This window comes from Burkholderia sp. 3C, assembly GCF_054589155.1.
Genome location: NZ_BAAILN010000010.1, coordinates 1 through 57,671, shown reverse-complemented (window position 1 = coordinate 57,671; position 57,671 = coordinate 1). Strand labels below are relative to the sequence as shown.

The following is a 57,671-nucleotide window of genomic DNA, read 5'->3' as shown; positions in this document are numbered from 1 at the left end:
GAACGAATGCGCGACCTGCAGCGACACGCGCCGCGCTCCGCCGCGATGCGGCGAGCGCGCGTTCAGTTCGGCCTCGAAATGCGCGTGGCTGCCGGCGGTGGGCGTGTAGATCACCTGATCGGCCGCGAAGAACTGCTCGGCCGACAGCGTGTCGCCGATCGTGGGGTGGCCTTTGCGCACCAGCACCACGTAGGTTTCGTGGAACAGCCGCTGCTGATGAAAATCGGCGTGCAGCCCGGCGAACATGCCGAGCGCGAGATCGATCTGGCCGAGCTTCATCATCTGCTGCGCCGCGTCGAGCGGCGGATCGATCGTGACGATGCGGATGCCCGGCGCCACCCGGCGCAAGTGCGCAACGAGCGGCGGGATGAAGATGGCCTGCCCGAGATCGCTGACGTACAGGTGGAACGTGCGCGTTTCCGAAGCCGGATCGAACGGGCGCCCTGCCTGCAGCGCGAGCCGCAGCGAGGCGAGGCCGCCGTCGACCAGCGCCGCGATGTCGTCGGCGCGGGGCGTGGGCTGCATGCCGTCGGGCGTCTTCACGAACAGCACGTCGTCGAACAGCGTGCGCAGCCGCTTGAGCGCATTGCTGACCGAGGGCTGCGTCAGATGCAGCGCCTGCGCCGCGCGCGTGGTGCTGCGCGTGCGATACAGCACGTCGAACACCAGCAGCAGGTTGAGGTCGATGTTGCGCAGCAACGTGTCGGGAGTGGTGGGCATGCGAGCGGGGAGCTAGGGTAATCCTGGGGCATTCATGCGCTGAATACCGGCATTCAGTCGATCAATTTAACAGAGGTCCGGGCCGTCCCTATGCTGGGGTTCGACGCAGCCGCAACGATGCGATGCGGTTGCCTTCGCTAACCCAACAACATTCGGGACACCTCAATGGACAACAAGATTGCACTCGAGGAACACTTTGCCTCGCCGGATACGATCGGCGATTCCGAACGCTTCTTCACCCACGACCTGTGGCAGGTGCGCCGCCGGCAGTTGCTCGACATCCAGGACGAGCGGATCGAGCGGATGGATGCCTGCGGGATCGGCTACGCGATTCTCTCGCTGAACGCGCCGGCCGTGCAGGCGATCACCGACCGGCAGCGCGCGATCGACGTCGCGCGTCGCGCCAACGACCTGCTGGCCGAGCACGTCGCGCGTCGCCCGGACCGCTTCGGTGCGTTCGCGGCGCTGCCGCTGCAGGACCCGGAGGCGGCGGCGCGCGAACTCGAACGCTGCGTGAAGGAGTTCGGTTTCAAGGGCGCGCTCGTGAACGGCTTCTCGCAGATCGGCAGCGAGGACGATTCGACCTACTACGATCTGCCGCAATACTGGCCGTTCTGGGCCGAGGTCGCCAAGCTCGACGTGCCGTTCTACCTGCATCCGCGCAACCCGTTGCCGAGCCAGCAGCGCTCGATCGAGGGGCACCCCTGGCTGATGGGGCCGGCCTGGGCGTTTTCGCCCGAAACCGGCGTGCATGCGCTGCGCCTGATCGGCAGCGGCCTGTTCGATGCCTATCCGAGCCTGCAGATCGTGCTCGGCCATCTCGGCGAACTCGTGCAGAACAACATCTGGCGCACCTCGCACTGGGCCTCGGCCGATGGCAAGAACCCGCTCGGCGTCAAGGCGAAGCGGCCGTTCATCGATTACTTCCGCGAGAACTTCCACGTCACGACCAGCGGCAACTTCCGCACCATCGCGATGCGCAACGCGATGGAGGAAATCGGCAGCGACCGCGTGCTGTTCTCGGCGGACTACCCGTTCGAGGCGATGGAGGAGGCCGGCACCTGGTTCGACCGCGCCGAGATCGGCGAGAACGACCGGATCAAGATCGGCCGCGACAACGCGCGACGCCTGTTCCGGCTCGACTGAGCGGCCCGCCGTGACCGCCGCCCGCGCGTCGCCCGACAGAGGCGGCCCGGGCGGCGTCGGCCGCTTTCCACGAATAAAAACCGATAACGGAGACACCTCTTGCAACCCGCTCACGCATTCGACGTGCCGCGCTGGATCGACGCGCAGCCGTTTTCCCGCTTCCAGTTCTCGATTGCCGCGCTCTGCTTCGCGGTGGTCGCGCTCGACGGTCTCGACACCGCGCTGATCGGCTTCGTCGTGCCCGCGCTGCGCGCCGATTGGCATCCCGGCACCACCGCCGTCACGCTGCTGGTGGCGTCCGGCCTCGCCGGCCTCGCGCTCGGCGCGTTTTTCGCCGGGCCGCTTGGCGACCGGATCGGGCGCCGCCGCCTGCTGCTGGCCTCGGTGTTCGGCTTCGGCCTGTTCAGCTTGCTCAGTGCGCTCGCGCCCGACATCCGCGTGCTGACGCTGTGCCGTCTGCTGACCGGCGTCGGCCTCGGCGCGGCGATGCCGAACGCGATCACCATGACGTCCGAGTACAGCCCGCGAACGCGCCGCGCGCTGATCGTCACGACCATGTTCTGCGGCTTCACGTTCGGCTCGGCGGCGGCCGGCTTCGTGGCCGCGAAGGTGATCCCGCTGTACGGCTGGCACGCGATGTTCGTGATCGGCGGCCTGCTGCCGCTCGCGCTCGGCGCGTTGATGCTGGCGGCGCTGCCGGAGTCGATCCGCTTCCTGATCCATCGCGGTGCGCCGGCCGACACGATCGCGGCGCTGCTCGCGCGGATTTCGCCCGGCGCGCCCGGTGCCGATCATCGCTTCGTGGTGGACGAGCCGGCCGTGGAAGCGGCGCGCTCGCCCGTGGCGCAACTGTTCGCGCCGACGCTGCGGTTCGGCACCGTCGCGCTCTGGTGCGTGAGCTGGATGAACCTGCTGGTCGTGTATCTGGTCACCAACTGGATGCCGAGCCTGTTTCGCGAGGCCGGTTTCGATCTGTCGCAGGCGGCGGTGGTCACGGCGATGTTCCAGGTCGGCGGCACGGTCGGCTCGATCCTGATCGGGCGGGCGATGGACCGCCGCAACGCCTATGTGGTGCTCGCGCTCGCCTACTGCGCCGGCATGTTGTGCGTGCTGCTGGTGGCCTGGCGCTACGACGATCTGCTGCTGCTGTGCGCCGGCATCTTCGGCATCGGCTTTGCCGTCGCCGGTTCGCAGACGGGCGCGAATGCGCTGTCGGCCGGCTTCTATCCCACCGCGAGCCGCGTGACGGGGGTGAGCTGGTCGCTCGGCGTCGGCCGGCTCGGCGCGATCTCGGGCTCGTTCGTCGGGGCGCTGCTGCTGGGCAGCGCGGTGGGGCTGTCCGGCGTGTTCCTGCTGCTGCTCGTGCCGGTCGCCTGCGCGTGCCTCGCGATCGGCGCGATGGGCCTGCACTATTCGCGCGGCCACCGCGTCGCACCGGCTGTCGAATCCGTCGAATGACGGCGCGCGGCGGCCCGATCCGCCGCGCTTTCCCGCCGCGCTTTTCCGCTTCGTATCACCCCATAACAAATTTCAGGAGATCTTCCGATGCCTTCGTCCATCGGCCGCCGCGGCGCGGCCTCATCATTCGCATTACTGAGCATTCTGACGGCCCAAGGCGCGGCTGCGCAAAGCAGCGTCACGCTGTACGGCAGCGTGGATGCCGGCGTCGCCTACGTCAACAATCGGGCGGGCAGCCCGCAGGTGGCGATGCTGCAAGGCGTGGCGCAGCCCGACCGTTTCGGGCTGCTCGGCACGGAGGCGCTGGGCGGCGGCTGGCAATCGGTATTCCGGCTCGAAAGCGGGTTCGCGACCAACACCGGTGCGCTGTCGCGCGCGAACACGCTGTTCGGCCGGCAGGCGTATGTCGGGCTGTCGTCGGCGCGTTTCGGCACGCTCACGCTCGGCGAGCAAAGTTCGTTTAACTACGATTGGGTCGCGCCGCTCGGCAACAACTTCCAGGGCGGCAATCTGCTGTCCGCGCACCCCGGCAATCTCGACGGCCTGGTCGAAACCAGCGCGGCGCAGGAGGCGAACGTGATCAAGTACCGCTCGCCGGTGCTGAACGGCTTCGCGTTCGGCATGTTGCTGGGGCTGGGTGGCGTGGCCGGCAATTTCTCGGCGGGACGGATCGCCGGCGCGGGGCTCAGTTATACGCACGGGCCGCTGGCGCTGACGGCGGCCTACGAGAACGAACACAATCGCGCGATCGGCGCGCAGCTCGGCGACACCACGGCCGGGCTCGGCTTGACGACGTTCCAGGGGCAGCCGGCGCTGGCCTATGTGGCCGACAAGGTGGAGAACGCCGCGTTCGGCGCGCGCTACGATATCGGCCCGGTGCGGCTGCATGCCGTATATACGTATGTGAAGCTGGCGGCGGGCGGCCAGTCCAATTCGTATCGCACGGTGGAAACGGGCTTGAACTGGCTGACCACGCCGGCCAATTCGATCGGCGCCGGCATCGCGTCGACGAGCTTCATCGGCCGGCGTTATCTGACGGCCACGCTCGGCGACGTGTATTCGCTATCGAAAGCCACCCAGCTTTATCTGCACGTGATCGCGCAGCAGGCCACCGGCACCGGCGATGCGCGCGCGGCGATCTTCTCGGTGGGGGCGTCGGGCACGAATCGGCAGATGGCGGTGGTCACCGGCATCCATCATTTGTTTTGAGGCCGGCGGCGCGCTCGCTCACAACCGGCGGCGAGACAGCACGAACTTCTCGAGTTCCGCGCAGGCGTGATCGATGTGCTTCTTCAGCAGCGCCGCCGCGCCGCGCACGTCACCGATCTTGCAGAGGCGCACGAGTTCGCCGTGCTCCTCTTCGGCGCGGCGGCAGCTTTCGGCACTCAGCGACAGTTGCAGCCGCGTATAGCGGTCGGTTTGCTGCAGCAGGCTGGTGACGATCGCCAGCGTGCGCGGCTGCTCGGCGCGCGACATCAGCACGTCGTGCAGCTTGCTGTTCAGTTCTCCCCAGCGATTCGAATGCTGGGCGTCGAGTTCGTGCTTGTATTCGGCGAGGATCGCGTCGAGTTCGAGAAAATCGGCAGGCGTGAGCCGGGGCGCGGATTTCTTCAGCAGCAGCGGTTCGAGCAGCCCGCGCAGCATGAACAGTTCGCTGATCTCGTCGATCGACAGTTCGGATACCACAGCGCCCTTGTGCGGCACGATCCGCACCAGCCCTTCGCCTTCGAGCTGCACCAGCGCCTCGCGCACGGGGATGCGGCTGATGCCCAGCTCGGCCGCGAGCGCATCCTGCCGAAGCTGGAAGCCCTCGGGCAACTCGCCCGACATGATCTTGCGGCGAAGCTCGTCGGCCGCCCGTTCCGCGACGGTGGTGGCCGAAAACCGGGAGGCGGTAGCTGTGGAATTCATTGCGGAAGATCGTCCGTATCGTAGGGCCGGGGCAGGCGTGCGCCAAAGGCGCCGCCATGCGAAGCGCATATTGTATAAAAACGCCGCCGCCGCCCGCGAGCGGCCCGGGCGGCAAAGCAAAACGGCCAGCTTGCGCTGGCCGTCGGGAAGGGCACGAGGCGGTGCGGCGGCCTCGATCCTTATGCGCTGACTTCCTTCGACCAGCCCGCGTACCACGTGCGGAACAGCGTGTACTGCGTTTCGGCGTAGCGGCGCTGGGCTTCGCTCAGCACGTCCGTTTCGTTGAAGTGCAGCGTGTATTCCGTGTCGCCGTTCAGGACCATCAGGTACTTGTAATAGAGGACCAGGTCGGTGCCTTCGTCGAACGAGGACAGCACGGCCAGCGCGGCTTCCAGCTCGCGCGCCTGGCGGCGAGCGACCACGTCGCCCTTGGCGGCCTTGCCGCACAGGTCCACCAGTTGCAGCACTTCGCGCGGCAGCGCGTTGCCGATGCCGGTGATCGCGCCGGTGGCGCCGCAATTGACGAAACCATGGAACACCTGGGTGTCGACGCCGGCCATCAGCGTGACGCTGTCGTCCTGGCTCGTGATGTGCTCGGCCGCGTAGCGCATGTCGGCCGCGCCGCCGAATTCCTTGAAGCCGATCAGGTTCGGGTATTTCGCGCGCAGTTCGAAGAACAGGTCGGCGCGCGTGGCGAAGCCGTAGTACGGGCTGTTGTAGATCACGGCCGGCAGGGCCGGCGCGGCTTCGAGGATCGCCGAGAAGTGCGCCTTCTGCGCCGTGGCCGACGAGCCGCGCGACAGCACGCGCGGGATCACCATCAGGCCGCCCGCGCCGACCTTGGCGGCGTGCGCGGCGTGCGAGACGGCTTCCTTCGAGTTGACCGCGCCGGTGCCGACGATCGTCGGGATGCCGGCGCCCACCAGGCGCGCGACGCCTTCCTGGCGCTGCGCTTCGCTCAACAGCGGCCAGTCGCCCATCGAACCGCAATAGACCACGGCGCTCATGCCGGCGTCGATCAGCTTGCGGCCCGTCGCGACCAGCGCGTCGTAGTCGGGCTGGCGATCGGCGGTGCAGGGCGTCATGAGGGCGGGAATGGTGCCCTTGAAGATGTTGTCGCTCATGGTGTTTCCTTCGGCATTCGTTAGAGGATTCGGCTGCTGCGGCAAGAGGCAATCGGTCTGCCCCGGTTGGCTCGGTGGGGCATGCGTTGCACGTCGTGATCCCACGCCGGGATAGTAGCGTACGTGGATATTTTATACAAAATATTTGTGATGGCTGGATTGCATGGTGACGTGAATCCTTTTCATGTTGTTGATTATTATGGATTTATTGTGCTTGCTCGGTGATCGTCGCCGGCGAGCTTCGAAGCATATTTTATGCAATGCGCTGCGACGAGCCATTCGGATCGCAGGCAATCCGGGTTTGCCGGTATGATCCGCGGCCGGCCACGTTCACGGCTGCCGGCATGCCTTCCCCCTCACATTCAACGCACCCCGATGGTTCGATGACGGATAGCTTTGCCAAACGAAAGCGCGCGATCGCGCTGCTGATTCTGCTGCTGTTGGTGTTGGCCGCCACGACGGCCTACCTGCTGCGCCCGCGCTACACCCCGGCCGAGCGCGATCACTACACCGCACTGTTCTGTCATGTCGTGACGACCGGCGGCAGCCACGATGCGGACAAGACCATGCGGGCCATCGTCGAAAACGGCAACGCCGATTACGCCTTGAGCAAGATCGAATACAACGCGGCGGCGGCACAGGATGCGATCTCGCGTTTCGCGAAGCTCGATGCCGGGCAACAACACCAGGCGCAGCAAAACAGCGCCGATTGCGAGCGTCTGCTGGGCTTGGCGGCTCGTTGAAACGGGCGGCATCGAAACCTGCGCGAAAGCCTCGTTTATGCTCGATGAGGAATTAATAGCATCCTCTCGTTCAGCATTGCCAATCGTTGGTTTTGAGCTGATCAATCGGCTTCGCGCGATCGCGCAGGTTCCCCTCAAGTCCTCCCTTTCCGCGCCGTTATGCGTGAGGTGCGGTGGTGCTCTGTCGATGCATCGGCCGCGAACGACGCGCTGCCTTCGGCATTCGACATGCCACGGCCACCGCGTCCCGCTCCACTTTTGACGACCCGACATGCGTTGCAGATCCACGGCCTGGCCGCTCGCTTCGGCGGCTTTCGCCGCCCTTGCCATTCACACTCCGGCGGCTCTTGCCGACGAGCCCGACTTCCTGACGCCACGGCTGACTTCCGGCAAGCTGCTGCTGACCGGCGGCGTGTCGCAGATCGAGGGCTCGGCGGGCGGCGGCCTGGCGCCGTGGGCGGTGATCGGCGGCTACGGCACCGCTTCGCAGGTCGGCGCCAACGTGTATGCCACCTATGTGCGCACCCAGGATTTCGCGCTGACGACGTACGGCGCGATGGTCGGCATCGGCAATCGCGTCGAGCTGTCGGTGGCGCGCCAGGAGTTCAACACGCGGCAGGCCGGCGCGCAGCTCGGGATCGGCTCGGGGTTCAAGTTCAGGATGGACACCATCGGCGTGAAGGTGCGCCTGTTCGGCGAGGCGATTCTCGATCAGGACACCTGGGTGCCGCAGGTCTCGGTGGGCGTGCAGTTCAAGCACAACGAACAGGGCAACCTGGTGAAGGCCTTGGGCGCGACCAGCGATTCCGGTACGGATTTCTACTTGTCGGCCACCAAGCTGCTGCTCGCGCAGAGCCTGCTGCTGAACGGCACGCTGCGCTTCACGAAGGCCAATCAGTTCGGCCTGCTCGGCTTCGGCGGCGACAAGTCGAACAACTATCACCCCGAATTCGAAGCATCGGCCGCGTACCTGTTCTCGCGCTACTTCGCGCTCGGCGCCGAATACCGCACCAAGCCGAACAACCTCGGCTTCGCGCGCGAGCAGAACGCCTACGATGCGTTCATCGCCTGGGCGCCGAACAAGCTGGTTTCGCTCACGCTGGCTTACGTCATGCTCGGCGATATCGCGACGTTCCAGAGCCAGCGCGGCCCGTATGCCTCGGTGCAGTTGGGGTTCTGATCATGACGCTGACGACACTGAACCGTTTCGCCGCCTGCGCCTCGATCGCGCTGGGCCTGATGTTTTCGCCCGCGGTACACGCCGACGACGCGCTGTACCAGCAGTTCGGCGGCCAGCCGGGCCTCGTGAAGATCATCGACGATTTCTACGACCTGCTGTTGGTCGATCCGCGTACCAAGGCCTACTTCGACGGCGCGCCGATCAAGCGCATCAAGCAAAAGCTCGCCGAGCAGTTCTGCGTGCTGCTGGGCGGCCCTTGCGTCTACACGGGCCGCACCATGAAGCGCTCGCATGAAGGCCAGAACATCGACCGCGCCGCGTTCGATGCGCTGGTGGAGGATCTGCAGACGTCGATGGACAAGCACGGCGTGCCGTTCCGCGCGCAGAACAAGCTGCTGGCGAAGCTCGCGCCGATGTATCGCGATATACAGGATCGCGAATGAACGCTCCGACGCGCGCATGCCGGCCGTTGCCTGCACAACCTATTTCGTTTTTCACCGGCACCATGGCAAAGCATTCTGACAATCGGCGGTTCTTCGGGCGCGGCGCGATCGGCGCGGCGGCCTGCTGGCTCGCGCTGCACGCGGCGGCGGCCAGCGCCGCGAGCATCGAGGTGAGCGTGGTCGATCAAAGCGGCGCGCCACTGGCCGATGCGATCGTCTATGCCACGCCGTCGAGCGGCAAGCTGCCGCCGCCCAAGCCGGCCAACGCCGTGATCGACCAGTACAAGCGGCAGTTCGTGCCGCTGGTGTCGGTGGTGCAATCGGGCACGTCGGTCAAGTTTCCGAACAAGGACAACTTCGAGCACGACGTGTATTCGTTCTCGCCGGCCAAGAAGTTCGAACTGCACCTGTATCACAGCACGCCGTCCAGCCCCGTGGTGTTCGACAAGCCGGGCCTGGTCGTGATGGGCTGCAACATTCACGATTCGATGGTGGGCTACCTGATGGTGGTCGACACGCCGTGGTTCGCCAAGACCGATGCCGCTGGCCACGCCACCATCGACAAGCTGCCGGCCGACGACTACACGGTCACGGCCTGGCACTATCGCCTCGCCGATACCAAGACGCTGCCCGTGCAGAAGCTGCCGGCCGGCGCCACCACGGCGTCGTTCAAGCTGAACCTGTCGGCCCAATAGGCGCTTCATGCAATTTCAAAGCCTGCGCGCTCAGATCGCAATCGTTGTCGTGGTGCTGATGCTGGTGGCCCAGCTCGCGGCATTCGGCGTGATCAGCACGGTCATTCGCGAGAATGCGCGCAGCAACGTGAATCAGCAGTTGGTGCTGGCGGAACGGGTGTTCCATCAGGTGCTGCGCTCGAACGGCGAAAAGCTGACGCAGGCCGCCAGCGTGGTGGCCGCCGATTTCGGCTTCCGCGAGGCGGTGGCCACGCACGACGAGAACACCGTGGTGTCGGCCTTGTACAACCACGGCGCGCGGATCGATGCCGACGTCGTCATGCTGGCCGATCTCGACGGCAAGCTGATCGCCGACAGCCGCGGCGACACGCAGGCGAGCGTGCGGTTTCCGCTGAGCAGCCTGATCCAGGCGGCGCGTGCGCAACACGATGCCTCGTCGATCGTCGCGGTGGACGGCAAGCTGTATCAGGTGGTGGCCGTGCCGGTCAAGGCGCCGATCACCATCGCCTGGGTGGCGATGGGCTTCGTGATCGACGATGCGGTCGCGAAGGAAACGGCCACGCTCACGTCGCTCGACGTGTCGTTCCTCGATCGCCGCCCCGATGGCCTCTGGAACCTGCTGGCCACCTCGCTGCACGACAAGGAGCACGTTCACGCCGGCATTGCCAATACGGGCGACCGCGATTACGCCACGCGGCTCGTGATGCTGCAGTCGAGCGGCGAACCGGTGGCGGTAATGCTGCAGCGCTCGCTGCACGACGTGATGGCGCCGTATCTGCGTTTGCAGACGGCGCTGCTGGTGATCACCGCGCTGGGCGTGATCGTGTCGGTGGTCGGCAGCATGCTGACCGCGCGCAGCGTGACGCGCCCGCTGACGATGCTGGCGCACCTGGCGAGCCGGGTCGGACAAGGCGAGTACAACGAACCGATCGAGGTGAAGCGCCACGACGAGGTCGGCAAGCTGGCGACCGCCTTCAATCGCATGCAGGCCGCGATTTCCGAGCGCGAGCGGCATATCGTCGAGCTGGCCTATACGGATCAACTGACCGGGCTGGCGAATCGCGCGCGGTTCAACGATCGCCTGCAGGAAGCCATCGACCTGACGGACCAGGGCCGCGAGGCGTCCGAACACGTGTTCAGCGTGATGATGATGGACCTCGACCGCTTCAAGCTGGTCAACGACACGCTCGGCCATCCGATCGGCGATCGTCTGCTGTGCGAAGTGGCGGTGCGCTTGCGGGCCGCGCTGCGCAGGATCGATCTGGTCGCGCGCTTCGGCGGCGACGAGTTCGCCGTGCTGCTGCCCGGTTATTCGAGCGCCGACGCGGAGCGCGTGGCCACCGGCTTGCTGAAGACGCTCGAACAGCCGATCACGATCGAGGGGCAACTGGTGGACGTGGGGGCGAGCATCGGCATCGTTGCCTACCCGCAGCACGGCACCGACATGAACGCGCTGATGAGTCGCGCGGACATCGCGATGTATGTCGCGAAGCGCGCCAACACCGGCTACGCGTTGTACGACAAGAAGCACGATCAGAACAATGCGGAACGGCTGTCGCTGATGAGCGAGCTGCGCCAGGCCGTCGAACACGATCAACTGACGCTGTTCTATCAGCCGAAGCTCGACCTCGCCACCGGCACGGTGAAGTACGTCGAGGCGCTGGTGCGCTGGGAGCACCCGACGCGCGGCTTCATCGCGCCGGACCAGTTCATTCCGTTTGCCGAACAAACCGGCTACATCAAGGTGATTTCGCAATGGGTGGCCGACAAGGCGATCGGCCAGATCGCCGCGTGGCAGGCGGCGGGCATGCCGCTGGCCGTGTCGGTCAACGTGTCGGCGCGCGAACTGATTCTGTCCACGCTGCCCGACACCTTCTCCGCGCTGCTGAAAAAGCATTCGGTTTCGCCGGACATGCTGTGGATCGAGATCACCGAAAGCGCGATCATGGACGATCCGAATCACGCGATCGAAACGCTCGACCGCCTGCACGCGCTCGGCATTCATCTGGCGGTGGACGATTTCGGCACCGGGTATTCGTCGTTGTCCTATCTGAAGCGCATGCCGATCGACGAACTGAAGATCGACAAATCGTTCGTGATCGGCATGGCGGACCATAAGGATGACGAAACCATCGTGCGTTCCACCATCGACCTTGCGCACAACATGGGGCTGAAGGTGGTGGCCGAAGGCGTGGAGAGCGAGGCGGTGCTGACGCGCCTGCGCGAATTGCGCTGCGACCTGGTGCAGGGGTATTACCTGACGCGCCCGCTGCCGCCGGCGAAGCTCGAGGCCTGGCTCGAGGATTGGGCGATTGCTTGACGCCCGGCGCGTGGCGATCAAAGGCTTCGACAAGCCTTTGATCGGCTTGCGATTGAGTTCGAATTCTGGTGATTGTTAATCTGTTGGAAAGACAATCGCTTTCATCTGTAGGAAACCTCAACGATTTAGCAACATCCCTCAAACAACGCTTCTTTTTACAAAAAGATACGTTATATCATTTCGCGCCATTACCCGATCATTATCCGATCCGGCGCGTGTGATCTGTCCTGCATGCCGCCGAGGTCGCTGCCGAACCTACCGTTACCGCGCGCCTTCGACCATGAAAACACCTGCTCCCAACCCTCGCGCCATCCTGCTGGCCGTGGCGGCCCTCGTTTCGCAGTACGCTCACGCGGCCTCGCCGGCCGCGGCATTGGGCGGCGTCGTCGTGGATACGGCCGGTGCGCCGGTCGATGCGGCCAACGTCGTGCTGAAGGATGCCGGCGGCCACGACATCGCGCATCTGGCCACCGATGCGTCGGGCCGGTTTTCGCTGGCGGCCGTGCCGCCGGGCACGTACACGCTGGAGGTATCGTCGTCGGGCTACGACTCGGTCAAGCGCACGGTCAGCCCGTCGGATGCGCACCCGGCCGATATTTCGGTCACCTTGCCGTTCGATGCCGCGCTGGTCGACATGAAGGCGGTGCAGGTCACGGCGAAGCGGCTCGACGCCGCGCGCAACGGCCTGCTGCCCGAAACGGGCAGCAGCATCTACCGCATTTCGAGCGACGACATCGACGCGATGCCGCAAGGCGCCGATACCCCGCTGAACCGCGTGCTGCTGCAGGCGCCGGGCGTGGCCAACGATTCCTACGGACAACTGCACGTTCGCGGCGATCACGCCGATCTGCAATACCGGATCAACGGCATCCTGATTCCCGAGCCGATCAGCGGCTTCGGCCAATCGCTCGACACGCGCATCATCGATCACGTCAACCTGCTGACGGGCGCGCTGCCGGCCGAATACGGCTACCGCACGGCGGGCATCGTCGACATCCACACCAAGTCGGGCGAGGAACTGGGCGATGGCGGCTCGGTCGACGTGTTCGGCGGCAGCCACCAGACGCTGAAGACCAGCGCCGACGTGTACGGCAACCAGGGCAAGCTCAGCTATTACTTCTCCGGCTCGCTCGGCGTCAACAACCTCGGCATCGAGGCGCCCACCTCGTCGCCGAGCCCGCTGCACGATCACACGCGCCAGGGCGACGCGTTCGGCTACCTGTCTTACGTGCTGAACCCGCAGACGCGCGTGAGCTTCATGTTCGGCACCACCTCGAATCAGTTCGAGATCCCGAATACGCCGGGCCTCACGCCGAACTTCTCGCTGGCCGGCACGCCGAGCTTCGATTCGGCCAACCTGAACGAAACGCAGTCCGAACTGAACAACTTCGCGGTGGTGGCGCTGCAAGGCACCAACGGCGCGGCGCTCGATTACCAGGTGGCGTTCTTCACGCGCTACACGCGCACCCAGTTCAACCCCGATCCGGTCGGCGACCTGATCTACAACGGCGTGGCCTCGCAGGATTTCCACAGCGACACCGCGAACGGCATCCAGGCCGATACGACCTACCGCCTGAACGAGCATCACACGCTGCGCGCCGGCTTGTTCCTGCAACAGGAGCACGCCGAGTTTCGCGACAACGTGTCGGTGTTCCCGACCGACGCGGACGGCAACCAGAGTTCCGACGTGCCGTTCTCGATCCCCAGCGCGGACAGCAAGACGGGCTACCTGTACAGCGCCTATCTGCAGGACGAGTGGAAGATCAATTCGCGGCTGACGATCAACTACGGCGTGCGCTACGACGGCATGGACCAGTACGTGACGGCGAACCAGTTGAGCCCGCGCATCGGGCTGGTGTTCAAGGCGGCCGAAGGCACGACGCTGCACGCCGGCTATTCGCGCTACTTCACGCCGCCGTCGTTCGAGCTGGTGTCGAGTTCGACGATCGGGCGCTATGCGGGCACCACCAACGCCAGCGCGATCACGCAGAACGATGCGGTGCAGCCCGAGCGTGATGACTACTTCGATATCGGCGTGATCCAGCAAGTGGGTTCGGACCTGACGCTCGGCATCGACGGCTATTACAAGAAGGCGCACAACCTGCTCGATCTCGGCCAGTTCGGCAGCGCGCTGATCTACACGCCGTTCAATTACCAGTACGGCAAGGTGGCCGGCCTCGAACTGACGGCGAACTACAAGCACCGCAACCTGTCGGCCTATCTGAACGTGGCGTTCAGCCATGCGATGGGCAAGAACGTCGATTCGGCGCAGTTCAATTTCGATCCCGACGAGCTGGCCTATATCTCGAACCACTGGGTCAACCTCGATCACGATCAGCGTGTGACGATTTCGTTCGGTGGCGCCTACACGTATCGCCAGACGACGTTCTCGTTCGACGGCATCGTCGGCAGCGGGCTGCGCGAGGGCTTCGCGAACACGGGCAAGCTGCCGTGGTACGAGCAGGTGGATGTGTCGGTGGTGCAGCGTCTCGACCTGCCGTGGATCGGCAAGGTGGACGGCCGGGTGGTGCTTGTCAACGCGTTCGGCGATTCGTACGCGCTGCGCGACGGTTCGGGCATCGGCGTGTTCGCGCCGCAATACGGCCCGTATCGCGCGGTGTATGCGGGCATAACGAAGTACTTCTAAGCATCGTGGCTTGCGGCGCGACGGCATGTAGCCGCGCCGCGTGCGCTTTCAGGCCGTCGTGGAGCCTGGCGAGCAAGGTGTCGAGCCGGACGATAGGCGGCGTCGGCATCATCGTCGTGCGCTGTGGTTCGTGCCATCACGGTGCCGTGGAGGGACGTGTGAACGACGACGGCCGGCCCGACATGGCGTCGGGCCGGCCGGTGTGGCTGGAGCTGTGGCCGGTCAGTGCTTCGGCGGGCGGCCCGTCTTCACCGTATCGACGGCGCCGATGGCGGCCACCAGCGCTTCGGTCGATGCGGCTTCGAGCAGCAACAGGCCGGCGCGCAGCAGTTCGCTCTTCGATACCGACACACCCGCTTCGAGCGACTTGCTCTTGAGCACGTCGATCTTTGCGTAGTCGGACTTCGGCATCGTGAAGCTGTCGCGGATCACCTTCTCGCGCTTCGCGGGCTTGGTCGGGGCTTCCACCGGCGCCTTCTTGTCGGTTTTCGCGCCGGCCTTGGCTTTTGCCTCGGCCTTCGCGTTGGCCTTCGCCGCGGCCTTGTCGTCGGGCTTGGTTTCCGCCTTGGCTTCGGGCTTCACGTCGGCTTTTTCTTCGACCTTCGCGACGGCCTTTTCTGCCGCCTTCGCCTTCTCGTTGCTCTTCACGTCGACCTTCGCTGCGGCCTTGCCGGCCTTCTTCGCGGGTTTCTGCGCAACCGGTGCTGCCGGTGCGGCGGCTGCCTTGCTGCTCTTCTTGGTGGTTTTCTTCGCGGACTTGTCCACCTTGGCGGTGGCTTTCTTCGGCGCGGCGGCGACGGTGTCGGCTTGCGCGGCGTCGGTTTGCGGGGTGGCGGCGTCGGGCGTGGTCGGCGTGTTCATGGAGGTTCCAGTCGGATTAACAATATAAACAGTATATATCGTTTATATTGTTGCGCCGCCCTAAGTGCGGACCCTTGGGTCGTCGACTGCGTTGCTTTGCAGGGCGCCCCTTCCATGCAAGCCACGCTCATCCCGCGCACGCCGATGCGCGAAGGCCGGCCAACCTTGGATGAACGGCGATCGGCCCGGATGCGTGCCCGAACATCGAACCTAGGCGGAATCGGGTTGACTCACTCGGTGCCGACGATGTCAGCGCGCAAAACGGCGCGAGCCTTGCTTCCACACAGGCTCATCCTCGCTCGGGGGGGACGCTGAAAACTCGTCCACCCAGGCTCTTCGTGATACACAACGCCAATTCGGAATCGTTTGATTGCGATTCGACTCCCGAGTCAGTTAGATTCCGGCGGGGTATCGCGCCACGGCCTGGCAGGGAGGAATCGTGTGGCATCGAAACCAGCCGTTTTTAATTCGTCCGCACATGCGGGCGCGAATATTCATCAGTTCTACCGCCTGGATATACCGCAAGCCGCGAAGCGCGGCGCTCGCGGATATTTATGCGTTCGAAGGCTCACGCGGCATGGGCGAGCCGGACGAAATACACGATTCGGTTCACCCATCTGCTGCCCGATCTGTCGTGCGCCGAATATCGACCTCTCCCTAATCAACGCCTGCTCCGGAAATCACATCAATTTGCTCATCACTCAACACACAGATATTGGATTTGATTGAATATCATCCTTTAGTTAATTTTTCTTAATATGGTAGCGGTGATGCACCCAAATGCCGCGGCCAACATGAAAAAAATAATACCGACTTTGTTTTTTCGAATCGACTCCCCCGATGAGACAATATTCAACCTGGTCAGGACTGCGACAAAAATCGCAGCGCCAACCCCCAAAAAAATGAGAAAAGCAATTAATCGCTCGTTCATAATGGTTGCTTCGTTTGAGGATGAAACCTAATCACATGAGTCGCTCAATTGCCATCCTGACTCACCACTTTTTATTTTTCGCGCGAAATTGGCTAAAGCACGAATTTAGATATTCCGATCCGCTCACCCTGCGCAATGATTTGCCAATTTTAATTGGCCCACGATCTTCCCTCGTTCACGAATAGATGCTTCGAAGTCAATCAATGTCGATTTGAGAAAATTTTTTATTGAACGAGAGCAATGAAAGTTTTGACAATAATGGTCTTTCCCTTGGTGGGCAAGCTGTAATCTATTACAGGTTTGCGCGCGATGTTCATCTCAGATGACCATCCATCTCAACCGACCGTTATCCAATGATGCCAAACTTGAGGCCGATGCGCCGACCTGCTAGGATCGGCCTTCTATGCGCATCGTCGCTTTTTCTCGTGTAGGTACTTCAAGAAAATTAATAACTTCCAATTGACTTTCCCATTAAATTGCACGACTTTCTTTGTCGATTTCAATTAAATAAACGTGATTGGAAGTACACAACAATGACTCGCACTTCCCTTTATCGGCTGATGACGCAGCTTGTCTTGTCGATTCTTTCGGCGTCAAGTCTGACTGTACATGCCGCCGAATACCGTGCCAATTCGACCGTCCTGTCCCACGACATCATCTACGACGTACACGCCGACGGCAGCTATACCAAGGACGTCATCGAACTCGACCGCATCGACACCGAGCAGGGCGTGCGCGAGGGCGGCGAATCCTCGCTGGGCTACAGCACCTCGCTGCAGGCTCTCGAGATTGTCGAGGCTTATACGCTGACCAAGGATGGCCGTCGCATCGACATAACCCCAGATCAGATCCGCGAGCAGCAGAGCCCGGCCAGCGCACGCGCGCCGATGTTCGTCGACCAGCGCCTCAAGGTGGTGGTGTTCCCGGCGGTGGAGGTCGGCGCGAAACTGATGCTGCATTACCGCCTCACGCAGAAGACGCCGCTGTTCCCGGGGCAGTTCTCGGCGCTTGAGCAATTCAGCGACAATGTGCCGCGCGAATCGATGCATCTGACGGTGCGCGCGCCAATGGCGATGCCACTGCAGGCCGACGCGGTCGATCTCCCGGGCGGCCGCCAACCTGGTGGCGAGGCCGACACTCAGGTTTGGCGCTGGTCGCTGTCGAAGCAGCCGGCGCGCACGCCAGAACTGTATTCCACTGCCAGCCTCGACCGCAGCCCGCGCGTGGCGATCACCAGCTTCGCCGACTATGCCGCGATCGGCGCAGCATACCAACAGCGCGCGATGCCGAAGGCGGCCGTCACGCCGAACGTGCAGGCCCTGGCCGATTCGCTGACGGCAGGCGTGAGCAACCGGCGTCATCAGGCCGAGATTATCTACAACTGGGTCAGCACACATATCCGCTATGTGGCGCTTTATCTCGGCCTGGGTGGGGTGGTGCCGCGCGACGCCGATGCGGTCGTGGCTACTGCCTACGGCGATTGCAAGGATCACGTGAGCCTGCTCGAGGCCCTGCTGGCCGCCAAGGGAATCGCCAGCCAGCCAGTGCTAGTCAACAGCGACAACATCTACTGGGTGCCAAAGGTCGCGCTGCCGCTTGGCGTATTCAATCACGCGATCACCTATATCCCCGAGTTCGACTTGTATGTCGATTCGACCGCCATGCTGGCGCGCTTCGGCGTGCTACCGTCGTCCGAACTCGGCAAGCGTGGCCTGGTGGCCGGCGCCGACAAGCGGGCGGGCGGTCTGCGCACGCTGCCGCTCGGCGATCCGGCCCGCGACATGGTGCGCGTGACCCGGCGTATCGGCATGGAGGCTGACGGCACGCTACAGGGCAGTAGCCAGATCGACAGCGAAGGCGTGTTCGACCTCAATGCGCGCAGTGTATTCGCCTCGCTGCCGCCGGGCATGGAGACCCAGGTTGCGGAGCGCATACTCGCCCTGACAGGGCAGGACGGCACCGGCACTTATCATTACACCGACGTGCGAGATCTCACCAAGCCCTTCGTCTATAGCTCGGAGTTCCGCCTGCCCGAGTACGCGCTGTTACCGGGGCCGGGCGCGATCCCGGTTCCTGCAGGTCTTGGCAGCTTCAATGACATCTCTGCGACGTTTGAATCCGCCGGCCCGGAGTCACGGCAGTTCCCGATCGCGGTGCCGGCAAGACACGTGATCGAGACCACCGTCCTCACCTTGCCGGCCGGTGTACGGGTTCCGCGCCTACCGACGGCGGTCTCTCTGAACTCGCCGCTGGGGAGTTACAAGGCCAGCTATCGTGCCGACCGCGATGTCGTGACCGTCACGCGCGAACTGCTGTTGCAGCCTTCGGGCCCACTGATCGAGCCTGTCGATTACCCGGCGTTCCGCAAGTTCGCGCTGCTGGTCAAGCGCGACTTGCGAACGCAAATCGTCTATTGAAAATAGGCGGTTACAGTGAGTTCCCGTTTTGCACGGCCCCCTTTCATGATGACAATTGAATCTTTTTTGTTGACAAGAAATATTCAACACATCGTCCAACATGGCGCATTGACTTAATCATCGGCAAGCGCCGGAAACCTTTGCCGCAAGGCGCTCAGTCGCACGCACTTGGTCTTTAGTCAGGGCTCTCGTAGGTGCGCCATAACGCTGCCGTTGAGGGCGAGGTCGCCATGCGCATACACGTTAAATCGATCGGACTAGGCCACCACCGTGACGCTATTTCGCGAAGAAGCCCGGAAAACGCAGCAGGCTCCAATGATCGGCAAGATCGTATTGATCCGGCCCATGTCATTCGGTGTACTGACCACTTTTTCCATGTGCTCGGCAATCGCTCTTGTCGCATTCTTTACATGGGGAAGCTACACGCGTCGTACAACGGTTGACGGTGTAGTCACCCCGAGCACCGGGTTGGTTAAGGTATGGATGCGCAACATGCTGGAAGATGAGTTCTACCGTCAGTTACAACGTTCAAAAACAAGCCTATGAGCGGGTGCGGTGCGATTGTGCATCATGCCGGCCGCATCGCTCTCCTCAGAACCGCGTACGCAGCCCGACAGTCGCCACCACCTGCGTGGCCGAACCCGATGCGCCACCCGCCGTGTCGATCAACGCCACGTAGTGCTGCCCGCTCACACGCTGATAAATCCCTTCGAGATACACGTCGGTGCGCCGTGACAACGAATAGACGAGCTGCGTATCGATCTGCTGCCATTTCGGCGAACTGCCGTAGGACGCCGAGCGCGTCACGTGCCCGGCCGTGAACACATAGGCCAGCCCCAGATCGAGATGGTGCGCGAGCCGGTAGCGGCCGTTCAACTCGTAGTTGTCGAAACTGACCTGGCCGTTCGAGGAACCGAACGCCTGGCTGCCTTCGAACTGGCTGTGCGAATAGACGAACGCAACGGAACCGGCGCCGGCCTGATAGCGCGCCGCGCCCGCCACCACGCGCTGCACGCGCGCGGCGAGCTGGAAGCCGGCCACGCCGTTCGCGCTCGATTCGGCGGTGTCCAACGCGCCTGCCGTGTTCGTGCTGTTGGTGCCGTCCACCTGCAAATAGCCGGCCGCCAGCGAGAGCGGCCCGTTCGCATAGCGCGCGCCCGCGCTCCACGCGCGGTTCGCGCTGAAGCCGGTGCTGTTCGAAAACGCATAGAGGCCGCCGAACTGCAGCCCCGAGAAATTCGGGCTGGCGTATTTGACGGCGTTGCTGAAGCGCAGCAGGTCGGCCATGTTGTCGTTGTCGTACGGGTGCGCGAAGCTCGATTTGCCGAACGAGCCCGATTCGGCCGACAGCGGCGCCACGTAATCCACCACCGAATCGTATTGACGGCCAAGCGCGGCGAAGCCGGCGTTCGGCGTGCGAATGCCGACATAGGCTTCGCGGCCGAACAGGCGATTGTCCTGGCCGAGCTTGCCGTTCTGGAGGTTGAAGCCGTTCTCCAGCACGAACACGGCGCGGTAGCCGTTGCCGAGATCCTCGCTGCCGCGCACGCCGAAGCGGCTGCCGTTGATGTTGCCGCTGGTGGCTTGCAGCAGCGCGCCGTGTTGCCCGTTCTTGGCAACGTTGTTGGTGTACATGAGGCCCGCATCGATCAGGCCGTAGAGCGTGACCGAGCTTTGTGCATGCGCGAACGGCGAGACGAAGCCCGCGAGGAGCACCCCGGTCTGAATGATTTTTTTGAACATCTGGATGAATTGTCGCTTTAGCGTGTGAGGTGAAAACGGATGCTAAAGACGTGAAATTCGATTCCCAACGTCAGGCTTCGGGAGTCCAAATGAATGAAGTTCGGGTATGGGTTGCAGGATGGAATGGATAAGGATATGCGCTCGCGCGATATGGAAATCAGGTGCGAGAGGTTCTGAAAATATCCTTGTCATTCAAATGGATCTGCGAGTTTCAAGCTGTGAATTGCAGGCCGGCGAGACGCGATCGCTTTTAAAGCGTGCTACGTCATTCAGCTAATTGCAATTCTCAATTCCAGATGGCGTGTGGCTGAAAGTCGTCACGTTAATGCCATTCAGGCGATACCCAGCGCCTGCAATATCGGCACATGCATGTCGGCGAAGCGTTGCGCTTTCTCTCGCAGTGCCTGACTGCTCTTCTGCCCATCGAGCGCCGCTTCGGCAAACGCGGCCCATTGCGCCGGTTCGCTGAAACCGCGCTGCCGCGCCAGCAGGAACAATTGCGCCACGCGCGGCACCCGCACGCCCGACCCGGACACCGGGCTGACCAGGAACTGCACGTCGCCGCGTTGCGGCGCCTGCTCGCAGATGGCGGCGTTCAGTTGGGCCGATGTGCTCCGCGCGGCGGCGATTCGTGCGTCATCCTGAACGTTCAGCAACACGCCGCTGCCCACCAGCAACGTGACGGCCTTGACCACACCATCGAACGTCAGCCCGTGCGCGTGCCGTTCGATCTCGGCGAGGCTCGTGGGGCGATGGCCGGCCAACGCATCGAGGATCGGCCCGTAAGTGGCTACTGGCAATGCAGCCTCGCCGAGCGCGCCGCGCACCTTCAACTGCACGGCTTCGCGCGACAGTGCCAGCATCACGCGCTGCGCGCGCAGCGCGGCCTGGCGTGCTTCCGCGCCGAGCGCCGGCGCGCCCTTGATCCAGTAATCGCGACGCATCGAGCGCAGCGTGCAGAAATCGCGCGTCGTCTCGCGCACGACGGGGTCGTCGATTTCCGTCAGCAACGCGCGTTGCGCGGGCGTCAGGTTGATCTCGTCGACGTGATCGCGATAATCGGCCGAGCCCGCATAACGCAGGCCGCACGCACCGAACGTGGCGGCCACTTGCGAGAACGTCAGCGGCTGCCAGTCGCGATTGAAATACTCGTGGGCAAGGTAGTGCGCATCGTCGTCGGACAGCGCATCGATGCGCGCGGCCAGTTGCGGGTTCGCTTGCGCATAGCCGGGTTGCGCGGCCATCACGCGCTGGAGGAACGCCACCGATTGGGCGACCTGCGACAAGGCGCGTGCTTCGTCGGACGCCTCGCCGGGCGATGCATGTTGCGCTCCGGCGTGAAAATGGCTGCGCAGCAATTCGCGCACCGGTAGCATCGCGGCCCAGCCCGGCTCGGTGTTGTAGCTGACGTACACCACGCCACCGTGGTTGAGCTTGCGTTCGATGAACTCGGCGAGGCAGGCGCGATGCTCGTCGGCCACCCAGCTCCAGATGCCGTGCAGGCCGATGAAGTCGAAGTTCGGCAGATCGTCGCGCGCGCAGAACGCCGCGAAGCTGTCGGCGCACAACGTGGCCTGCGAGCCGGCCTGCTGCGCGAGTTGCTGCGCGAAGCGCGCGTGCGCGGCGTTGAAATCGGTGCCGAACCAGCGGCTGTCGGAGCCGGCCGCGTGCAGGTTGACGCTGACGCCGTGGCCATAGCCCAGTTCGCAGGCGGCGCGCACCGTGGGCGGCGCGAAGCCCGATTGCAACAACGGCAGGGGCAGGCGCAGCGGATTCAGTTCATCGCAATAGCCGTAGGTGTAGGCAATCCCGTCGATGTTGCCGGCTGTCCAATCGCTCACGATCCGTTCCGCTTCCCTGAAGGCGCACCCGGCGCCAGGGCCGGGCCGGCGTGAGCCGAAGCCTCTCACGGCGCGGGGCGGCTTGTCCATCGGCGTTGCGAGGGTGTGGATTTCCGCGCGAAGCCGCGCCATGGCGGCGGCCCTTCGGCTTGTCATAAGGCGGGCGCGCCTATACACGCAATTCACGCCGAACGAGCGGCGTTTCTTCGAGCAGATCCTGCGGCCGCAGGTGGCGGCGGGGCGGATGGTGTCGGCGGAGCGCGTCGCTTATCTGACGGCCGTGAAGCCGGACGGCTGAGGCGGCTGGCTGAGGTGGCTAGCCGAGGCGTGCGCCGCGTTCAACGCAGCGCGATCTGCGCCGCGTCCGCGGCGAGCGCCGCCTCGAACAGCGGCTTGCCCGGCCCGGCCAGCCACGCGTCGAAGTCGAGCAGCGGGCCGAACTCCTGTTCGAGCGCCTGGATATCGGCGCGCCCGGCCAGCCGCCCGTCGTCGAACAATTCGGCGAGGCGGCTCAGGAACGGGTTCTGGGCGAGCAGGCTGTCGGGAAAGCGCGCGTAGCGGATCGGCCGCCCGGCGGCGCGGCTCAGGCTCGCCTGCAGGCTTTCGGCCGTCAGCTGGTCGCCTGCGATTTCGAGCGTGCGGCCCGCGAAGCGCGCCGGCGCGGCGAAGATCTTCGCGACGATCCGGCCGATGTCCTGCGCGGCGATCGTCTGACCGGCCTGACCCGGCCGCAGGAAAAACGTGTAGGCATCCTGATCGAGACCCATGCCGGGCAGCATCAGCAGTTCCATGAAACCGGCCGGGCGCACGATCGTGCTGGTCAGCGCGAGGCCGCGAATGTGCGCCTCGATGGCCGACTTGCTGTCGAAGTGCCCCATGCCGGTTTTCTCGGGGCCGGCCGCATTGACCGAGGTGTAGACGAGGTGCTGCACGCCCGCTTCCACGGCGAGATCGGCGATGGTCGTGCCGTAGCGCACTTCCTGCTCGTCGCTCACGTTATAGGCCGCGCCTTGCCCCGAACTCGGCTGCACGCTGAACACGCCATACGCGCCCTGCATGGCAGTCCTGATCGAATCCGGATCGGCGAAATCGCCGCGCACCAGCTCGATGCCGCGCGCAGCCAGCGCCCGCGCCTTGTCCGCCTGCGGATCGCGCACGAACGCGCGCACCGCCCAACCCTGTTCCTTCAGCGCGGCGGCCACCGCGCCGCCTTGCTGCCCCGTCGCGCCGAATACCAGCACGACGCCGTGCGTGCGTTCCCGATCGATTGCCATCTTCGTATTCCTCAGTGTCAGAGGTCGTTGATGGTATACATTTGATACCTGAACGCAATTACGCACCTGAAGGCTACCTGGTAGCCCGGAGTATCCCGCCCATGGCCTCGCTGTCCCCGGAAGACCTCGAACTGAACCGCCTCGTGCTGGAGGAGATCACCAGCAAATGGACGCTGCTGGTGCTCGGCTGCCTGTGCGCCGGGCCGATGCGTTTCAACGCGCTGCGCCGCGCCAACGAGGGCATCACGCAGAAGGCGCTGACGCAGTGCCTGCGCCGTTTGGAAGCGAACGGCTTCATCACGCGCACGGTGGTCAGCACGGCGCCTGTTGCGGTGTCCTATGCAATCTCGCCGCTCGGGCGCTCGCTGGAGCCGCATCTGCAGGCGATCCTCGGCTGGACGGTGGCGCACCGCGAGGCGGTGATGGCGGCGCGGCAGGCGTTCGCCGCGCAAGGGGGCGGGTAGGCGGCCGGGCGCCCGGTTGCGGGCGTATGATCCCCGGGGCCGTCATGGCGCCTTCAACATCCGAACGATCGAGTGCGATGGTCCGGATCTCGCGAGCACGATCTCCGTCATGGATTTGTCCGTTTCCTCCCGCGATGCCACGCCCGCCGTCGAGGCCGGCCCGCGCGTCGGCAAGTGTCGGTTTGCCTTCGTTCTGCTGAACGATTTCACGCTCGTCGCGTTCGCGGCGTTCGTCGACGTGCTGCGCCTCGTCAGCGATTCGGGCGACCGCAGCGGCCGGGTGCGCTGCGACTGGACCTTGCTGACCGAACAGGCCGTCCCGGTGCGCGCCAGTTGCGGTGCGCAGATCGTGCCCGACGGCGGGTTCGGCGAGCAACCCGATTACGACTACGTGGTGGTGGTGGGCGGCCTGCTCGGCGGGCGCAATCGCGCCTCGCGCGCCACGCTGGCGTTTCTCGCGCGCTGCGCCGAGCGCGGCGCGACCGTGGTGGGGCTGTGCACCGGCAGTTTCGCGATGCTCGAAGCCGGGCTGCTCGATGGGCGCAAGATCTGCGTGAGCTGGTTTCATGCGCAGGACCTGCTCGAGGCGTTTCCATCGCTCGATCCGCAGCAGATCGTGTCGGACCGCCTGTTCGTGGCGGACGGCAATCGCATCACCTGCGCGGGCGGGCGCGCGTCGGCCGACGTGGCCGCGACGATCCTGCGCCGGCATGTGGACGCGTTCGTGGTGGACAAGGCGCTGCGCATCCTGCAGATCGCGCATCCCGACGACGCCAACGCGCCGCAGGCGCCCGGCGGCCGCTTGCCGGAGCGTTGCCATCCGAAGGTCCGGCGCGCCGCGCTGATCATCGAGCAGCACATCGCCACCGGCATTTCGCCGGCGCAACTGGCCGAGCGGCTCGACCTGTCGGTGCGCCATCTCGAACGGTTGTTCAAGGAATCCACCGGCATGGGGCCGCGCGCCTACTGCAAGCAGATGCGTTTGCAGTTCGCCGCGTGGCTGCTGGCGCGGACCGACAAGCCGGTCGCCGACATCGCGGTGCGTTGCGGCTTCCCGAGCGGCTCGCACCTGAGCCGCGAATTCCGCGCGCATTTCGGGCTGCCGCCGGTGCGCTACCGTGCGCAGGGCACGCAACGGGCGCGGGACGCCGGCGGCGCCCCGGCCGCGCATGACTGGCGCGACGTCTATCCGGACCGGATCGAATTCTATTGAGCGCGGCGCGGCGCTGGACCCGGCGACGCCCACGGACACATCGCCTGCCGAAATCGCATGGCACGCGCCCCCGCTTGCTTCTATCGCGACGGCGCGGACCACGCCACCGCGTCGTGCGGATGCAGGCTTTCCAGATGTCGGACCTGCACGCGCGCATCGTCCTGGTCGTGCAACGCGGCCTGGATGCGGCGCGCGGCATCTTCCACGAACATCAGGTTGCCGCCGTTGAGCGCCGCGAAGGCCTGCTCGTCGGCGCGCTTCACGGCCGTCTGCACCGGCGTGCCGACGGCCGCCTCGATGCGGTCGATCAGCGCGAGCAGGCCGAGCGTGGGCGCATCGCGGTCGGTGCCGACCGAGACGCAGGCCTCGCTGCGCTGGCTGTGCGGCGTGGCGAGCGTCGCGTGGCGGCGCAGCCAGGCGCTCACGGCGGCGGGGTCGACCATCGCCTGCCCTTCGAACGCCTGCTGGAAGCCCTGTTCGATCAGTTGCCGCGACAGCGCGGCCGAGCACGGGCAGGTCGACGAATAGCCCACCGTCACTTCGCTTCGCAATGCGAAGCGTCCGCCGGCCAATTCGGCATCGATGCGCACCGGATACGATTTCCAGCCCGACAGCCCTTCGGTGACGAGCGCCGGGCGGCGCGTCAGCAATTCGGCATGCAGGCGCAGCCGCGCGTTGCGTGTTTCGCAGTCCCGATGGCTGTCGATCATCGCCTCGAGCAGCCGCCGCAGGCCGGCCGGCGAGAGCGGGCCGGCCTCGGCGTGTTCGTCGAGCAGCCGGTACAGGCGCGACATGTGGATGCCCTTCACGTGCGGGGCGGGCAGATCGACCTGCAGATCGGCGCGCGCATGCAGCGTGCGCCGGTAACCGGGTTCGTCGAGCGTGACGGGCACATCGATGCCGCGCATGCCCACCCATTCGAGCGGGCCGAGGTTGGGGGCGAGGTCGGTCAGGGAGACGTCGGGAAGCGCTTCGTTCATACGGAGAACCAAAGGGTGGGGCGGCCCCACCGGCTCACGGCATGGGGCGCGCGTTCAAGTCAGGACCAATCGGAAAACGGGCTGGGCCAGGCGGCCCAGGCTTGCGGGCCTTGCGCCATTTCCGCGTCGGTCAGCAGGCAGGCGTCGAAGCGGGCGCGCAGCGCGGCCTCGTCCATCTCCATGCCGATCAGCACGATTTCCTGGCGCGCGTCGCCCACGCGGTCGTCCCATTTCGCGCGGATCAGCGCGACGGCTTCGGGGTCGTCCGGCCAGCGTTCGTCGGGCACGGCGGCCCACCAGTAGCCGGCCGGGCCATGACGCGCCACCGCGCCGGCCTGCGACCAGTTGCCGGCCAGCGTCGGATGGCTGGCCAGCCAGAAGAAGCCCTTCGAGCGCACCACGCCGGGCCATTCGCTTTCCACCAGCGCGTGGAAGCGTTGCGGATGGAACGGGCGGCGCGCGCGGTAGACGAAGCTGCCGATGCCGTATTCGTCGGTTTCGGGGCGGTGCATGCCGCGCATTTCCTGCAGCCAGCCCGGCGCCTTCGACGCCTCGTCGAAATCGAACAGCCCGGTGCCGAGCACGCGGTCGAGCGGCACCTTGCCGAACTCGGCCGCCTCGATGCGCGCGCGCGGGTTGAGGCCGCGCAGGATCGCCGTCAGCCGTTCGCGGTCGTCGCCTTCGAGCAGGTCGATCTTGTTCAGCACGATCACGTCGCAGAACTCGATCTGCTCGATCAGCAGGTCGACCACCGTGCGGCGGTCTTCCTCGCCGAGCGATTCGCCGCGCGACTGCAGGCTGTCGCGCGAGCTGTAGTCGCGCAGGAAGTTGTAGCCGTCCACCACCGTCACCATCGTGTCGAGCTGGGCGCTTTCGTTGAGACAGCGGCCGTCCTCGCCCTCGAACGTGAACGTTTCGGCCACCGGCAGCGGCTCGGAGATGCCCGTCGATTCGATCACGATCTGGTCGAAGCGGCCTTCCTGCGCGAGGCGGTCCACCTCTTGCAGCAAATCCTCGCGCAGCGTGCAGCAGATGCAGCCGTTGCTCATCTCGACCAGCTTCTCGTCGGTGCGCGACAGCTCGGCGCCGCCTTCACGCACCAGCGCCGCGTCGATGTTGACCTCCGACATGTCGTTGACGATCACCGCGACGCGCCGGCCTTCGCGGTTGTTGAGGATGTGGTTCAGCAGCGTGGTCTTGCCCGCGCCCAGAAAGCCGGACAGGACCGTGACCGGCAGCCGGGCGGGCGGGGAGGACGTGAGGGTGTCTTGACTCATCGTGGTATCTCGGGGAAAGGCGCGATGCGGCGGGCCGGGTTGCCGGTCACGGGACGATCCGGCGCCGGGTGATCGAAATGATACGTTATATCATCTCGATGCGTGCGCGGAGTTTCGACGAGGGGGAATGGCGGGGGGAAGGGGAAAGTCGGGGGCGGGTGGCGGCGGGAGCCGGGCGGGCAACGGTGAATGCCGTTTGTCGCTGCTTCGCCGCGCCTGCGCGCGAGCGGTTCGACCCGGTAGGGGTGCGCCGGCGGCCCGCGCGATGTTCGATCCGATCACATATCGAGCGACGCACGCGGCGGCGCGCCGTCAGCCGCCGTCAGCCGTCAGGCCGCGCGTACCAGCCGGTTGCCGCCGAGCGACTTGGCCGTGTAGAGCGCCGCGTCGGCGGCGGCCAGCATGTCGACGAGTGGTGGCACGTCGTGTTCGTAGCGCGCCAGGCCCACGCTGACCGTCGCCTGGATCGGCGTGCCGTCGCGATTGACGGTGACCTCGGCGGCGAAGCGTTGCGCGATGAAATCGCCGAGATCGTGGGCGCGTTGGGCGTCGTAGCCCGACAACAGCACCGCGAACTCCTCGCCGCCGATCCGCGCCAGGATCGTGTCCGGCCCGAGCACCGCGCGGGCGACCGCGGCGAACGACTTCAGGACGTCGTCGCCGGCCTTGTGGCCGAAGCGGTCGTTGATACTCTTGAATTGGTCGAGATCGAGCGCCAGCACGGCGAACGGCTGCTTGCCCTCCGCCTTGCGGATCGCCAGCGCGCCTTCCTCGAAGAACCAGCGGCGGTTGCCGAGGCGGGTCAGGTAATCGGTTTGGGCCTCGCGCAGCAGGCGGCTGTGGGTTTCCTCGCGCACCAGCCGCAGCAGCGTCATCGGCAGGATTACCGAATAGAGCACGCCTTCGTACATCGTGATCTGGCTGGCCAGCAGCACCAGCGGCGAGCCGTAGCGTTCGGCCAGCATCGGCAGCAGGAGCATGCGGGCCGCGTACAGCAGCGCGTGCAGGCTCGTGACCACGATCGCGATGCGGCGCGTCTGGAATGCCTTCAGGCTGGCGCTGCGCAGCAGTTCGCGCGCGGTCAGCGCGCTGGCCAGGGCGATCGGGCCGGCGCTGATGTAGAACCACATCGCCTGCGGCCAGTGCGCGCCGACGATCAGCCAGGCCAGCGCGTCGAGCAGCAGCAGGCCGACCGAGAGCCGCAACACCTTCCGCCCGCTCAGGGCCGCCACCCCGCCCAGGATCAGCAGATAGCCGCCGAGCAGGATGAGATTGCTGATGGCCGCCCCCAGCACGCCCGGCAGCGCGGTGCGCGCGAGCACGATCACACATCCCGCGCCGAGCGTCGCGTACCCCGCAGCCAGGATTCGCAATGCCTTGCTGCGCTTGGGGTGTGACGCGTGTTCCCAGAACGTCAGGCCGGCACTGGCGAATAACGTTCCGATCGCGAGGAAATATAGGGTAAGAAGGTCGACGTGCATGACTGACGTGTAGGCCCGGGGCGGTGCTTCGCTGGGGCGAGGCGGCATTTTACGCCTAACGTCGGACAACTCGGAGAACGTCAAATTTGTTCAATTCGGGGCCGGCGCGGCGAGCGCCGCGGCCGGCCGCTGGCGGTCAGGGGAGCATCGGCGGCATGCCCTGCATGGTTTTCGCCCAGTCCTGCTTTTGCTTGGCGAGCCTGGCGGTGTCGGCGGCTTTCTGGTCGTCTTTCTTGCGTTGCTCGTCTTCGGCTTTTTTGTCGGTCGAGCCGAAGGTGTCGGTGTCGCGGGTTCGGAAGTAGAGCGTGTCGGCCAGAACGTGATCCTGCCAACTGGTCAGCAAGGTGTCGTGAACGAGCATGTCGAACATCGCCATGACGTCGGCGGGGAGGGGGTGCTTGCCGCCGATCCCTTCCTTCCAGGCGTCGACGAGCGCCATCTCGTCGTCCGACAACAAGCCATATTCGAGCACGGACGCCGCGATTTGCGCGCCCCCCAAGCCGTAGGGGTCGGGAGGGGCGCTACGGAGTGATTCAGCCGTTTTCTTGCGCTGATCCTGCTTGCCGGCCTTCGCCACGAGCCGGTCGGCGTCGTTCTGCAAGCGCGTCCAGACGCTGGTGAAATCGCGCGGCGCGGTGCCGACGAGATTCTCGAAATGCGTTTCAGCGGCGTCGCGCTCGGCCTTCAGTTTGAGCAAGGTGGCCTGATCCTCCGGCGGGCGCGTCGAGATCATGCTCATGATGACGCCCTGACGTTGCATTTCGGCGTCGAGTTTGCTCTTGGTGAGCTTGCGCTGATAATCGGCCGCCGCGTAATCGCTGCGCCATTTTTCCACCGGGTCCGAAATCGTCTTGCGGAACTCCGGGTCCTGATAGCGCACGGCGATCCAGCGCAGAAAGATCTTTTCGTGATCGAGGATATTGAGCCCGGCCTTGCGTGGGACGAGCGCCTGGTAGGCGTCGACCAGGTGGCGGACGCGGTATTGCTTGCCTTCGCAGGTGATGGGCTTGGCGATGGAGAATTTGTTGAACGTCAATGGCTTGCCATTCGCCATTTCTTCCATCGAGTTGATCGCCGTGCCGGCTTTCATGGCCTCCAGCAGCATGTCGCGCAGCGGGATGCGCATCAATTCGGCATTGAAGCCGAGCGATCCCTTGACTGCGCCGCCAACCACATCGCAACTGGTGCCCGGATAGAGGAACTGTTCGCCGCGCGTCTTTTCGAGGCTGTCGAGGCGTTGGTAGCAGCGCTTTTCGTGCGCCGCCGCGAAGTGCACGCAGCGCTCCACGCTGGGGGGCACGTCCAGCGCGCGATCCTTGTAGTCCGTCTTGATCACGTTGATGAACGGCACCAGCCCGACCACCTGGCTCGCTTCTTCCGACATGACGGACGACACCGCGTCGAGCAGGCCAAGGAATTTGATCTTGATCTTGACGCCGTCTATGGCCAGATCGAGGTCGTCGGTCTGCTTGTATTGTGTTGCCAGCGCATTGACGAAGGTGCGTGCGAGCACACAGCCTCGATCGGCGCCGAACACCGACACTTCGATCACGCCGACATGAGGCATTTGTGCCCGCACGGCGTTGTAGGCCGCCTTGAACTGGTCCATCGCGGCGAGCAGGCGGGTATCGATGCCGGTGCCGAAGTACATCGCCATGAAGGCGTTGTCGCGGACGATCGGCACGTTCTCCATGATGATGCCCGCGAACAGGCTGCGCGCGACGGTGCCGAGCGCCTTGAGCGGATTCTTCTTGAGGGCGCCGATCGTATCGTCCTTGGCCCCTTTCAGCACGAGGCTGCCGGCTGCTTTCGAGCGCTGGAGCAGGCGTTCAGAGGATGAAGTCAGCACGTTGGTGATGCGTCGGGCGTCCGCCGGAATTCCCTTGATCTCCTTCTTGATATCCTCGAACGCCTTTTCGAGCGGGCGGAACGAGAATTCCTTGGCGGATTCCTTCAATGCCTTTTCGGCACGAGATTTCACATCGGCTTTTTCGAGCGGATCCTTGACGCGGAAAAAGGACTTGCTCACCGATTCGGCCGTGGATTTAGCCGTGCTGACTACCTTGGCCGTGGCCATCTTGGTTGCGGCGGCGGTCGCATTCTTGATGGCGCTTGAGTCGGAGTCCTCATTGAGCGGCGTGCCGAGGCCCGAGTAGTAAAAGGCGTACCAGAACTGTTTAACCGGCCGGTGCTTATCGGTATTCGCACAATGCGCTTCCCACAGCCGGCAAATATTGGAGTACTGCGAACTTTCCGGGTCGTCGATATCGCGGTTTCTGCCGAACGCATCGAAGAAAAATCCCATGCGGATCACGGCCCCACAGGGCAAACACGTATCCGCCGGGTAGTTTGCGGCATTCTGCTTGGAAACCTGGAGCAATACCGATACCGGAGTTGCGTCGTCCGGATCGAGTTTGCGTTGGCTGTCCATGCTATTTCTCCTTCGAGAGCGGCGGAGGCAGCAAGCCGTCCGGGACGGATGGGACGGCGACCAGTGTGAATTTTCCGCGAGACAAATCTGCCTTTATTTTGGGCGACAGAGTTTGAATCGCCTTGGCAAATGCACCAGGTTTGTTCTTGCTGGCCTGCAAGATGCGTTGAACATCCGCTTGTGCGTCGAAGCGATCGTTGATCAGCAGGCTGAAATACGCATACTGTTTGAGGTCTTCAAGGTCTGTCAGTCGATATTTGAGCCACGCTTCAGCAACGATGCGGCCGATATGGCGAGATTGCTGATAGTCTCCCTCGCCGGTTCGTTTGTTGATTTGTGACTCGTACTGCATCATCCATCTCATGACCTCGACCATTGGAATTCGAGACGCGTCATTCAAGCCGCCAGGAAATTGAAGCTCGACGTGGTGATCCGGGAAAAAGTGCACTTCCAGGAGTCTTTCTCCGACGTGGTCCGGTGCTTTCGTGGGGGGCATCGACGCTTTGGCTTCGGCGGAAAAACGTTTTTCGTCTCCGGCGATCCATTGATCGGCATCGTAGTATTGCCATGTCACAGTGAATTCGGTGCCTTTCAGTTGGTAGCAACAGGCGACTCGGCCACCACCTGCACCAGGCGGGTCATCGCCGCCGCCGGTCGCCTTGTTGCCATAGGCATCCGTCACCGTAAAGCGGATCAGGTTATAGGGCAGGTAGTTCTGCCCCATGACCGAAATGCCGTTGTATGTCGGCTCCGATTTCCCGCAAGCGGACAACGAGACCATCATCGCGCCAGCGACAAACGCTCGGGCCGACCAGTTCAATATTTTCCGACCATCACGCATTTGCATCGTCCTTCCGATAGATGTTCTGTCCGATGGCGCTCGACTTGATTCGAGCGCGTTCCGGCATGCTGCCGCTGACGGTTTCGGTGCGCGGCGGCGGCAGCAAGCCATCGGCAATCGCCGGCACCGCAACAGGCGCGAACTTGTCGCGCTTCAACTCTGCCATCACGCTCGGCGTGAGCGACCGAATCGCCTTCGCGAAAGCCCCCGGCGTGCCTTTGCTCGCCTGCGGTATCCGCTGCACATCGGCTTGCGCATCGAACTGTTCGTTCACCAGCAGGCTGAAGTAAGCGTACTGCTCCAGATCCTGCAGATCCGTCAGCCGATACTTGAGCCACGCCGCTGCAACGACGCGCCCAACATGACGGAACTGCTGATACTCCTCTTCGCCGTTTTGCTTCTTGATTTGCGACTCATACTGCCTCATCCATCTCATGACATCGACCATCGGAATTCGAGACGCGTCGTTCAACCCTCCAGGAAACTGAAGCTCGACGTGGTGATCCGGGAAGAAGTGCACTTCCAGAAGTCTTTCTCCGACGTGGTCCGGCGCTTTCGTGGGGGGCATCGATGCTTTGGCTTCGGCGGAAAAACGTATTTTGTCTCCAGCGATCCATTGATCGGCATCGTAGTATTGCCACTTCACTGTGAATTCGGTGCCTTTCAGCTTGTAGCAACAGGCGACCCGGCCACCACCCTCACCCGGCGGATCATCGCCACCGCCACTTGCCTTGTTGCCGTAGGCGTCCGTGACCGTGAAGCGGATCAGGTTGAAAGGCAGATAATTCTGCCCCATGACCGAAATACCACCGTACGTCGGCTCCGACTTCCCGCAAGCCCCCAGCGCCACGACCATCACCGCCGCCGCCACAACCCGGCCAACCACCGCCCCCGCCCTCAACCCGCACCACCCAACCGCGTCAACTCCATCGCATCCCGAATCGCATCCCACTGCGCGTCGCCAATCCCCGCCAGCGCCGCATCGACATCCATCTCCCCACGCTTGACCGCCGCGAGACACGCCTGCACATCGGGATGCTCATCAAACCTTGGCGACACATGCACACCGATCGTCACATACGACAGCACCTGCGCGGCGTCGGCGATCCCATAACCGGCCGCCCGTTCGAGCAACAACACAATCGCTTCGTACAACTCGACATCCGACAGATGATCGACCGACATCGCCATCGTTTCGCGAAACTGCAGCGCCAGCTTGTCGGGATACCCGAGCGCGATCAATCTCGCATGCTGCGTGTCGTCCAGATCAACGAGGCTGTCGCTGCCGATCACGCCGCCATCAGCGCCAACCGCCGCCTCGTTGCGCCACACCACTTCCTTGCGCCATCGATCGCGATACCGCAACGCGACGAACGGCGCGAGAAACCGCTGCGCCTGCGCATCGGACCACACCTGCCGCAGCCGCGCCAGCACATGGTTGTCGAAGAAGAACAGGAAGAACCGGCGCCCGCCCGGCAGTGTGTAGACGACATACTGCCGGCAATGCGCGTCGAGCCGGTCGAACGGCAGCGGCGACCACGCCCACGTCACGGCGTGCAGATCGACCAGGCGTGTCCACAGCTCGTGAAGCAGACGATGCTGCTCGCTGCCGGTGGCCAGCGCCTGCCGGTCGAAGGCGATCAGATGCGGGGCAATGTCGGGATACGCGTCGAGATTCGTCTCGCGCCACAGCGAGGCGTAACGCACGCCGTGCGCGGCCGCGAGCCGCGCATCCAGGCCCGGATAACCGCGCGAATCGAGGAACGCATACAACTGCAAGGGCAGGCCCTGCGCGGAGCGCTCGGCAAACCCGCCATGCAGGCTTTCCAGGAACGCGGGCCAATCGTCGAGCCGCGCAGGCGATTCCTCAACGACATCCATCACCTCGGCCGCATCGGTTGCGTCCGCAACCTCAACGCCGTCCTCCTGCATCGCCGCCCCGGTTTCGTTTTGCTCGCTCATCAATCCGCCTCGACCATCGATTCGCGTCCGCTGTGCGCATTCAGCAAGCACTCCTTGCACGTGCCGCCCGGCAGCGCCGGCAGCGGATACGGCATGCTGGCCGGCCCGGCGAACGTGTGCTGCGCGCCCTTCACGTCGATGGTGCCGGGCGCGTGAATCTCGATGTTGCCGCCGCTGATGCGGATATAGGCGCCGCCGGATGTCAGCAGCACGTCCTGCTTGGCGGCCACGTCGATGGTGGCGGTGGCGCTCACCAGCTTCAGCGTTTTCTGCGCGGTCAGCTCGATATTGTCGGAATGCGCCTGCACCTCGACCTTGCCCTTGCCGGCGAACAGCTTGATGCCGGCGTTCTGCACGAACAGGCTGAGGGTCTTGCGCACGCTGGCCACGAGCGATTTGCCGACGGCCAGCACCGTGCTCTGGCCGCTGACGAGGTTGATCTGCTCGGTGCCGGCCAGATGCACCGATTGCTGGCTCGACAGCGCGATGCCGGCCGGGCTGCCGAGCAGCATCACCGGCTCCTTGAACGCGTTCGCGCTGCCGGTGCCTCCGCCGGCGGTGTTGCCGCCGGAACCGGAGCCGGAAGCTGAGCCAGAAGCGGAGCCGGCCACGCTGTTTTGCGTCGCGTCGGTGAACGCCTTCATGGCGTCGTGGCCCTCGGCGAGCGTCTCGGCCTGGTGCGTCTCGCTGACCTGCGACAGCGATTCGATCAGGCTCTCGGCATTGACGAGCTGCTGCTGCGATTCGCGCACGTCGAGCGGCTGGCTGTTGGCGGCCTTCGGATGGGTGGTGAGATACAGCCCCTGCGTGGCGCGCACGGCGCCGTAATCGTCGGTGCGCAGATCGAAGCCGCTGCCGAGATAGCCGCCTCGCGTGTTGCCGTTCTGGTCGATCAGGTAGCCGAGATGCAGCAGCGAATTGGCGCTGCTGCTGGCGAGGCGCATGCGGTTCTGGCCGGTGGCGTCGTCGAGCACCATCTCGTTGTAGCCGCTGCCGGCGTATTCCTTCGAGCGGTGGCCGGACAGGATGCCGTTGCTGTGCCATTGCGGCTTGACCGCGCCGTTGTACACGCGATGCAGGCAGATCGGCCGGTCGCAATCGCCGCCGAGATAGCCGATCAGCACTTCCTCGCCGACGCGCGGCATATGCACGCCGCCATAGCCGCCGCCGGTGTCCGATTGCGCGACGCGCACCCAGCACGAGGCGCGCTCGTCGCCGTCGTTGAGGCGATCCCACACGAAGCGGATCTTGATGCGGTTCAGCGCATCGGTGTACACCTCCTCGCCCTGCGGCCCGACGACGATGGCGGTTTCGAGCCGCATCTCGGGCTTGGCGTGCGCGAACGGGCTGCGGTACGGCACGGCGGTGCGCTGCGCCTCGACTTCCACGCGATAGAAGCCGGTCGAGCCGTCGTCGTGCGTCACGGCGAACCCGCCGTCGCCGCTGTCGGCGCGCGCCTGCGCCAGTTGCGCCTGCAGGCTGTGCGGAAAATTCGCGTCGTGGTCGGACAGCGGCAGGTTGTTCTCGATGAACCCCTGCACGCGGATCGCGGCGAATTCGCGTTGCGAATCGGCGTCGCGATCGTGCTCGGGATGGCCGGTCAGCGTGAAGCGCCGGCCGGCATCGATGCCGCGCACGCCGCCCGCGCCCGTGAACCGCTTGGCGCGCGATTCCCATTCCTCCAGCCGGATGTTCGACAGCGCCTCGCCGCGATCCTGCGCGGCGAACGTGTAGGCCCCGGTGTATTCGTAGACTTCGGTTTGCTGCGGCAGGCTGCCCTGGTTGTCGCGCGTCGGCAGCGTGGTGCCCTTGGGGTTGGCGGCGGCGGCCGGCGATTTGTAGTCGAACGTGCGGGTGGTATGCGCGCTGCTTTGCAGCGTGCGCGAGCCGGCCCATTGCGTGAACGCGTCGGCTTCGCTGCCGGTGGCGATGCGCGCGAACGTGACGGCGGCCGGGGAAAGGGCGTCGAGCGAATGAATGTCGTCGGTGATCACGAGCGTGTGCGACGCGCCGCCCGCATCGTGCCGCCAGAAGCCGAACAGGCCTTCCTGCTCCATCAGGCGGTGCACGAACTGCCAGTCGCTCTCGCTCTGGCGGCAATACGAGCGGCTCGGCAGCGGCTTCGACAGCGCGAACCGATAGCGGCCCTGCGCCTGCGGATGCGCGTCGAACACGGCGGCGAGGATGGCGTCGGTGCCCTGATCCTGCCAATAGCGCATGTCGCTGCGAAAGCGCAGGAAATGCAGCCACGATGCGACCGTCAATTGATAGCCCGACAGGCTGCCGTCCGAACCGAGCCGGCGCGCGGTATGGATAAAGCCATTGACGGGCCGGTACGACATGTCCGCCTGCTGAATCCACAGCGTGATTGGCTGCGCGATCAGCGATTTCAGTTCGACATCGGGCGCGGCGGACACCATGTCGAGCGTCATGCTGAAATCGCGGCCCAATTCGGCGTGCGTGACGGCCCGGCGCGGAATCAGGGTGTTATCGGGCAGGCAGGGAATATCCGTCTTCAGCAGACGCCCCTGTTGAATCAGGCCGCCACGAATGGCCTGAGCCAAATCGGTCATGTCCATGCATTTCCCATCGTTTTATCGGTGGCGGGCGCGAGCTTCCCGCACACGTTCGGAGGTAGCGCTCCGAATGGCAAAGCGGCATTTTAGCGGGATTACGAAGACCTGACGATGGCTGTCGATTTAATAAATGTCAAAACGCCATTTGAATCCGATCAAATGGCGTGATGAATGGCGCAAGCGGGAGATAACCTGTCGAATCAAACAGGCGAGTTGAAAACGATTTCGGCCGATATCGAACGATTCAACGCTGAAAATCGAATGCGGATTAAATTACCGATTATCGGCATTCGATTAAAGAAATCGGTAATAAAACCCGCCCGGCATTAATCCGCCCGCTTTGCAAACACCTCCTTGAACACCAGCATCGCCGAAAACACGTTCGGCCAGCCCGCGTAGTACGCCAGTTGCGTCAGCATCTCGGCGGCCTCGTCGCGGGTCAGGCCGTTATCCATCGCGCGGTTCAGGTGATACGGGATCTGCGCGACCTGGCCGTTCGCCACCAGCGCGGCGACCGTCACGAGGCTGCGGTCGCGCGGCGCGAGGCCGGGGCGCAGCCAGAGGTCGTTGAACAGCACGTCGGTGGTGGCCTGCACCACGCCCGGTGCGGTCATGCCGAAATTCTCGCCGACGGTGTGTGCGCGTTGGCGTTCGGCCGCCTCGTCGAGCGGCAGCGGCGGCGTATCGACGGGCGACAGTTGGGCCGCGCCGATGCCGCGTTCGCGGAACGTGTCGGCCAGCGCGCCGGCCGCGGCCGTGGCGTTGCCCCAGCCGGCGTAGAACGCCAGATGCGCGACGATCTCGGACAGCTCGGCCGGCGTCACGCCGCGATCGAGCGCGAGCGGCGCCTGGCTGCGCAACTCGGCGGCCTGGTTGCGCGCGATCAGCACGGCGACGGTGACGATGCCGCGATCGCGCGGCGCAAGGCCCGGGCGTTGCCACACGTTGTCGAGCACGGTGGCGGTGTAGTGCGCGAGGGCGGGGGAGGCCGCGCCGAGGTCGGCGGGCGTGGGGGTGTCGTGCATGGCGTGAATCCTGTTCGGGGTGGCGCAGGCGCTCAGGGCCAGCGCCGTGCCGGCCGCCGCGAGATGCGCGGCAAAGCGCGCGGCGAGCCGGGGCGGGCGGCGTTCACTCGCCGAGATACTGCGCATCGCTGACCTGGTCGAGCCAGTCGACGTTGCGGCCGTCGAGCGCTTCCTGGATCGCCACGTGCGTCATGGCGGTGGTGGCGGTCGCGCCGTGCCAGTGCTTGTGGCCGGGCGGGCACCAGATCACGTCGCCGGCGCGAATCTCCACGCGCGGCTCGCCTTCGCATTGGGTCCAGCCGCAGCCGGCGGTCACCAACAGCGTCTGGCCGAGCGGGTGCGTGTGCCAGGCGGTGCGCGCGCCCGGCTCGAACGTGACGCTGGCGCACGAGACGCGCGAGGGCGGCGGCGCGACGTTGAGCGGGTCGATCCGGACGGTGCCGGTGAACCACTCGTCGGGGCCGCGCATCGAGGGCTGCGAACCGGCGCGCATCAGTTTCATGGGGCTTCCTTGCGAGTCATGGGATGCCGGCCAATGTACCGAGCCCGCGATCATGCGACTAGATGGCAAAATCGGCATGATCCTATGCATGGGAGCATCAATTGAAAGAGAACCTCGACGACCTGCTGGCGTTCATGGCGGTGGCGCGCGAGCGCAACTTCACGCGCGCGGCGGCGCAGCTCGGCGTGTCGCAATCGGCGCTGAGCCGCACCGTGCGCCTGCTGGAGACGCGCATGGGCATGCCGCTGCTGGCGCGCACCACGCGCAGCGTGTCGCTCACGGCGGCCGGCGAGCGGCTGCTGGCGGTGGTCGGGCCGCATCTGCAGGAAATCGGCGTGGAGCTGGAGGCGTTGCGCGCGATGACCGACCGCCCCGGCGGCATGGTGCGCATCACCACCACGGATTACGCCGCCAACGCCTATGTCTGGCCGCGCGTGCAGCCCTTGCTGCGGCTGTATCCGGAGCTGGAGATCGAGCTGGTGAACGACTACGGGCTGACCGATATCGTGGCGGACCGCTACGACATCGGCGTGCGGCTCGGCGATCAGGTCGAGAAGGACATGATCGCGCAGCGCATCGCGCCGGACATGACGATGTCGATCGTCGGCGCGCCGGGCTACCTGGCGTCGCGCCCCGCGCCGGCCACGCCGCAGGATCTGACGCAACACAACTGCATCAACCTGCGGCTGCCGACGCGCGATTCGCTGCTGGCGTGGGAACTGGTCAAGGGGCGGCGCGCGTTGCAGGTGCGCGTGGCCGGGCAACTGACGTTCAACAACGTCTACCAGATGCTCGACGCGGCGCTGGCCGGCTTCGGGCTGGCCTACGTGCCGCACGATCTGGCCGAGCCGCTGGTGCAGGCCGGGCGGCTGGCCTGGGTGCTGGAGGAGTGGTATCCGACCTTCGTCGGCCACCACGTGTACTACCCGAGCCGCCGCAAGTCGTCGCGCGCGGTGGAACTGGTGGTGGAAGCGCTGCGCGAGGGTTACCGGCCCGAACGCGGCGAAGCGCGGCGCGGCGGCGGCAAGGCGCGGCGTTGAGGCCCCGGTGAGGAACCGGCTCGCTCAGGCGTTCATTCCCCGATCAGATGCACGACGATATCGCGTTGATGCGCGATGCGCCGGTGCTCGAACAGGTAGATGCCCTGCCAGGTGCCCAGCACCATGCGCCCCTGCTCGACGGGAATCGACAACTGCACCTGCGTGAGCACCGTGCGCAGGTGCGCGGGCATGTCGTCGGGGCCTTCGGTGTCGTGTTCGTAGCGCGCCGGGTCCTCGGGCGCGATCTCCTCGAAGTAGCGTTCGATATCGCGCTGCACCGACGCGTCGGCGTTTTCCTGGATCAGCAGCGAGGCCGACGTGTGGCGGCAGAACACCGTCAGCAGGCCGGTGCGGATCGATTGCTGCTCGACGAACGCGCGCACCTGCCGCGTGAAATCGATCAGGCCGCGCCCGCGCGTGGCCACGCCGATATGCTGGATCGCCTGTTTCATCGTGATGGCTCCGGTGGCGTTCAGCCGAGCGCGGCGAAGCCGTTCGCCTCGATCTGCGCGGCGGCGGTGGGGCGCACCACGCGCGCCACTTCCGCGCCGTCGCGCAGGAACACCAGCGTCGGCCACAGCTTGATGCCGAACGAGCGGCCGAGCGGCCGGCCCGGGCCGTCCTCGATCTTCAGGTGGCGCACCTCGGGGTGCGCGGCGAACGCCTCGCGGATCGCCGGCTGCGCGCCGGCGCAGATCCCGCACCAGTTCGCGCCGAACTCGATCACGGTGGTGCCGGCCAGTGCGTCGACGGCGGCGCGGGCGGGGGCATCGGGCGTATAGGGCTGGGTGGCGGTCATGGCGGCTCCTTGGAGAAAAACGCAATGCAATGCGGCCGCGTGGGGGCGCGGCCGCAAGCTTCCACTCTAGCGGAAACGGGCCGATGCCGTCGCAGGGCCGCCGGGCCGGCCCGCTCGCGCCGTGCATTTTGTCGGGGACGGGTTCGAAAAAAGTTATCGATGGTTTTCCGTATCGAAGCCAAATACTCAATGTCGACAAGGCTTTGCTGCGCCGCATCCATTCGAAATAGACGATTGATGCGTGCCGGGGCGGATTGACGCGCGGGCCGCCATCCGCTTTGATACGCCTATCCGCGCCGCGGCGGCCGTTCCGTCCGCGCGCCTCACCACTGGAGCCGCGCATGGCCCGAATCATTGGCGGCATCGCCGCCTCCCACACGCCGACGATCGGTTTCGCGTTCGACAAGAACAAGCGCGACGATCCCGTCTGGGCGCCGATCTTCAAGAACTTCGCACCGCTGGCCGACTGGCTCGAACAGAAGCGCCCCGACGTGCTGCTGATGATCTACAACGATCACGTCACGTCGTTCTTCTTCGATCATTACTCGGCGTTCTCGCTGGGCGTCGGCCCGCAATGGACGGTGGCCGACGAGGGCGGCGGCGCGCGCGACCTGCCGCCGATCGACGGGCACCCGGCGTTCGCCGCGCACGTCGGCCGCTCGCTGATGGCCGACGAGTTCGACATGTCGTTCTTCCAGAACAAGGCGCTCGACCACGGCTGCTTCTCGCCGCTGTCGATGCTGTGCCCGCACGATCCGGCTTGGCCCGTGAAGCTGGTGCCGCTGCAAATGGGCGTGCTGCAACTGCCGATGCCGAGCGCGCGCCGCTTCTACAAGCTCGGCCAGGCGCTGCGCCGCGCGATCGAAAGCTATCCCGAGGATTTGCGCGTGGCGATCGTGGCCACCGGCGGGCTGTCGCACCAGGTGCACGGCGAGCGCGCCGGCTTCAACGACACGGCGTGGGACGCGCGCTTCCTCGACCTGTTCGAGCACGATCCCGAGCGGCTGGCCGGCATGACGATCGCCGAGTTCGCGACGCTCGGCGGCTACGAAGGCGCGGAAGTGGTGATGTGGCTGACGATGCGCGGCGCGCTGCCCGCCAACGTGAGCTGCAAGCACCGCAGCTACTACCTGCCGTCGATGGCCGGCATCGCCACGGCGATCTACGAGGGCGCGGAAGACGACGCGCCCGACGCCGCACAGGCCGAGCGCCAGCGCGCGCGCATCGCGGCCGAGCTGGCCGGCATCGAGAAGCTCGAAGGCACCTACCCGTTCTCGACCGAGACGGCGGTGCGCGCCTGGGGCATCAACGCGTTCCTGCACCGCATGGTGGAGCCGGCGCATCGCGAGGCGTTCCTGGCCGATGCCGAAGCCAGCTTCGAGGCGGCCGGCCTCAGCGAGACCGAGCGCGACCTGATCCGCCGCCGCGATTGGCGCGGCCTGCTGCATTACGGCGTGATCTTCTTCCTGCTCGAAAAGCTCGGCGCGGTGACGGGCGTCTCGAACCTGCATATCTACGCGGCGATGCGGGGCGAAACGCTCGAAGCGTTCCAGGCCACCCGCAACGCGCCCGGCGCGCTGTATTCGGTGGCCGGCAAGAGCGCCGGCGCGCTGGCGTGGGATCAAGCCAAGCCGGGCGACACGACGAAGCGAGACTGAGCGGCTCGCCGCGCAACGGTGCGCGGCGCCGCAATCCATTGATTAAGGAATCCGCATGATCATCGATATTCACGGCCACTACACCACGGCCCCGAAGGCGCTCGAAGCCTGGCGCAACCGCCAGATCGCCGCGTTCAACGACGGCACGCCGATGCCGGCCGCCTCGGAGCTGCAGATCAGCGACGACGAGCTGCGCGAATCGATCGAGTCAAACCAGCTCGCCAAGATGCGCGAGCGCGGCATCGACCTGACGATCTTCAGCCCGCGCGCCAGCTTCATGGCGCATCACATCGGCGATTTCGCGGTGTCGAGCGCATGGGCCGCGATCTGCAACGAGCTGTGCTACCGCGTGAGCCAACTGTTCCCCGAGCACTTTGTGCCGGCCGCGATGCTGCCGCAAAGCCCGGGCGTGGATATCGCCACCTGCATCCCCGAACTCGTGAAGTGCGTCGAGCAATACGGCAACGTGGCGATCAACCTGAACCCCGATCCGTCGGGCGGCCACTGGACCAGCCCGCCGCTGTCCGACCGCTACTGGTATCCGATCTACGAGAAGATGGTCGAGTACGACATCCCGGCGATGATCCACGTCAGCACGAGCTGCAACGCCTGCTTCCACACCACCGGCGCGCACTACCTGAACGCCGATACCACCGCGTTCATGCAGTGCCTGACCTCGGACCTGTTCCGCGATTTCCCGACGCTGAAGTTCGTGATTCCGCACGGCGGCGGCGCGGCGCCCTACCATTGGGGCCGTTTCCGCGGGCTGGCGCAGGAACTGAAGAAGCCGCCGCTCGGCGAGCATCTGCTGAACAACGTGTTCTTCGATACCTGCGTCTATCACCAGCCGGGCATCGACCTGCTGACCAACGTGATCCCGGTCGCCAACATCCTGTTCGCCAGCGAGATGATCGGCGCGGTGCGCGGCATCGACCCGGAAACCGGCCATGCCTACGACGACACCAAGCGCTATATCGAAGCGGCCAGCATCAGCGAAGGCGAGCGTTTCAGCATCTACGAGGGCAACGCGCGGCGCGTGTATTCCCGTCTCGACACGGCATTGAAGAACAAGGGGCTTTGATCATGTACGAACTCGGCGTGGTGTATCGCAATGTCGAGCGCGCGGATGCGGACGTGGCGCGCAAGCTCGGCGAACTCGGCTCGGCCACCGTCCACGAGGCGATGGGGCGCGTGGGCCTGCTGCAACCCTATATGCGGCCGATTTACCCGCATGCGCGCGCGGCCGGCACGGCCGTCACCGTGCTGCTGCAACCGGGCGACAACTGGATGATGCATGTGGCGGCCGAGCAGATCCGGCCCGGCGACATCGTGATCGCGGCCGTCACGGCTGCCTGCACGGATGGCTATTTCGGCGATTTGCTGGCCACCAGCTTCCAGGCGCAGGGCGCCGTGGGCCTGGTGATCGACGGCGGCGTGCGCGACGTGGCCACGCTGGAAGAGATGAAGTTCCCGGTGTGGAGCAAGGCGATTTCGTCGAAGGGCACCATCAAGGCGACGCTCGGCTCGGTCAACGTGCCGGTGGTGTGCGCGGGCGCTTATGTGACGCCGGGCGACGTGGTGGTGGCCGATATCGACGGCGTGGTGTGCGTGCCGAAGGCGATCGCCGCCGAGGTGCTCGACAAGGCGCTGGCGCGCGAGGCCAACGAGGGCGCCAAGCGCGCCAAGCTGGCTTCGGGCGTACTCGGCCTCGACATGTACAGCATGCGCGAACCGCTCGCGAAGGCCGGCCTGCGCTATGTCGATTGAGCGCGCCATGCACGCGCCGCTGACGCTGATTTCGTCGATGGCGACGCGCCAGTTGCTGGCGCGGCTTGCCGCTGCCTACGCGGCCGACACGGGCCGCGAGGTGGCGATCGAATCGGTGGGCGGCGTGGAGGCGGCGCGGCGCGTGAGCGAAGGCGAGGCGTTCGACGTGGTGGTGCTGGCCGGCGACGCGCTGGCGCGGCTGGCCGAGGCCGGGCAGGTGGACGGCGGCAGCCGCGTGGCGATCGCGCGCTCGGGCATCGCGGTGGCGGTACGCAGCGGCGCGCCGTTGCCGGCGATCGATTCCGAGGCGGCGCTGCGCGAGGCCGTGATGCAGGCTCGCACGATCGGCTATTCGACCGGGCCGAGCGGCACGCATCTGGAAGCGTTGTTCGCGAGGTGGGGCGTGGCCGATGCGCTCGCGCCGCGCCTGGTGCGGGCGCGGCCCGGCGTGCCGGTCGCGTCGTTGGTGGCGGCGGGTGAGGTTGAGCTGGGTTTTCAGCAGCGCAGCGAGTTGCTCGGTCAGCCTGGAATCGCGATCGTCGGCGCGTTGCCCGAGGCGGCGCAGGCTGTGACGACCTTCACCGGCGCGATCGGCGCGCGTTGCGCGCGGCGCGATGAAGCGGCGGCGTGGCTCGCGTTCCTGGCTGCGCCGGCGGCGGCCGATATCAAGCAATCCTGCGGAATGGACGCGGCGGCCTGAGCCGGGTTGCCCGGCCGCGCGTCACATCGCGGATCGTTTGGAACAGCGAGGCGGCAGGCGGCGAGAGCCTACCCGCCCGCGTGTTCAGTCGCGTGTCGCATCGCTCGCAGCGTTCAACCCGCCACGCCGCTCGCGTGTCACATCGTGGATCGTGTCGAACAGTGCTGCGGCGGCCTGCGAGAGCCTGTCCGCCCGCGCGTTCAGTCGAGCGGCGCATCGCACGGCAGCGTTCACCGCGCCGTGCTGCTCGCGCGCCACATCGTGGATCGTGTCAAACAGCGCTGCGGCGGGCGGCGAGAGCCTGTCCGCCCGCGCGTTCATTCGCGCGGCGCATCGCTCGCGGCGTTCAACCCGCCGCGCTGCTCGCGCGCCACGTCGCGGATCGTATCGAACAGCGCGGCGGCCGGCGGCGAGGCCAGCACGCCCGCGCGCCGGATGATGCCGATCGGCCGCACCGTGCCGGCCAGCTCGATCGGCAGCGCCTTCACTTCGCCATCCTTCAGATCGGCGTCCATCTGCCCCTGCGACACCACCGCCAGCATGGTCGAGCGGGCCAGCAGCCCGCGCACGATCATCGAATCGCCGGTTTCCACGGCCGGCGTCGGCTCGGCCTGACCGGCCAGCTCGAACGCGGCGGCCAGCAGCGCGCGCGAGGGCGTGTCGCGGCGCGGCAGGATCCATTGATAACCGGCCAGCGCGGCCAGCGACACGCGCCGCTTCGCGGCCAGCGGATGATGCGCGCCGACGATGATCGCGAGCGGTTCCGCGAACAGTTCGTGCACTTCGAGATCGGTGGAGTAGCGCGCCTCGCGCAGCGCGCCGACGATGAAATCGAGGCTGCCCGCGCGCAGCGCCGCGCACAGATCGTCGAACGGGCTTTCGATGGTGCTGACCTGCACGCCGTGCGCGCGCGCGACGAGCCGCGCGATCGCCTCGGGCAGCAGCGAGGCGCGCGACAGCGGCAACGCGCCCACCACCACCTCGCCCGCCAGCGTGCCGTGCGCGGCGGCGATGTCGCTGGCGAGCCGCGCGAGATCGTTCAGCGCGTGGCGCGTGGTCTGGCCGAGCGCGATGGCGCGCGCGGTGGGTGTGAGGCCGCGCGCGGTGCGCAGGAACAGCTTGTCCTGCGCGCATTCCTCCAGCAGCGAGATCGCGGCGCTGACGGCCGGCTGGCTCACGCCCATCTGGCTGGCGACGGTCGGCATGTGCCGCGAGCGCAGCAGGCGGCAGAAGATTTCGAGGCGCTTGTTGTTGAGCGCGGCGGCCGGCACGGCGCGATAGAGATCGCCGGCGAGCGGCTCGGCGGCCTTGCGGCGGTTCCAGACGGACAGGTCGCGCATCACCGAGCGCACGCGCGGCAGGATCGCCTCGGCCGGCGGCGTCGGCACCACGCCGGCCGGCGTGCGCTGGAACAGCGGCGCGCCGACGCTGCCTTCCAGTTCCGCGATCGCGCGCGTGACCGCCGACTGCACGCGGAACAACTGCCGCGATGCACCCGCGAGGCTGCCCGTGTCGATCACGGCGAGGAAGGTTCTGAGGTGTCCGAGGTTCGGCTGCATGGTGCCGCCATGCTACACGAGCACGGCGGCGCGGCAGCGGGGTGGCGGGGCGTCCTGGCAGGCGTTGGGATGACGGTCGCGGCTCGCCGGGCGAGACGCGCTTTCGTGTGTCAGTTCGACCGTGCGCTGGCGGCTGTGGCCGGTCAGGTTCGCCGCGGTTTGCGCGTCAGGCACACCGCGCGCCGACGGCCGTGGAGTTCGGTTCGATTGGTCGCCGCTCGCGTGTCAGCTAGACCGTGCGCCAGCGACTCTGGCTGGTTCGGTTCGCCGCCGTCCGCCTGCAAACCGGCGGCCGTGGCCGGTCCGATGTGCCACCGTTCGCGCGTCAGCCCGTCCGCACGTCCGGCGGCCGTGACCGGCCCGGTTCACCACCATTCACGCATCAACTCGACCGCGCCCCCGCCGCTCCGGCCGACCGCTCTCCGCCATCCGCACGCCGACGTGCAGCCGCCGCCCCGCTGCGCGGCCCGCCCAGTTCGTTGAGCGGCGTGCGGTACGTTTCGCGAGCCGTCCAGGCCGACAGCGCGGCCAGCGCCGTGATGATCAGCGTGGCGGTGCCGATCAGCATCGGAATGTCGTGCGTGCCTGGCGGCGCGATGGCCGCGAACAGCGACGGCAGCAGCGCCGTGATCGCCATGCCGATGTTCTGGCCGATCGACATCGCCGACACGCGCGTGCGGGTCGGGAACAGCTCCGGCATGAAGCTCGGGAACACCGCGTTGAAGCCCTGGTAGATCACGCCCCACATCAGCACCGAGGTGACGATCGCCAGCGGCGCGTTCTTGACGCTGATCGCGTACAGGTACGCATACGACAGCAGCCCCGCGCCGAGCGAGCCGACCACCACCGGGATGCGCCGGCCGATCCGGTCCGACAGCTTGCCCACGTACGGAATCACCAGCACCGCCACGATGTTGCCGATCAGCGGGATCGCCAGATAGGTGTTCGGATGGAAGCCGATGCCGTACGACGGCTGCACCGCGTAGGCCGCGCCGAAGATGGTCGCCACCATCGCGATCACGGCGGCCGTGGCCATCACGGCGATGCGGATCATGTCGCGCCAGCTTTCGCGGAACGCCACCGCGATCGGCGAGGCCGGGATGCCGCCGTTGTTGTCCTCGTCGACGAACGCGGGCGATTCCTGCACCTTGCGGCGGATCACGAAGCCGGCCGCCAGCACCAGCGCACTGAGCAGGAACGGAATGCGCCAGCCCCAGGCGACGAACGTGTCGTTCGGCATCCAGTAGGCAAGCGGCATGAAGATCGCCGCCGCGAAGATCTGCCCGGCCTGCGTGCCTTGCAGCGCGAAGCTCGCGTAATAGCCGCGCCGGCCTTCGGGTGCCTGTTCGAGAATCATCGAGCTGGCGCCGGATATTTCGCCCGCCACCGCGAAGCCCTGCACCAGGCGCAGCAGCACCAGCATGACGGGTGCCGCGATGCCGATCTGGCCGTAGGTCGGCAGCAGGCCCACCGCGAACGTCGATGCGCCCATCAGGAACATGCAGAGCAGCAGCAGATGCTTGCGGCCGTGCGTGTCGCCGCGCCGGCCCAGCAGGAAGCCGCCGATCGGGCGCGCCACGTAGCCCACGCCGTAGGTCGCCAGCGATGCCACGATCGCCAGCTTCGGGTTGCCGTGCGGGAAGAACAACTGCGGAAAGACCATCGCCGCGGCCTGCGCGTAGATGAAGAAATCGTAGTATTCGAGCGCCGAGCCGATCCAGCCGCTCGCCGTGGCGCGCGTGGTCTGCTTCGCGCGCTCCTGAGGTGTCATGTGTCCGTCGTTCATCGATCGGGTCTCCTGAATAATATTGGAATGCCATCCTCGCGGATGGTGCGGCAGCCGGGCTGCCTGGCGTGCGCTTGCGTGCGCGCTCAGACCTCCAGCGGCGTGACGTTCATGAAGGCGCCCAGGTTGCCGAACTGCGCGAGCGCCATGTCCGCGCCGGTCTGGATTCGGCAGCCGAGGCCGCGCGCGATCTCCAGGAAGCGCGTGATGTCGGGCGAAGTCACCACGTCGGCCACCAGCGCGCCGGGGCGCAGCGTGGCCAGCACCGTTTCGGCCAGCGGCAGCGGCGCGTAGCCTTCCATGCCGGCCGGCGACGCGTTGACCACCAGATCGAACGGCGCGAGCGAATCGAAATGCGGCTCGATGAAGCTGCCCGGGTGATGTTTTGCGAGCAGCGCGCGCAGCCGCTGCGCGCGCGCCGCGTCGGGATCGACCACCGTGACCGAGGCCACGCCGTGCTCGCACAGCGCCCAGCCGATCGCGCTGCCCACGCCGCCCGCGCCGAGCACCAGCGCCTTCGCGCCGGCCGGCTCGAAGCCGTGACCGCGCGCCGCGTTCAGGAAGCCGTCGCCGTCGACGATGTCGCCGACCAGCCGGCCGTCGCATTCGCGGCGGATCACGTTGACGCAGCCCAGCGCCTCGGCGCGGCGGCTCAACGCGTCGAGGCGCGGCGCGATCTGCTGCTTGTAGGGCACGGTGACCACACAGCCGCGCAGGTTGCGCCAGGCACGCAGCGCGCCGATGAACGGCTCGATCGAGCCGCCGTCGAGGTCGATCGGGATCATCGACACATCCTTGTCGTGCCGCGCGAACCAGTCGTTGAAGTTCTGCGGCGATTTCACCTGCGCGATGGGGGAGCCGACGATGGCTACCAGTTCGGTCGTACCGCGAATCATTGAGGCGTCCGGAATTCGTTAGGAACACGACGCTATGGTGCGACCGCCTCGCCCGGCCCGACAACGCCGAAAAATCGAAAATATTGCGATAAGCGGATCGAGGTTGCGATAATCGCAGCGTCGTGCCGGTTTCCGGTTCGCTTCGTTTCTCCCGAATCCTCAGATGAAAACACCCGTCATTCACGAACGCGACCTGATCGCCGGCCTGCAGAAAGGCCTCGCGCTGATCCTGCTGTTCAACGACCAGACACCCCGCCTGACCGTGCCCGAGGCCGCGCAGCGCTCCGGCCTGACCAGCAGCGCCGTGCGGCGCTTCCTGCTGACGCTGGTGCACGACGGCTACGCGGAAACGGACGGCCGCTACTACTGGCTGACCGCGAAGAACCTGCGGATCGGCCAGGCCTATGTGGAATCGGCGCGGCTGCCGCGCATGATGCGGCCGATCGTCGAGAAGGTCGCGGCCGAGACGCGCGAGCATGTGTCGGTGGCGGTGCGCGATGGCGACGAGGTCGTGCATATCGTGCGCAGCCGCGTGATGAACGTGTCGTCGCTGTCGATGCGGCAGGGCTGGCGGCTGCCGATGTACTGCACCGGCAGCGGGCGGCTGTGGCTGGCCTCGCTGCCCGATGCCGAGGTGGAGGCGTATCTGGCGCGCGTCGACCGGCAGGCGCTGACGCCCTACACGCGCACCGGCGTGGCCGAGATCCAGGCGATCGTCGGGCAGATCCGCGAGCAGGGCTATGCCGAACTCGATCAGGAATACGAAGTGGGAATGCGGATTCTCGGCGTGCCGCTGACCGACCGCCACGGCCAGATGCGCGCCAGCCTGACGATCACGACGCAGGTGTCGCCGCTGTCGCTCGCGGAGATTCGCGAGCGCTACCTGCGCTATCTGTACGAAGGGCAGGCGCTGCTGCGGCCGATCATGGACACCTGAGCGGGCGCGGCAGCGCGGGGGTGCTTCAGTTTCAGTTTGCGTTGCCGCGCGCGAACAGGTCGTTCATCAGGCTGCCGGGCGGCGTGTCGGGCAGGCCGTCGAAGCGGCCTTCGGCCAGCGATTGCGCCGCTGCCAGGAAGCCGCCCCAGGCCGCGCGCGCCAGTGCGCCGCCCACGCTCACGCGGCGCACGCCCATCGCGGCCACGTCGGCCAGCGAGAATTCCGAAGCGGAACCGATCAACAGGTTGACCGGCTTCGGCGCGACCGCCATCACCACCGCCTCGATCTGGCCGCGTGTGCGGATGCCGGGCGCATAGAGGCAATCCGCGCCGGCTTCCGCGTAGGCGCGCAGCCGGGCGATGGCGTCGTCGAGATCGGGCACCCCGGCGACGAAATTCTCGGCGCGGCCCACCAGCAGCGTGTCGCCGCCACGTTCGTCGATCGCGCGCCGCGCGGCGGCGATGCGCGCCACCGCCACCTCGATCGGCAGCAGCGGCGCGTGCGCGTCGCCCGTCGAATCCTCCACCGACAGGCCGGCCACGCCGGTTTCCACGGCCAGCGCCACGCTCTGCCCGACTTCCTCGGGCGTGGCGCCGAAGCCGTTCTCGAAATCGGCGTTGACGGGCAGATCGGTGGCCTCGACCAGCGAGCGCAGATGCGCGAGCACCGCCTCGCGCGATACGGTGTTGTCGGCGCGGCCCGCCGACCACGCGAAGCCCGAACTCGTGGTGGCGAGCGCTCGGAAGCCGGCCGCCGCGAGGTAGCGCGCGCTGCCCGCATCCCACGGGTTCGGCAACAGGAAACAACCGCTCGCGTGCAACTCGCGGAAGGCGGCGCGTCGTTCGGCAATCGTGCGTGGCATGAGGCATCCTCGGAAACGTGATGGGGCGGGGCCCGTCCGGCATGGGGGTGGCGGGCATCGAATTTGCGCTGCGGGCGGGCCTCGCGCGCAATGTGTATTGGCGGCCCGAACGCCAGTCTGCTGCATTTTCGCCGAACGCGTCCGGGCGACGTGTCAGGGCGGCGTGAAATGTCGGTGTCCTGAACCTGCGGCGGCGCGGCGCCCGGCAAAACGCGCTTCAACCCTCATACGACTAGAATCGACGGCACGCCGCATCCGCATTCGCCACCGTCCGCCATGAGAGGAGCCGCCATCCGATGAGCACGTCCTTCCCGTATTCGAACCGCCGCCTGTGCAGCCGCCCAGCCCTGAAAACCGCCGCCGCCGGCGCGTTGGTCGCCGCCAGCCTCGCGGTCGCGCCGCTCGCTCAGGCCGCCACGTTCAGCCAGGCGCCGTACGGCACCACGCGCGACGGTCAGGCCGTCAGCCAATACACGCTGAAGAACGCGCACGGCACCACGGTCAGGTTCATCAGCTACGGCGGCGTGATCACCGCGATCGACGTGCCCGACCGCCACGGCAAGTTCGCCAACATCGTGCTCGGCTTCGCGTCGCTGAAGGATTACGAGGCCTATAACGGCAACATCCATTTCGGCGCGCTGATCGGCCGCTACGCCAACCGCATCGCGAACGGCCAGTTCCAGATCGACGGCCAGACCTACAAGCTGCCGATCAACAACGCGCCGAACACGCTGCACGGCGGCCCGGACAGTTTCGATTCGAAGGTGTGGAGCGTGAAGCCGCTGCCCGGCAACGGCGCGGGCCCGGACGGCGCGGGCGCCGAGCTGACCTACGTGAGCCCCGACGGCGAGAACGGCTTTCCCGGCACGCTGACCGTGCACGTCACCTACCGGCTGACCGACGACAACGCGCTGCATATCCGCTACGAGGCGACCACCGACAAGCACACGGTGGTGAACCTGACCAATCACACGTATTTCAACCTGGCCGGCGAGGGCAGCGGCAGCGTGGAGGATCAGGAGATCCGCATCGCGGCCTCGCGCTACACGCCCACCGACCGCAATTCGATCCCCACCGGCGAGCTGGCCACGGTGGAGGGCACGCCGCTCGACCTGCGCCGCGCCACGCCGATCGGCCGCCATCTGCGTTCGAGTTTCGAGCAGATGGTGTATGCACGCGGCTACGACCACAACTGGGTGCTCGACCATGGCGGCGAGCGCACGCCGGCGTTTGCCGCCAGCGTTCATGACCCGCACAGCGGCCGTGTGCTGACGGTCGACACCACGCAGCCGGGCCTGCAGTTCTACACGGCCAATTCGCTCGACGGCAGCGCGGTCGGTTCGTCGGGGCACGCGTACCGGCAAACGGATGCGTTCGCGCTCGAAGCCGAGCACTTCCCCGATTCGCCGAATCATCCGGCGTTCCCCACCACGGAATTGAAGCCGGGTGAAACGCTGCACGAGGAGACGGTGCTGCGCTTTTCGGTGCGCTGAAACCCGTGAATTCGGCCGGCGTCAAAAACGCTGCCCGCTTTGTTCGCGCAGGCCGAATTGAGATTTCAGCGGCAGCCGCTGTTCAGCCGGGGCGGCAGCCGTTACGCTGTCGTCAACCCTCTACTCCTCCCGTTGTTACCCCCGGGGGCCAGGGGCGCAGGCCACGTCGTGGCGGCGCCCCGACTCTTTTTCCCCGATTTCCCCCATTCGCAGAAAGGTTGTGTGAGCAACCAGTTCGGCATCCGCGTCATTTCCCCTTTGCTTCCCGCCTCGCCTCTTCAACCGGGAAACAACTGCCCCTGCCCGGAAATCACCGCCTCGAAATCGTCCTTCAGGAACGGCAGGATCGCGTCGGCCACCGGCTGCAACTGGCGGTTCAGGTAGAACGCGTAGTCGATCGGCGAGCGTATCGTTTCCAGCGGCTCGGGGCCGGCGGTGGTCATCACGTAGCTGATCCAGCCGCCGCGCTGATATTGCAGCGGGCGGCCCTGTTCGCGGTTGTATTCGTCGGCGGTGCGCGCGGCGCGTACGTGCGGCGGCACGTTGCGCTGATACTCGGCCAGCGGCCGGCGCAGGCGCTTGCGATAGACCAGTTGATCGTCGAGTTCGCCGGCCAGCATGCGCCGCACCGTGTCGCGGATCAGGTCGAGATACGGCTCGCGGCGAAACACGCGCGTGTACAGCTCGCGCTGGAACTGCTGCGCGAGCGGCGTCCAGTCGGTGCGCACCGTTTCCAGCCCCTTGAACACCACGTCCTCGCCGCCGTCGGCGGTTAGCGCCAGGCCTGCGTAGCGCTTCTTGCTGCCTTCCTCCGCGCCGCGCACGGTGGGCATCAGGAAGCGCAGGTAATGGCGCTCGTATTGCAGTTCGAGCGCGCTGTCGAGGCCGAAGCGTTCGCGCAGATGCTCGCGCCACCACGCGTTGACGTGCGCGACGATCGCGCGGCCCTTGACGGCGGCCGACGCGTCGTCGTGCGCCTCGCGCAGCCAGACGAAGGTGGAATCGGTGTCGCCGTAGATCACTTCGTAGCCCTGCGCTTCGATCAGCTCGCGCGTGCGATGCATGATCTCGTGGCCGCGCATGGTGATGGATGACGCCAGCCGCGGATCGAAGAAGCGGCAGCCCGACGAGCCGAGCACGCCGTAGAACGCATTCATGATGATCTTCAGCGCCTGCGAGAGCGGCGCGTTGCGTTGCCGCTTGGCCTGCTCGCGGCTCTCCCACACGCGCTTGACGATCTCGGGCAGGCAGTGGCGGCTGCGCGAGAAGCGCGCGCCGAGGAAGCCCGGCACCGAATCGGCGTCGCCGGGCTGCGCGAGGCCTTCCACCAGCCCGAGCGGATCGATCAGGAAGGTGCGGATGATCGACGGATACAGGCTCTTGTAATCGAGCACCAGCACCGAATCGTAGAGGCCGGGGCGCGAATCCATCACGAAGCCGCCGGGGCTGTTCTGGCCGGTCACGTCGCCCAGGTTCGGCGCGACGTAGCCGAGCCGGTGCATGCGCGGCAGGTACAGATTCGTGAACGCGGCCACCGAGCCGCCGGTGCGGTCGGCCGCCAGCCCGGTGACGGTGGCGCGTTCGAGCATGAACGACAGCAGGTCCGCCTTGGCGAAGATCCGCGTGACCAGTTCGCAATCCTTGAGGTTGTAGCGCGCCAGCGCGGGCTTGTCCTCGTCGAAGCGGCGCTGGATCTCGTCCATGCGCTGATACGGGTTGTCGACCGCCTTGCCCTCGCCGAGCAGCGCTTGCGACACGTATTCGAGGCTGAACGACGGGAAGCTCCAGGTGGCCGATTTGAGCGACTCGATGCCGTCGATGATCAGGCGCCCCGCGGCGCTCGCGAACAGGTGGTCGGGCTGCTGGCCGTGCGCGCGCAATTCGAGCGTGCTGCCGTCGCGGCCGAGCCGCAGCGGCACGCCGTATTGCTGCGCGTGCGCGTGCAGCACGCGCAGGTCGAACTGGATCAGGTTCCAGCCGATGATCAGGTCGGGGTCGTGCTGCGCGAACCACGCGTTGAACCGTTCGAGCAGCGCCGCGCGGGTTTCGCAATACACCAGGTGCACGGCGTGGCCGTCGAGCGTGGCCGCGTCGCCGTTGGGCGGGCCGAGCATGAACACGTCGCGCTGGCCGCAGCCTTCGAGCGCGATTGAATACAGCTCGCCGCGCGCGCTGGTTTCGATGTCGAGCGACACGCCGCGCAGCGCCGGGCGGTAGTCGGGGTCGGGCTTCAGTTCGGCGTCGGTCAGCAGGCCGGGGCCGGCCGGCGTGCCGCGAAAGCGCACCGGCGCGGTGATGAAGCGCTCCATCGTGTAGCGGTCGGGCGGCGAGACATCGGCTTCGTACACGTCCACGCCGTCTTTCGCGAGCCGCTTCTGCAACGCGCCGAGGTGGCGATGGCGGCGGCCGTAGAGGCCGAGCACGGGGCGCTGGCGGAAATCGCGCAGCGCGAGCGGGCGCAAGGCCACGCCGCTTTCGCCGGCCAGCACGCGTTCGGCGGCCTCGCGTTGCGCGGCCGGCACGAACGCCACCGATTCCTGCGGACGCAGGCGCACCCGGCGCGGGCCGCTGCCGGTGGCGAGCCAGAATTCGATCTCGACGCCGGCGGCGGTGTCCCGCCAATGACGGGTCAGGATGAAACCCTGCTCGAATTCGGTCAAAACGCGTGCTCGTGATGGTGAAGGTGCCTCAGGCGGCGGATTGTAGCGCCTGCATGGCGGTCGCGCCCGGCGCGCGAACCGAAGCTCGACCCGAAGCTCGACCCGAAGCCCGACCCGAAGCTCGACCCGAAGCTCGACCCGAAGCCCGACCCGAAGCCCGACCCGAAGCCCGACCCGAAGCCCGACCCGAAGCCCGACCCGAAGCCCGACCCGAAGCCCGACCCGAGGCCCGAGCGCCACCACGCCGGCCGCGCCGCGCAGGCTCGGCCGACGGCGGCATTCTTTGCCATAATTCACCCCCGAATCGGCGGACCGCCCGCCGCTGCACGACAGGCCGTCTGCCGCGCGGACCGCTTCGCCCGAACAAGGATCGCCCGTGGAACTGAGACAACTTCGCCATTTCGTCGCCGTCGCCGAGGAGGCCAACTTCACGCGCGCGGCCGAGCGCTGCCACATCGTGCAGTCGGCGCTGTCCACCTCGATCCGGCTGCTCGAAGAGGAACTGGGCGCGAAGCTGCTGGTGCGCACCACGCGGCGCGTGAGCCTGTCGGCGGCCGGCACGGTGTTCCTCGATCGCGCCCGGCGCGCGCTCGACGTGCTCGACCGGGCCGCGCTGGAAGTGGCCGACATCACCTCGGTGCGCAGCGGCAAGCTCTCGATCGGCACGGTGCAGAGCCTGCCGCAGTTCCTCGAACTGCCGGGGCTGCTGTCGCGCTTTCATCAGACGCATCCGGGCGTGGAGGTGCGGCTCGTGCAGGGCGCGGCGCCCGAGTTGAACGAGAAGGTGGGCGCGCACGAACTCGATCTGGCGATCCTGCCGATCGAGGAGCGCAACGAGCGGCACACGTCGCACATCATCGCCTGCGACGAGATGGTGCTGGCCTGCGAGCGCGGCCATCCGCTCGCGGCGGCCGGCGCGGTGCCGCTGGCGCGGCTGGTCAAGGAAGCGTTCGTCGATTTCGTGCCGGGGCAGGGCACGCGGCGGCTGGTCGATCGCGGCTTCGCCGAGGCGGGCCTGCAGCGGCGCGTGGCGTTCGAGATCGGCGATCTCGACACGGTGCTGGACCTGGTCGGCCAGGGCCTCGGCATCGCGCTGCTGCCCGAGGATGTGGTGGTGCGCCGCCCCGAGAGGCTCGCCTGCGTGCGGCTCGAACGCGCCGAGTTGTGCTGGGAGCTGGTGGTCACGCACGCGGCCTCGGCGTCGGGCGATGCCGCCGACGTGCTCGACCCCGCGCCGGCCGCGTTCCTCGACATGCTGATGGCCGAAACGGCCGATCAACGCTGACGCCGTTCCGGCTGTTTGCCGGACTCATTTCCGCATCAATTACAAATTGCCTTCGTAAGCATTCTTTGTGCTTTCGCGCGTGCCGTCGCGCCACGCCGTTGCTGCGTGGCGGCGCGCGGTCGTGGCGCACTGCATCGGCCCATTCCACATACTGGGCGTGGCTCGCCATGAGTCATCGTATAACTCACTCATCCTTTCAATTACTGAAAGTCAGTCTGTCGGATAGGCAAATTCGGGCCGAAACTGCTGAATAGAAATGAAAGAATAAGAAGTGAAAATGAAATAAATGAGTTTTCCATAAAAATCAACAACTTAAATCATATCGAAAAGCTGTCAAGTCAAGGTTTCAACAAAAATGACACAGAGATTTCCCTAGGAATATGCAATTCAGCATTGTTGAATTTTGCACTTGCGTTATAGGATGACTGACTAGATGAGGGACTCCAAGCACACGGATACTCGACCTCACCTGGAGACCGGCCCGCACTCGCAAGGGCGGCCGATAACGCATAACGCTGACCGCCTGCGGGGTGCAGGCGCTTTGGAATCACAGGGGACGCAATGAAGAAACGCATCATGGTGGCAGCAACGCTCACCGGCCTGACCGCGGGCGTCGCACACGCTCAAAGCAGCGTGACGCTGTACGGGATCGTCGATACGGGTATCGGCTGGCAGAGCAGCCAGGCCTCGCTCGGCGCGACCAGCGGTGGCAAGTCGGCCGTCAAAATGGTCAACGGCATCTGGGCGGGCAGCCGCTTCGGCCTGAAGGGCTCGGAAGATCTCGGCGGCGGCCTGAAGGCCATCTTCCAGTTGGAAGAAGGCTTCAACAGCGCCACCGGCGCGCAAGCCGTATCGGGCCTGATGTTCAATCGTCAAGCCTATGTGGGCCTGTCGGACGCACGTTTCGGCAGCTTCACGGCCGGCCGTCAGTACACCGCGTACTACACCGTGCTGTCGCCGTACAGCCCGACCACCTGGCTGACGGGCGCATACGGCGCGCACCCGGGTGATATCGACTCGCTGGATACGACGTACCGCGTCAACAACTCGCTGGTGTACATGTCGCCGACCTACGGCGGCTTCACGTTCGGCGGTTCGTACGCATTCGGCGGCACGCCGGGCAGCACCAACAACGGTTCGACCTGGAGCGTGGCCGGGCGCTACGCGATGGGCCCGGCCGGTCTGGCGGTCGGCTTCATGCGTCTGAACAACTCGACGGTGGGCGGCGGTGCGTGGGGTGCGAACTCGACGGCATCGAACGGTGGTGCCGAGCCGAGCGTGTCGGGCATCAACAACGGCTATCAGTTCGCGGCAGCGCAGCAGCGCCTGGCCGTGACGGGCGGCTGGACGTTCAACTCGCAGTGGGACGTGACGGCTTCGTACTCGAACGTGCAATACATCCCGGGCTCGGGCTCGAAGTTCACCAACACGGCGATCTTCAACACGGCCGGCGCGGTGCTGCACTTCAAGCCGACCCCGACGCTGGACCTGGCAGCCGGCTACAGCTACACGCGCGCCACGCTGGCGAACGGCGTGCAGCACGCAGCCTACTACCACCAGTTCAACCTGTCGCAGTACTACAGCCTGTCGAAGCGCACTGGCCTGTACGCGCTCGAAGCCTACCAGCGCGCCGGCGGTCAGACGCTCGCACTGGGCGGCAGCATCATCAACGCCACGGCCGACATCGGCGACGGTCAGAACAGCGCACCGTCCTCGTCGCGCAGCCAGGTGGCAGTGGGCGCGGGCATCATCACGCGCTTCTAAGCGGCAAGGTGTGTGCGGGGCGGCGTGAGCTGCCGCCCCGGCAATTTCCGGTATTTGCAGTAGAGGGTTCGCCATGGCGAGCCTTCTTTTCGCCGTCGCCGCGTTCACGCGCCGACGGCGTTTTCTTTTGGGGCGCCGCACTTGCAGATGCGCGGAACACACGCCCGGTGCATCTCCAATTCGCAACTAACGGCCTATCCCGCACGGCCCCGTCGAACCCGCGCCGCGCCCGCGCGCACGAGGCGGCGGGCGCGGCGCG

Annotated in this window: 48 protein-coding genes (1 of these 48 running past the window's edge); 23 read left to right on the top strand and 25 right to left on the bottom strand. The window is 66.0% G+C overall.

All coding sequences use genetic code 11. The annotated features are described in order from the left end of the window. A protein-coding gene (locus ACYP33_RS00945; RefSeq protein WP_459619113.1) for a LysR family transcriptional regulator crosses the window boundary here: on the bottom strand, positions 1–720 show its 5' portion. Its footprint begins 234 nt before the window's first position; the window shows 720 of its 954 coding nt (coding positions 1–720); the start codon lies at positions 718–720; the stop codon falls past the left edge of the window. Positions 721–885: 165 nt separating this feature from the next. Between ACYP33_RS00945 and ACYP33_RS00940 the strand changes: the two genes are divergently transcribed. From ACYP33_RS00940 to ACYP33_RS00930, 3 genes are all read left to right on the top strand, one after another. After that, entirely contained in the window at positions 886–1,866 is a 981-nt protein-coding gene (locus ACYP33_RS00940) for an amidohydrolase family protein (protein ID WP_459619111.1), read from the top strand. Positions 1,867–1,965: 99 nt separating this feature from the next. Further along, a complete protein-coding gene (locus tag ACYP33_RS00935) occupies positions 1,966–3,324 on the top strand; it encodes an MFS transporter (RefSeq protein WP_414448624.1) in 1,359 nt (452 codons plus the stop codon). An 87-nt stretch (positions 3,325–3,411) separates the two neighbouring features. Further along, complete coding sequence (locus ACYP33_RS00930; RefSeq protein WP_459619108.1) at positions 3,412–4,533, top strand: porin; 1,122 nt, start codon at positions 3,412–3,414, stop codon at positions 4,531–4,533. A gap of 18 nt (positions 4,534–4,551) precedes the next feature. Here the strand turns inward: ACYP33_RS00930 and ACYP33_RS00925 are convergent, their stop codons facing one another. Both ACYP33_RS00925 and ACYP33_RS00920 read right to left on the bottom strand, forming a co-directional pair. After that, positions 4,552–5,235: a GntR family transcriptional regulator gene (locus tag ACYP33_RS00925; RefSeq protein WP_459619106.1), complete on the bottom strand. Its 684-nt coding sequence runs from the start codon at positions 5,233–5,235 to the stop codon at positions 4,552–4,554. A gap of 179 nt (positions 5,236–5,414) precedes the next feature. Then, positions 5,415–6,359 carry a dihydrodipicolinate synthase family protein gene (locus ACYP33_RS00920; protein WP_414440749.1) on the bottom strand — a complete coding sequence of 315 codons (945 nt, stop codon included), beginning with the start codon at positions 6,357–6,359 and terminating at the stop codon, positions 5,415–5,417. 260 nt (positions 6,360–6,619) lie between these two features. Between ACYP33_RS00920 and ACYP33_RS00915 the strand changes: the two genes are divergently transcribed. From ACYP33_RS00915 to ACYP33_RS00890, 6 genes are all read left to right on the top strand, one after another. Further along, positions 6,620–7,102, top strand: coding sequence for a hypothetical protein (locus tag ACYP33_RS00915; protein WP_459619103.1), 483 nt, complete (start codon positions 6,620–6,622; stop codon positions 7,100–7,102). A 271-nt stretch (positions 7,103–7,373) separates the two neighbouring features. Further along, complete coding sequence (locus tag ACYP33_RS00910; RefSeq protein WP_459619101.1) at positions 7,374–8,282, top strand: DUF3034 family protein; 909 nt, start codon at positions 7,374–7,376, stop codon at positions 8,280–8,282. Positions 8,283–8,284: 2 nt separating this feature from the next. After that, the gene (locus ACYP33_RS00905; RefSeq protein ID WP_414448619.1) at positions 8,285–8,725 is read left to right on the top strand and encodes a group I truncated hemoglobin; all 441 of its coding nucleotides are present in this window, start codon (positions 8,285–8,287) and stop codon (positions 8,723–8,725) included. A 62-nt stretch (positions 8,726–8,787) separates the two neighbouring features. Beyond that, positions 8,788–9,420, top strand: a complete 633-nt coding sequence (locus ACYP33_RS00900; protein WP_414440753.1) for a methylamine utilization protein — start codon at positions 8,788–8,790, stop codon at positions 9,418–9,420. Positions 9,421–9,427: 7 nt separating this feature from the next. Continuing rightward, complete coding sequence (locus tag ACYP33_RS00895) at positions 9,428–11,740, top strand: putative bifunctional diguanylate cyclase/phosphodiesterase (RefSeq protein WP_459619099.1); 2,313 nt, start codon at positions 9,428–9,430, stop codon at positions 11,738–11,740. A gap of 280 nt (positions 11,741–12,020) precedes the next feature. Then, on the top strand, positions 12,021–14,387 hold the full coding sequence (locus ACYP33_RS00890; RefSeq protein WP_459619097.1) for a TonB-dependent receptor: 2,367 nt from the start codon (positions 12,021–12,023) through the stop codon (positions 14,385–14,387). Between the two features lie 222 nt (positions 14,388–14,609). Here ACYP33_RS00890 and ACYP33_RS00885 read toward each other — a convergent pair whose 3' ends face one another. Further along, a complete protein-coding gene (locus ACYP33_RS00885) occupies positions 14,610–15,248 on the bottom strand; it encodes a hypothetical protein (RefSeq protein ID WP_459619096.1) in 639 nt (212 codons plus the stop codon). 1,464 nt (positions 15,249–16,712) lie between these two features. On the opposite strand from ACYP33_RS00885, the gene ACYP33_RS00880 reads away from it, so the two are divergent. Both ACYP33_RS00880 and ACYP33_RS00875 read left to right on the top strand, forming a co-directional pair. Then, positions 16,713–18,596, top strand: a complete 1,884-nt coding sequence (locus ACYP33_RS00880) for a DUF3857 domain-containing protein (protein WP_459619094.1) — start codon at positions 16,713–16,715, stop codon at positions 18,594–18,596. A gap of 270 nt (positions 18,597–18,866) precedes the next feature. Beyond that, entirely contained in the window at positions 18,867–19,142 is a 276-nt protein-coding gene (locus ACYP33_RS00875) for a hypothetical protein (RefSeq protein ID WP_459619092.1), read from the top strand. Between the two features lie 45 nt (positions 19,143–19,187). Here the strand turns inward: ACYP33_RS00875 and ACYP33_RS00870 are convergent, their stop codons facing one another. Both ACYP33_RS00870 and ACYP33_RS00865 read right to left on the bottom strand, forming a co-directional pair. Then, positions 19,188–20,339 carry a porin gene (locus ACYP33_RS00870; protein WP_459619090.1) on the bottom strand — a complete coding sequence of 384 codons (1,152 nt, stop codon included), beginning with the start codon at positions 20,337–20,339 and terminating at the stop codon, positions 19,188–19,190. Between the two features lie 332 nt (positions 20,340–20,671). Then, positions 20,672–22,180, bottom strand: coding sequence for a methyltransferase regulatory domain-containing protein (locus ACYP33_RS00865; protein ID WP_459619088.1), 1,509 nt, complete (start codon positions 22,178–22,180; stop codon positions 20,672–20,674). Between the two features lie 130 nt (positions 22,181–22,310). Between ACYP33_RS00865 and ACYP33_RS00860 the strand changes: the two genes are divergently transcribed. Then, entirely contained in the window at positions 22,311–22,478 is a 168-nt protein-coding gene (locus ACYP33_RS00860; RefSeq protein WP_459619086.1) for a hypothetical protein, read from the top strand. A gap of 40 nt (positions 22,479–22,518) precedes the next feature. Here the strand turns inward: ACYP33_RS00860 and ACYP33_RS00855 are convergent, their stop codons facing one another. Next, a complete protein-coding gene (locus ACYP33_RS00855) occupies positions 22,519–23,454 on the bottom strand; it encodes an NmrA/HSCARG family protein (RefSeq protein WP_459619084.1) in 936 nt (311 codons plus the stop codon). Between the two features lie 101 nt (positions 23,455–23,555). Between ACYP33_RS00855 and ACYP33_RS00850 the strand changes: the two genes are divergently transcribed. Together ACYP33_RS00850 and ACYP33_RS00845 are read left to right on the top strand one after the other, a co-directional pair. Next, positions 23,556–23,918: a winged helix-turn-helix transcriptional regulator gene (locus ACYP33_RS00850; RefSeq protein WP_414448607.1), complete on the top strand. Its 363-nt coding sequence runs from the start codon at positions 23,556–23,558 to the stop codon at positions 23,916–23,918. Between the two features lie 109 nt (positions 23,919–24,027). Further along, complete coding sequence (locus ACYP33_RS00845; RefSeq protein ID WP_459619081.1) at positions 24,028–25,131, top strand: GlxA family transcriptional regulator; 1,104 nt, start codon at positions 24,028–24,030, stop codon at positions 25,129–25,131. Between the two features lie 80 nt (positions 25,132–25,211). On the opposite strand, the gene folE2 is transcribed toward ACYP33_RS00845, so the two are convergent. The 10 genes from folE2 to ACYP33_RS00795 form a co-directional block, all read right to left on the bottom strand. Next, entirely contained in the window at positions 25,212–26,111 is a 900-nt protein-coding gene (gene folE2, locus ACYP33_RS00840) for a GTP cyclohydrolase FolE2 (RefSeq protein ID WP_459619080.1), read from the bottom strand. Positions 26,112–26,170: 59 nt separating this feature from the next. Next, entirely contained in the window at positions 26,171–27,388 is a 1,218-nt protein-coding gene (gene zigA / locus ACYP33_RS00835) for a zinc metallochaperone GTPase ZigA (RefSeq protein ID WP_459619078.1), read from the bottom strand. A gap of 329 nt (positions 27,389–27,717) precedes the next feature. Beyond that, positions 27,718–28,869, bottom strand: a complete 1,152-nt coding sequence (locus tag ACYP33_RS00830; RefSeq protein ID WP_459619076.1) for a GGDEF domain-containing protein — start codon at positions 28,867–28,869, stop codon at positions 27,718–27,720. 136 nt (positions 28,870–29,005) lie between these two features. Further along, positions 29,006–31,300, bottom strand: a complete 2,295-nt coding sequence (locus ACYP33_RS00825) for a hypothetical protein (protein ID WP_459619074.1) — start codon at positions 31,298–31,300, stop codon at positions 29,006–29,008. A 1-nt stretch (position 31,301) separates the two neighbouring features. Beyond that, on the bottom strand, positions 31,302–32,141 hold the full coding sequence (locus ACYP33_RS00820) for a DUF3304 domain-containing protein (protein WP_459619130.1): 840 nt from the start codon (positions 32,139–32,141) through the stop codon (positions 31,302–31,304). After that, entirely contained in the window at positions 32,134–32,997 is an 864-nt protein-coding gene (locus ACYP33_RS00815; RefSeq protein WP_459619072.1) for a DUF3304 domain-containing protein, read from the bottom strand. The genes ACYP33_RS00820 and ACYP33_RS00815 overlap by 8 nt, the downstream gene beginning before the upstream one ends. A gap of 41 nt (positions 32,998–33,038) precedes the next feature. After that, entirely contained in the window at positions 33,039–34,103 is a 1,065-nt protein-coding gene (locus tag ACYP33_RS00810; RefSeq protein WP_459619070.1) for a DUF4123 domain-containing protein, read from the bottom strand. Further along, entirely contained in the window at positions 34,103–36,682 is a 2,580-nt protein-coding gene (locus tag ACYP33_RS00805; RefSeq protein ID WP_459619068.1) for a type VI secretion system Vgr family protein, read from the bottom strand. Before ACYP33_RS00805 ends, ACYP33_RS00810 begins: the two co-directional genes overlap by 1 nt. A gap of 323 nt (positions 36,683–37,005) precedes the next feature. Further along, positions 37,006–37,704 carry a carboxymuconolactone decarboxylase family protein gene (locus tag ACYP33_RS00800; RefSeq protein WP_459619067.1) on the bottom strand — a complete coding sequence of 233 codons (699 nt, stop codon included), beginning with the start codon at positions 37,702–37,704 and terminating at the stop codon, positions 37,006–37,008. Between the two features lie 103 nt (positions 37,705–37,807). After that, complete coding sequence (locus tag ACYP33_RS00795) at positions 37,808–38,206, bottom strand: (R)-mandelonitrile lyase (RefSeq protein WP_459619065.1); 399 nt, start codon at positions 38,204–38,206, stop codon at positions 37,808–37,810. Positions 38,207–38,307: 101 nt separating this feature from the next. On the opposite strand from ACYP33_RS00795, the gene ACYP33_RS00790 reads away from it, so the two are divergent. After that, on the top strand, positions 38,308–39,246 hold the full coding sequence (locus ACYP33_RS00790) for a LysR family transcriptional regulator (RefSeq protein ID WP_459619064.1): 939 nt from the start codon (positions 38,308–38,310) through the stop codon (positions 39,244–39,246). Between the two features lie 32 nt (positions 39,247–39,278). Here ACYP33_RS00790 and ACYP33_RS00785 read toward each other — a convergent pair whose 3' ends face one another. Next, entirely contained in the window at positions 39,279–39,698 is a 420-nt protein-coding gene (locus ACYP33_RS00785; protein WP_459619062.1) for a secondary thiamine-phosphate synthase enzyme YjbQ, read from the bottom strand. A 20-nt stretch (positions 39,699–39,718) separates the two neighbouring features. Next, entirely contained in the window at positions 39,719–40,045 is a 327-nt protein-coding gene (locus ACYP33_RS00780) for a thioredoxin family protein (RefSeq protein ID WP_459619060.1), read from the bottom strand. Between the two features lie 341 nt (positions 40,046–40,386). Here ACYP33_RS00780 and ACYP33_RS00775 point away from each other — a divergent pair, with 341 nt between their 5' ends. From ACYP33_RS00775 to ACYP33_RS00760, 4 genes are read left to right on the top strand one after another with little or no spacing between them, the layout of a single operon-like run. After that, the gene (locus ACYP33_RS00775) at positions 40,387–41,703 is read left to right on the top strand and encodes a gallate dioxygenase (protein WP_459619058.1); all 1,317 of its coding nucleotides are present in this window, start codon (positions 40,387–40,389) and stop codon (positions 41,701–41,703) included. Between the two features lie 55 nt (positions 41,704–41,758). Continuing rightward, a complete protein-coding gene (locus tag ACYP33_RS00770; protein ID WP_414448593.1) occupies positions 41,759–42,784 on the top strand; it encodes an amidohydrolase family protein in 1,026 nt (341 codons plus the stop codon). A 2-nt stretch (positions 42,785–42,786) separates the two neighbouring features. After that, positions 42,787–43,470 (top strand): 4-carboxy-4-hydroxy-2-oxoadipate aldolase/oxaloacetate decarboxylase, encoded by a 684-nt coding sequence (gene ligK, locus ACYP33_RS00765; protein ID WP_459619056.1) that lies wholly within the window; start codon positions 42,787–42,789, stop codon positions 43,468–43,470. Positions 43,471–43,477: 7 nt separating this feature from the next. Then, positions 43,478–44,170, top strand: coding sequence for a substrate-binding domain-containing protein (locus ACYP33_RS00760; protein WP_459619054.1), 693 nt, complete (start codon positions 43,478–43,480; stop codon positions 44,168–44,170). Between the two features lie 84 nt (positions 44,171–44,254). On the opposite strand, the gene ACYP33_RS00755 is transcribed toward ACYP33_RS00760, so the two are convergent. From ACYP33_RS00755 to ACYP33_RS00740, 4 genes are all read right to left on the bottom strand, one after another. Continuing rightward, on the bottom strand, positions 44,255–44,491 hold the full coding sequence (locus tag ACYP33_RS00755; RefSeq protein ID WP_459619052.1) for a hypothetical protein: 237 nt from the start codon (positions 44,489–44,491) through the stop codon (positions 44,255–44,257). Then, complete coding sequence (locus tag ACYP33_RS00750; RefSeq protein WP_414448590.1) at positions 44,488–45,729, bottom strand: LysR family transcriptional regulator; 1,242 nt, start codon at positions 45,727–45,729, stop codon at positions 44,488–44,490. The genes ACYP33_RS00755 and ACYP33_RS00750 overlap by 4 nt, the downstream gene beginning before the upstream one ends. 382 nt (positions 45,730–46,111) lie before the next feature. Continuing rightward, positions 46,112–47,515: an MFS transporter gene (locus ACYP33_RS00745; protein WP_459619050.1), complete on the bottom strand. Its 1,404-nt coding sequence runs from the start codon at positions 47,513–47,515 to the stop codon at positions 46,112–46,114. Between the two features lie 86 nt (positions 47,516–47,601). Further along, entirely contained in the window at positions 47,602–48,411 is an 810-nt protein-coding gene (locus tag ACYP33_RS00740; RefSeq protein ID WP_414448588.1) for a shikimate dehydrogenase family protein, read from the bottom strand. Between the two features lie 163 nt (positions 48,412–48,574). On the opposite strand from ACYP33_RS00740, the gene ACYP33_RS00735 reads away from it, so the two are divergent. Next, positions 48,575–49,348 (top strand): IclR family transcriptional regulator domain-containing protein, encoded by a 774-nt coding sequence (locus ACYP33_RS00735; RefSeq protein WP_414448587.1) that lies wholly within the window; start codon positions 48,575–48,577, stop codon positions 49,346–49,348. 31 nt (positions 49,349–49,379) lie between these two features. On the opposite strand, the gene ACYP33_RS00730 is transcribed toward ACYP33_RS00735, so the two are convergent. Further along, entirely contained in the window at positions 49,380–50,210 is an 831-nt protein-coding gene (locus tag ACYP33_RS00730) for an isocitrate lyase/PEP mutase family protein (RefSeq protein WP_459619048.1), read from the bottom strand. A gap of 296 nt (positions 50,211–50,506) precedes the next feature. Between ACYP33_RS00730 and ACYP33_RS00725 the strand changes: the two genes are divergently transcribed. Next, positions 50,507–51,703, top strand: coding sequence for an aldose epimerase family protein (locus tag ACYP33_RS00725; RefSeq protein ID WP_459619046.1), 1,197 nt, complete (start codon positions 50,507–50,509; stop codon positions 51,701–51,703). 278 nt (positions 51,704–51,981) lie between these two features. On the opposite strand, the gene ACYP33_RS00720 is transcribed toward ACYP33_RS00725, so the two are convergent. Continuing rightward, on the bottom strand, positions 51,982–54,363 hold the full coding sequence (locus ACYP33_RS00720; protein WP_459619044.1) for a DNA polymerase II: 2,382 nt from the start codon (positions 54,361–54,363) through the stop codon (positions 51,982–51,984). A gap of 376 nt (positions 54,364–54,739) precedes the next feature. On the opposite strand from ACYP33_RS00720, the gene ACYP33_RS00715 reads away from it, so the two are divergent. Together ACYP33_RS00715 and ACYP33_RS00710 are read left to right on the top strand one after the other, a co-directional pair. Further along, a complete protein-coding gene (locus tag ACYP33_RS00715) occupies positions 54,740–55,648 on the top strand; it encodes a LysR family transcriptional regulator (RefSeq protein WP_414440788.1) in 909 nt (302 codons plus the stop codon). 561 nt (positions 55,649–56,209) lie between these two features. After that, complete coding sequence (locus tag ACYP33_RS00710; protein ID WP_459619041.1) at positions 56,210–57,412, top strand: porin; 1,203 nt, start codon at positions 56,210–56,212, stop codon at positions 57,410–57,412. Positions 57,413–57,671: the final 259 nt, after the last annotated feature.

Excerpts from the sequence above, each read along its gene's own strand:
- ACYP33_RS00925 (WP_459619106.1), bottom strand. The coding sequence starts at position 5,235 with ATGAATTCCACAGCTACCGCCTCCCGGTTTTCGGCCACCACCGTCGCG.
- ACYP33_RS00870 (WP_459619090.1), bottom strand. The coding sequence starts at position 20,339 with ATGTTCAAAAAAATCATTCAGACCGGGGTGCTCCTCGCGGGCTTCGTC.
- ACYP33_RS00830 (WP_459619076.1), bottom strand. The coding sequence starts at position 28,869 with ATGCACGTCGACCTTCTTACCCTATATTTCCTCGCGATCGGAACGTTA.
- ACYP33_RS00850 (WP_414448607.1), top strand. The coding sequence starts at position 23,556 with ATGGCCTCGCTGTCCCCGGAAGACCTCGAACTGAACCGCCTCGTGCTG.
- ACYP33_RS00895 (WP_459619099.1), top strand. The coding sequence starts at position 9,428 with ATGCAATTTCAAAGCCTGCGCGCTCAGATCGCAATCGTTGTCGTGGTG.
- ACYP33_RS00910 (WP_459619101.1), top strand. The coding sequence starts at position 7,374 with ATGCGTTGCAGATCCACGGCCTGGCCGCTCGCTTCGGCGGCTTTCGCC.
- zigA (WP_459619078.1), bottom strand. The coding sequence starts at position 27,388 with ATGAGTCAAGACACCCTCACGTCCTCCCCGCCCGCCCGGCTGCCGGTC.
- ACYP33_RS00780 (WP_459619060.1), bottom strand. The coding sequence starts at position 40,045 with ATGACCGCCACCCAGCCCTATACGCCCGATGCCCCCGCCCGCGCCGCC.
- ACYP33_RS00940 (WP_459619111.1), top strand. The coding sequence starts at position 886 with ATGGACAACAAGATTGCACTCGAGGAACACTTTGCCTCGCCGGATACG.
- ACYP33_RS00730 (WP_459619048.1), bottom strand. The coding sequence starts at position 50,210 with ATGCCACGCACGATTGCCGAACGACGCGCCGCCTTCCGCGAGTTGCAC.
- ACYP33_RS00775 (WP_459619058.1), top strand. The coding sequence starts at position 40,387 with ATGGCCCGAATCATTGGCGGCATCGCCGCCTCCCACACGCCGACGATC.
- ACYP33_RS00880 (WP_459619094.1), top strand. The coding sequence starts at position 16,713 with ATGACTCGCACTTCCCTTTATCGGCTGATGACGCAGCTTGTCTTGTCG.
- ACYP33_RS00825 (WP_459619074.1), bottom strand. The coding sequence starts at position 31,300 with ATGGACAGCCAACGCAAACTCGATCCGGACGACGCAACTCCGGTATCG.
- ACYP33_RS00760 (WP_459619054.1), top strand. The coding sequence starts at position 43,478 with ATGCACGCGCCGCTGACGCTGATTTCGTCGATGGCGACGCGCCAGTTG.
- ACYP33_RS00785 (WP_459619062.1), bottom strand. The coding sequence starts at position 39,698 with ATGAAACAGGCGATCCAGCATATCGGCGTGGCCACGCGCGGGCGCGGC.
- ACYP33_RS00815 (WP_459619072.1), bottom strand. The coding sequence starts at position 32,997 with ATGGTCGTGGCGCTGGGGGCTTGCGGGAAGTCGGAGCCGACGTACGGT.
- ACYP33_RS00725 (WP_459619046.1), top strand. The coding sequence starts at position 50,507 with ATGAGCACGTCCTTCCCGTATTCGAACCGCCGCCTGTGCAGCCGCCCA.
- ACYP33_RS00860 (WP_459619086.1), top strand. The coding sequence starts at position 22,311 with ATGGCGGCGGCCCTTCGGCTTGTCATAAGGCGGGCGCGCCTATACACG.
- ACYP33_RS00800 (WP_459619067.1), bottom strand. The coding sequence starts at position 37,704 with ATGCACGACACCCCCACGCCCGCCGACCTCGGCGCGGCCTCCCCCGCC.
- ACYP33_RS00795 (WP_459619065.1), bottom strand. The coding sequence starts at position 38,206 with ATGAAACTGATGCGCGCCGGTTCGCAGCCCTCGATGCGCGGCCCCGAC.
- ACYP33_RS00920 (WP_414440749.1), bottom strand. The coding sequence starts at position 6,359 with ATGAGCGACAACATCTTCAAGGGCACCATTCCCGCCCTCATGACGCCC.
- ACYP33_RS00710 (WP_459619041.1), top strand. The coding sequence starts at position 56,210 with ATGAAGAAACGCATCATGGTGGCAGCAACGCTCACCGGCCTGACCGCG.
- ACYP33_RS00885 (WP_459619096.1), bottom strand. The coding sequence starts at position 15,248 with ATGAACACGCCGACCACGCCCGACGCCGCCACCCCGCAAACCGACGCC.
- ACYP33_RS00900 (WP_414440753.1), top strand. The coding sequence starts at position 8,788 with ATGGCAAAGCATTCTGACAATCGGCGGTTCTTCGGGCGCGGCGCGATC.
- ACYP33_RS00820 (WP_459619130.1), bottom strand. The coding sequence starts at position 32,141 with ATGCGTGATGGTCGGAAAATATTGAACTGGTCGGCCCGAGCGTTTGTC.
- ACYP33_RS00915 (WP_459619103.1), top strand. The coding sequence starts at position 6,620 with ATGCGCTGCGACGAGCCATTCGGATCGCAGGCAATCCGGGTTTGCCGG.
- ACYP33_RS00805 (WP_459619068.1), bottom strand. The coding sequence starts at position 36,682 with ATGGACATGACCGATTTGGCTCAGGCCATTCGTGGCGGCCTGATTCAA.
- ACYP33_RS00750 (WP_414448590.1), bottom strand. The coding sequence starts at position 45,729 with ATGCAGCCGAACCTCGGACACCTCAGAACCTTCCTCGCCGTGATCGAC.
- ACYP33_RS00845 (WP_459619081.1), top strand. The coding sequence starts at position 24,028 with ATGGATTTGTCCGTTTCCTCCCGCGATGCCACGCCCGCCGTCGAGGCC.
- ACYP33_RS00930 (WP_459619108.1), top strand. The coding sequence starts at position 3,412 with ATGCCTTCGTCCATCGGCCGCCGCGGCGCGGCCTCATCATTCGCATTA.
- ACYP33_RS00890 (WP_459619097.1), top strand. The coding sequence starts at position 12,021 with ATGAAAACACCTGCTCCCAACCCTCGCGCCATCCTGCTGGCCGTGGCG.
- ligK (WP_459619056.1), top strand. The coding sequence starts at position 42,787 with ATGTACGAACTCGGCGTGGTGTATCGCAATGTCGAGCGCGCGGATGCG.
- ACYP33_RS00855 (WP_459619084.1), bottom strand. The coding sequence starts at position 23,454 with ATGGCAATCGATCGGGAACGCACGCACGGCGTCGTGCTGGTATTCGGC.
- ACYP33_RS00745 (WP_459619050.1), bottom strand. The coding sequence starts at position 47,515 with ATGAACGACGGACACATGACACCTCAGGAGCGCGCGAAGCAGACCACG.
- ACYP33_RS00770 (WP_414448593.1), top strand. The coding sequence starts at position 41,759 with ATGATCATCGATATTCACGGCCACTACACCACGGCCCCGAAGGCGCTC.
- ACYP33_RS00810 (WP_459619070.1), bottom strand. The coding sequence starts at position 34,103 with ATGAGCGAGCAAAACGAAACCGGGGCGGCGATGCAGGAGGACGGCGTT.
- ACYP33_RS00755 (WP_459619052.1), bottom strand. The coding sequence starts at position 44,491 with ATGAACGCGCGGGCGGACAGGCTCTCGCCGCCCGCCGCAGCGCTGTTT.
- ACYP33_RS00740 (WP_414448588.1), bottom strand. The coding sequence starts at position 48,411 with ATGATTCGCGGTACGACCGAACTGGTAGCCATCGTCGGCTCCCCCATC.
- ACYP33_RS00735 (WP_414448587.1), top strand. The coding sequence starts at position 48,575 with ATGAAAACACCCGTCATTCACGAACGCGACCTGATCGCCGGCCTGCAG.
- ACYP33_RS00905 (WP_414448619.1), top strand. The coding sequence starts at position 8,285 with ATGACGCTGACGACACTGAACCGTTTCGCCGCCTGCGCCTCGATCGCG.
- folE2 (WP_459619080.1), bottom strand. The coding sequence starts at position 26,111 with ATGAACGAAGCGCTTCCCGACGTCTCCCTGACCGACCTCGCCCCCAAC.